Source organism: Geodermatophilus arenarius, assembly GCF_042654585.1.
In the GTDB taxonomy this organism is placed as follows: Bacteria; Actinomycetota; Actinomycetes; order Mycobacteriales; family Geodermatophilaceae; genus Geodermatophilus; species Geodermatophilus arenarius.
In genome coordinates, this window is the sequence record NZ_JBHSGR010000015.1 from 1 (window position 1) to 55,633 (window position 55,633).

At 76.1% G+C, this 55,633-nt stretch carries 60 protein-coding genes (1 of these 60 cut by a window edge); 41 read left to right on the top strand and 19 right to left on the bottom strand.

Annotation, left to right across the window (positions count from 1 at the left end):
- The 4 genes from ACFO3M_RS14075 to ACFO3M_RS14090 all read left to right on the top strand — a co-directional run.
- Positions 1–712 (top strand): C40 family peptidase (locus tag ACFO3M_RS14075; protein ID WP_387989715.1); only part of this gene is annotated, 712 nt, incomplete at its 5' end.
- Between the two features lie 387 nt (positions 713–1,099).
- A complete protein-coding gene (locus ACFO3M_RS14080) occupies positions 1,100–2,368 on the top strand; it encodes an AAA family ATPase (protein WP_458167154.1) in 1,269 nt (422 codons plus the stop codon).
- Complete coding sequence (locus tag ACFO3M_RS14085) at positions 2,365–3,384, top strand: DUF58 domain-containing protein (RefSeq protein WP_387989718.1); 1,020 nt, start codon at positions 2,365–2,367, stop codon at positions 3,382–3,384. Before ACFO3M_RS14080 ends, ACFO3M_RS14085 begins: the two co-directional genes overlap by 4 nt.
- A 31-nt stretch (positions 3,385–3,415) precedes the next feature.
- Positions 3,416–4,375: a VWA domain-containing protein gene (locus ACFO3M_RS14090; RefSeq protein WP_387989721.1), complete on the top strand. Its 960-nt coding sequence runs from the start codon at positions 3,416–3,418 to the stop codon at positions 4,373–4,375.
- A 40-nt stretch (positions 4,376–4,415) separates the two neighbouring features.
- Here the strand turns inward: ACFO3M_RS14090 and ACFO3M_RS14095 are convergent, their stop codons facing one another.
- Positions 4,416–5,387 (bottom strand): quinone oxidoreductase family protein, encoded by a 972-nt coding sequence (locus ACFO3M_RS14095; RefSeq protein ID WP_387989723.1) that lies wholly within the window; start codon positions 5,385–5,387, stop codon positions 4,416–4,418.
- 114 nt (positions 5,388–5,501) lie between these two features.
- Between ACFO3M_RS14095 and ACFO3M_RS14100 the strand changes: the two genes are divergently transcribed.
- Positions 5,502–6,020 carry a hemerythrin domain-containing protein gene (locus ACFO3M_RS14100; protein ID WP_387989726.1) on the top strand — a complete coding sequence of 173 codons (519 nt, stop codon included), beginning with the start codon at positions 5,502–5,504 and terminating at the stop codon, positions 6,018–6,020.
- A 416-nt stretch (positions 6,021–6,436) separates the two neighbouring features.
- Here the strand turns inward: ACFO3M_RS14100 and msrA are convergent, their stop codons facing one another.
- The 3 genes from msrA to ACFO3M_RS14115 form a co-directional block, all read right to left on the bottom strand.
- A complete protein-coding gene (gene msrA / locus ACFO3M_RS14105; protein ID WP_387989729.1) occupies positions 6,437–6,952 on the bottom strand; it encodes a peptide-methionine (S)-S-oxide reductase MsrA in 516 nt (171 codons plus the stop codon).
- A 114-nt stretch (positions 6,953–7,066) separates the two neighbouring features.
- The gene (locus ACFO3M_RS14110; protein WP_387989732.1) at positions 7,067–7,891 is read right to left on the bottom strand and encodes an alpha/beta fold hydrolase; all 825 of its coding nucleotides are present in this window, start codon (positions 7,889–7,891) and stop codon (positions 7,067–7,069) included.
- Positions 7,892–8,158: 267 nt separating this feature from the next.
- Positions 8,159–9,076, bottom strand: coding sequence for a hypothetical protein (locus ACFO3M_RS14115; RefSeq protein WP_387989735.1), 918 nt, complete (start codon positions 9,074–9,076; stop codon positions 8,159–8,161).
- 133 nt (positions 9,077–9,209) lie between these two features.
- On the opposite strand from ACFO3M_RS14115, the gene ACFO3M_RS14120 reads away from it, so the two are divergent.
- Positions 9,210–10,466, top strand: coding sequence for a 3-deoxy-7-phosphoheptulonate synthase (locus ACFO3M_RS14120; RefSeq protein ID WP_387989738.1), 1,257 nt, complete (start codon positions 9,210–9,212; stop codon positions 10,464–10,466).
- 100 nt (positions 10,467–10,566) lie between these two features.
- Positions 10,567–11,784 (top strand): L-2-hydroxyglutarate oxidase, encoded by a 1,218-nt coding sequence (gene lhgO / locus ACFO3M_RS14125; protein ID WP_387989741.1) that lies wholly within the window; start codon positions 10,567–10,569, stop codon positions 11,782–11,784.
- A gap of 4 nt (positions 11,785–11,788) precedes the next feature.
- Here the strand turns inward: lhgO and ACFO3M_RS14130 are convergent, their stop codons facing one another.
- The gene (locus ACFO3M_RS14130; RefSeq protein ID WP_387989744.1) at positions 11,789–11,968 is read right to left on the bottom strand and encodes a hypothetical protein; all 180 of its coding nucleotides are present in this window, start codon (positions 11,966–11,968) and stop codon (positions 11,789–11,791) included.
- A 117-nt stretch (positions 11,969–12,085) separates the two neighbouring features.
- Between ACFO3M_RS14130 and ACFO3M_RS14135 the strand changes: the two genes are divergently transcribed.
- Positions 12,086–13,132 (top strand): ferredoxin, encoded by a 1,047-nt coding sequence (locus tag ACFO3M_RS14135; protein WP_387990059.1) that lies wholly within the window; start codon positions 12,086–12,088, stop codon positions 13,130–13,132.
- Positions 13,133–13,149: 17 nt separating this feature from the next.
- Positions 13,150–13,440: a cytochrome P450 gene (locus tag ACFO3M_RS14140; RefSeq protein WP_387990062.1), complete on the top strand. Its 291-nt coding sequence runs from the start codon at positions 13,150–13,152 to the stop codon at positions 13,438–13,440.
- Positions 13,441–13,474: 34 nt separating this feature from the next.
- On the opposite strand, the gene ACFO3M_RS14145 is transcribed toward ACFO3M_RS14140, so the two are convergent.
- Positions 13,475–13,678 (bottom strand): zinc-ribbon domain-containing protein, encoded by a 204-nt coding sequence (locus ACFO3M_RS14145; protein WP_387989747.1) that lies wholly within the window; start codon positions 13,676–13,678, stop codon positions 13,475–13,477.
- A gap of 66 nt (positions 13,679–13,744) precedes the next feature.
- Between ACFO3M_RS14145 and ACFO3M_RS14150 the strand changes: the two genes are divergently transcribed.
- The 5 genes from ACFO3M_RS14150 to ACFO3M_RS14170 all read left to right on the top strand — a co-directional run bounded on the left by ACFO3M_RS14150 (position 13,745) and on the right by ACFO3M_RS14170 (position 18,431).
- Entirely contained in the window at positions 13,745–14,725 is a 981-nt protein-coding gene (locus ACFO3M_RS14150) for a patatin-like phospholipase family protein (RefSeq protein WP_387989750.1), read from the top strand.
- Positions 14,726–14,785: 60 nt separating this feature from the next.
- Positions 14,786–15,490 carry a 3-oxoacyl-ACP reductase FabG gene (gene fabG / locus ACFO3M_RS14155; RefSeq protein WP_387989753.1) on the top strand — a complete coding sequence of 235 codons (705 nt, stop codon included), beginning with the start codon at positions 14,786–14,788 and terminating at the stop codon, positions 15,488–15,490.
- Entirely contained in the window at positions 15,490–16,263 is a 774-nt protein-coding gene (gene fabI, locus ACFO3M_RS14160; protein WP_387989756.1) for an enoyl-ACP reductase FabI, read from the top strand. The genes fabG (ACFO3M_RS14155) and fabI overlap by 1 nt, the downstream gene beginning before the upstream one ends.
- Before the next feature lie 68 nt (positions 16,264–16,331).
- Positions 16,332–17,474 carry a ferrochelatase gene (locus tag ACFO3M_RS14165; RefSeq protein ID WP_387989758.1) on the top strand — a complete coding sequence of 381 codons (1,143 nt, stop codon included), beginning with the start codon at positions 16,332–16,334 and terminating at the stop codon, positions 17,472–17,474.
- Positions 17,475–17,594: 120 nt separating this feature from the next.
- On the top strand, positions 17,595–18,431 hold the full coding sequence (locus tag ACFO3M_RS14170) for a class I SAM-dependent methyltransferase (RefSeq protein WP_387989761.1): 837 nt from the start codon (positions 17,595–17,597) through the stop codon (positions 18,429–18,431).
- A 52-nt stretch (positions 18,432–18,483) separates the two neighbouring features.
- On the opposite strand, the gene ACFO3M_RS14175 is transcribed toward ACFO3M_RS14170, so the two are convergent.
- Entirely contained in the window at positions 18,484–19,224 is a 741-nt protein-coding gene (locus ACFO3M_RS14175) for a hypothetical protein (protein ID WP_387989764.1), read from the bottom strand.
- Positions 19,225–19,291: 67 nt separating this feature from the next.
- On the opposite strand from ACFO3M_RS14175, the gene ACFO3M_RS14180 reads away from it, so the two are divergent.
- Positions 19,292–19,732, top strand: coding sequence for an NfeD family protein (locus ACFO3M_RS14180; RefSeq protein WP_387989767.1), 441 nt, complete (start codon positions 19,292–19,294; stop codon positions 19,730–19,732).
- 78 nt (positions 19,733–19,810) lie between these two features.
- The gene (locus tag ACFO3M_RS14185) at positions 19,811–21,025 is read left to right on the top strand and encodes an SPFH domain-containing protein (protein ID WP_387989770.1); all 1,215 of its coding nucleotides are present in this window, start codon (positions 19,811–19,813) and stop codon (positions 21,023–21,025) included.
- A gap of 39 nt (positions 21,026–21,064) precedes the next feature.
- Here ACFO3M_RS14185 and ACFO3M_RS14190 read toward each other — a convergent pair whose 3' ends face one another.
- Positions 21,065–22,048 (bottom strand): RNA polymerase sigma factor SigF, encoded by a 984-nt coding sequence (locus tag ACFO3M_RS14190; protein ID WP_387989773.1) that lies wholly within the window; start codon positions 22,046–22,048, stop codon positions 21,065–21,067.
- 62 nt (positions 22,049–22,110) lie between these two features.
- Entirely contained in the window at positions 22,111–22,545 is a 435-nt protein-coding gene (locus tag ACFO3M_RS14195; RefSeq protein WP_387989776.1) for an ATP-binding protein, read from the bottom strand.
- A 312-nt stretch (positions 22,546–22,857) separates the two neighbouring features.
- Between ACFO3M_RS14195 and ACFO3M_RS14200 the strand changes: the two genes are divergently transcribed.
- Both ACFO3M_RS14200 and ACFO3M_RS14205 read left to right on the top strand, forming a co-directional pair.
- Positions 22,858–24,717, top strand: a complete 1,860-nt coding sequence (locus tag ACFO3M_RS14200; RefSeq protein ID WP_387989779.1) for a SpoIIE family protein phosphatase — start codon at positions 22,858–22,860, stop codon at positions 24,715–24,717.
- Between the two features lie 55 nt (positions 24,718–24,772).
- Entirely contained in the window at positions 24,773–25,783 is a 1,011-nt protein-coding gene (locus ACFO3M_RS14205; protein WP_387989782.1) for a DNA topoisomerase IB, read from the top strand.
- A 64-nt stretch (positions 25,784–25,847) separates the two neighbouring features.
- Here ACFO3M_RS14205 and ACFO3M_RS14210 read toward each other — a convergent pair whose 3' ends face one another.
- A complete protein-coding gene (locus tag ACFO3M_RS14210; protein ID WP_387989785.1) occupies positions 25,848–26,246 on the bottom strand; it encodes an STAS domain-containing protein in 399 nt (132 codons plus the stop codon).
- 261 nt (positions 26,247–26,507) lie between these two features.
- The gene (locus ACFO3M_RS14215) at positions 26,508–27,023 is read right to left on the bottom strand and encodes a hypothetical protein (RefSeq protein WP_387989788.1); all 516 of its coding nucleotides are present in this window, start codon (positions 27,021–27,023) and stop codon (positions 26,508–26,510) included.
- A 155-nt stretch (positions 27,024–27,178) separates the two neighbouring features.
- On the opposite strand from ACFO3M_RS14215, the gene ACFO3M_RS14220 reads away from it, so the two are divergent.
- The 8 genes from ACFO3M_RS14220 (at position 27,179) to ACFO3M_RS14255 (ending at position 35,505) form a co-directional block, all read left to right on the top strand.
- A complete protein-coding gene (locus tag ACFO3M_RS14220) occupies positions 27,179–27,793 on the top strand; it encodes a DUF1360 domain-containing protein (protein WP_387989791.1) in 615 nt (204 codons plus the stop codon).
- A gap of 131 nt (positions 27,794–27,924) precedes the next feature.
- Entirely contained in the window at positions 27,925–28,911 is a 987-nt protein-coding gene (ku, locus tag ACFO3M_RS14225; protein WP_387989794.1) for a non-homologous end joining protein Ku, read from the top strand.
- Between the two features lie 9 nt (positions 28,912–28,920).
- A complete protein-coding gene (ligD, locus tag ACFO3M_RS14230) occupies positions 28,921–29,904 on the top strand; it encodes a non-homologous end-joining DNA ligase (RefSeq protein WP_387989797.1) in 984 nt (327 codons plus the stop codon).
- A 10-nt stretch (positions 29,905–29,914) separates the two neighbouring features.
- Positions 29,915–30,835 carry a non-homologous end-joining DNA ligase gene (gene ligD, locus ACFO3M_RS14235; RefSeq protein ID WP_387989800.1) on the top strand — a complete coding sequence of 307 codons (921 nt, stop codon included), beginning with the start codon at positions 29,915–29,917 and terminating at the stop codon, positions 30,833–30,835.
- Positions 30,836–30,881: 46 nt separating this feature from the next.
- The gene (gene purU, locus ACFO3M_RS14240) at positions 30,882–31,766 is read left to right on the top strand and encodes a formyltetrahydrofolate deformylase (protein WP_387989803.1); all 885 of its coding nucleotides are present in this window, start codon (positions 30,882–30,884) and stop codon (positions 31,764–31,766) included.
- Positions 31,767–31,872: 106 nt separating this feature from the next.
- Positions 31,873–32,373, top strand: coding sequence for a Fur family transcriptional regulator (locus ACFO3M_RS14245; protein WP_387989806.1), 501 nt, complete (start codon positions 31,873–31,875; stop codon positions 32,371–32,373).
- Positions 32,370–34,034, top strand: a complete 1,665-nt coding sequence (locus ACFO3M_RS14250; RefSeq protein ID WP_387989809.1) for a catalase — start codon at positions 32,370–32,372, stop codon at positions 34,032–34,034. Before ACFO3M_RS14245 ends, ACFO3M_RS14250 begins: the two co-directional genes overlap by 4 nt.
- Before the next feature lie 163 nt (positions 34,035–34,197).
- Positions 34,198–35,505: an MFS transporter gene (locus tag ACFO3M_RS14255; protein WP_387989812.1), complete on the top strand. Its 1,308-nt coding sequence runs from the start codon at positions 34,198–34,200 to the stop codon at positions 35,503–35,505.
- On the opposite strand, the gene ACFO3M_RS14260 is transcribed toward ACFO3M_RS14255, so the two are convergent.
- The gene (locus ACFO3M_RS14260; RefSeq protein WP_387989814.1) at positions 35,502–36,455 is read right to left on the bottom strand and encodes a proteasome assembly chaperone family protein; all 954 of its coding nucleotides are present in this window, start codon (positions 36,453–36,455) and stop codon (positions 35,502–35,504) included. The genes ACFO3M_RS14255 and ACFO3M_RS14260 overlap by 4 nt on opposite strands.
- 85 nt (positions 36,456–36,540) lie before the next feature.
- Positions 36,541–37,926, bottom strand: a complete 1,386-nt coding sequence (locus ACFO3M_RS14265) for an AI-2E family transporter (RefSeq protein ID WP_387989817.1) — start codon at positions 37,924–37,926, stop codon at positions 36,541–36,543.
- Positions 37,927–38,004: 78 nt separating this feature from the next.
- Between ACFO3M_RS14265 and ACFO3M_RS14270 the strand changes: the two genes are divergently transcribed.
- The 10 genes from ACFO3M_RS14270 to fabG (ACFO3M_RS14315) all read left to right on the top strand — a co-directional run bounded on the left by ACFO3M_RS14270 (position 38,005) and on the right by fabG (ACFO3M_RS14315) (position 44,665).
- Positions 38,005–38,469 (top strand): PPOX class F420-dependent oxidoreductase, encoded by a 465-nt coding sequence (locus ACFO3M_RS14270; RefSeq protein ID WP_387989820.1) that lies wholly within the window; start codon positions 38,005–38,007, stop codon positions 38,467–38,469.
- A 61-nt stretch (positions 38,470–38,530) separates the two neighbouring features.
- A complete protein-coding gene (locus tag ACFO3M_RS14275; RefSeq protein ID WP_387989823.1) occupies positions 38,531–39,076 on the top strand; it encodes a hypothetical protein in 546 nt (181 codons plus the stop codon).
- 68 nt (positions 39,077–39,144) lie between these two features.
- Entirely contained in the window at positions 39,145–39,684 is a 540-nt protein-coding gene (locus tag ACFO3M_RS14280; protein WP_387989826.1) for a hypothetical protein, read from the top strand.
- 47 nt (positions 39,685–39,731) lie between these two features.
- Entirely contained in the window at positions 39,732–40,499 is a 768-nt protein-coding gene (locus ACFO3M_RS14285; RefSeq protein ID WP_387989829.1) for a dienelactone hydrolase family protein, read from the top strand.
- Positions 40,496–40,894, top strand: a complete 399-nt coding sequence (locus ACFO3M_RS14290) for an ankyrin repeat domain-containing protein (RefSeq protein WP_387989832.1) — start codon at positions 40,496–40,498, stop codon at positions 40,892–40,894. The genes ACFO3M_RS14285 and ACFO3M_RS14290 overlap by 4 nt, the downstream gene beginning before the upstream one ends.
- A gap of 71 nt (positions 40,895–40,965) precedes the next feature.
- Positions 40,966–42,291, top strand: coding sequence for an AI-2E family transporter (locus ACFO3M_RS14295; RefSeq protein WP_387989834.1), 1,326 nt, complete (start codon positions 40,966–40,968; stop codon positions 42,289–42,291).
- 85 nt (positions 42,292–42,376) lie between these two features.
- Entirely contained in the window at positions 42,377–42,643 is a 267-nt protein-coding gene (locus tag ACFO3M_RS14300; protein WP_387989837.1) for a hypothetical protein, read from the top strand.
- Positions 42,644–42,789: 146 nt separating this feature from the next.
- Entirely contained in the window at positions 42,790–43,236 is a 447-nt protein-coding gene (locus ACFO3M_RS14305; protein WP_387989840.1) for an AAA family ATPase, read from the top strand.
- Between the two features lie 90 nt (positions 43,237–43,326).
- Positions 43,327–43,746 carry a DUF350 domain-containing protein gene (locus ACFO3M_RS14310; RefSeq protein WP_387989843.1) on the top strand — a complete coding sequence of 140 codons (420 nt, stop codon included), beginning with the start codon at positions 43,327–43,329 and terminating at the stop codon, positions 43,744–43,746.
- A gap of 157 nt (positions 43,747–43,903) precedes the next feature.
- Entirely contained in the window at positions 43,904–44,665 is a 762-nt protein-coding gene (fabG, locus tag ACFO3M_RS14315) for a 3-oxoacyl-ACP reductase FabG (protein ID WP_387989846.1), read from the top strand.
- On the opposite strand, the gene ACFO3M_RS14320 is transcribed toward fabG (ACFO3M_RS14315), so the two are convergent.
- Together ACFO3M_RS14320 and ACFO3M_RS14325 are read right to left on the bottom strand one after the other, a co-directional pair.
- Positions 44,601–45,956 carry a cation:proton antiporter gene (locus ACFO3M_RS14320; protein ID WP_387989849.1) on the bottom strand — a complete coding sequence of 452 codons (1,356 nt, stop codon included), beginning with the start codon at positions 45,954–45,956 and terminating at the stop codon, positions 44,601–44,603. The genes fabG (ACFO3M_RS14315) and ACFO3M_RS14320 overlap by 65 nt on opposite strands.
- 9 nt (positions 45,957–45,965) lie before the next feature.
- Positions 45,966–46,454: a cation:proton antiporter regulatory subunit gene (locus tag ACFO3M_RS14325; protein WP_387989852.1), complete on the bottom strand. Its 489-nt coding sequence runs from the start codon at positions 46,452–46,454 to the stop codon at positions 45,966–45,968.
- Positions 46,455–46,580: 126 nt separating this feature from the next.
- Here ACFO3M_RS14325 and ACFO3M_RS14330 point away from each other — a divergent pair, with 126 nt between their 5' ends.
- The gene (locus ACFO3M_RS14330; protein WP_387989855.1) at positions 46,581–47,201 is read left to right on the top strand and encodes an SGNH/GDSL hydrolase family protein; all 621 of its coding nucleotides are present in this window, start codon (positions 46,581–46,583) and stop codon (positions 47,199–47,201) included.
- 2 nt (positions 47,202–47,203) lie between these two features.
- Here the strand turns inward: ACFO3M_RS14330 and ACFO3M_RS14335 are convergent, their stop codons facing one another.
- From ACFO3M_RS14335 to ACFO3M_RS14345, 3 genes are read right to left on the bottom strand one after another with little or no spacing between them, the layout of a single operon-like run.
- Complete coding sequence (locus ACFO3M_RS14335) at positions 47,204–47,863, bottom strand: NADPH-dependent F420 reductase (protein WP_387989858.1); 660 nt, start codon at positions 47,861–47,863, stop codon at positions 47,204–47,206.
- A 35-nt stretch (positions 47,864–47,898) separates the two neighbouring features.
- Positions 47,899–50,763 carry an FAD-binding and (Fe-S)-binding domain-containing protein gene (locus ACFO3M_RS14340; RefSeq protein ID WP_387989861.1) on the bottom strand — a complete coding sequence of 955 codons (2,865 nt, stop codon included), beginning with the start codon at positions 50,761–50,763 and terminating at the stop codon, positions 47,899–47,901.
- A gap of 54 nt (positions 50,764–50,817) precedes the next feature.
- A complete protein-coding gene (locus ACFO3M_RS14345) occupies positions 50,818–51,222 on the bottom strand; it encodes a cupin domain-containing protein (protein WP_387989863.1) in 405 nt (134 codons plus the stop codon).
- A gap of 177 nt (positions 51,223–51,399) precedes the next feature.
- On the opposite strand from ACFO3M_RS14345, the gene ACFO3M_RS14350 reads away from it, so the two are divergent.
- Complete coding sequence (locus ACFO3M_RS14350; RefSeq protein WP_387989866.1) at positions 51,400–52,812, top strand: MFS transporter; 1,413 nt, start codon at positions 51,400–51,402, stop codon at positions 52,810–52,812.
- A gap of 10 nt (positions 52,813–52,822) precedes the next feature.
- On the opposite strand, the gene ACFO3M_RS14355 is transcribed toward ACFO3M_RS14350, so the two are convergent.
- Positions 52,823–53,452, bottom strand: a complete 630-nt coding sequence (locus tag ACFO3M_RS14355) for a TetR/AcrR family transcriptional regulator (protein ID WP_387989869.1) — start codon at positions 53,450–53,452, stop codon at positions 52,823–52,825.
- Positions 53,453–53,564: 112 nt separating this feature from the next.
- Between ACFO3M_RS14355 and ACFO3M_RS14360 the strand changes: the two genes are divergently transcribed.
- The 3 genes in view from ACFO3M_RS14360 to ACFO3M_RS14370 are tightly spaced (at most 52 nt apart) and all read left to right on the top strand, a layout consistent with a single transcriptional unit that may run on beyond the window.
- Positions 53,565–54,896, top strand: a complete 1,332-nt coding sequence (locus ACFO3M_RS14360) for an MFS transporter (protein ID WP_387989872.1) — start codon at positions 53,565–53,567, stop codon at positions 54,894–54,896.
- A 52-nt stretch (positions 54,897–54,948) separates the two neighbouring features.
- Positions 54,949–55,473, top strand: coding sequence for a hypothetical protein (locus ACFO3M_RS14365; protein ID WP_387989875.1), 525 nt, complete (start codon positions 54,949–54,951; stop codon positions 55,471–55,473).
- Between the two features lie 39 nt (positions 55,474–55,512).
- Positions 55,513–55,633, top strand: partial view of a gluconokinase gene (locus ACFO3M_RS14370; protein ID WP_387989878.1) — the beginning only. Its footprint extends 1,412 nt past the window's final position; only the first 121 of its 1,533 coding nucleotides appear in the window; its start codon is at positions 55,513–55,515; its stop codon lies beyond the right edge, outside the window.

Sequence of the window (55,633 nt, forward strand, 5' to 3'; positions counted from 1 at the left end):
GAGCGCCGCGCTCGCCGAGCAGCGCGACGCCGTCGCCGCCGAGGCCGAGGCCGCCGGGCAGCAGGTGGCCGGCATGCCCGCCGAGCAGGAGGCCGCCGCGGCCGCCCGCCCCGCGGCGGCCGCCTCGGCGAGCCAGGCCGCGCCGTCGCGCGGCCCGGCCGCCTCCTCGTCCTCCTCGTCGTCGTCGTCCTCGTCGGGCTCGTCGTCGGGCTCGTCCTCGAGCCGCCCGTCGTCGGGCGGGTCGTCGAGCAGCAACCCGACGCCGCCGGCCACCACGACGGCCGGCGCGCCCTCCGGCTCGGCGGTGCAGACGGCCGTCGACGCGGCGCTGTCGCAGCGCGGCCTGCCCTACAGCTGGGGCGGTGGCGGCGCCAACGGCCCGTCCTACGGCATCCCGCCGGACACCCGGGTCTACGGCTTCGACTGCTCGGGGCTGACCGAGTACGCCTACGCCCAGGCCGGCATCCGGATCGGCGGCACCAGCCGCGACCAGTGGTGGCTCAACCGCGGCAAGACCGTCGCCCGGGCGGACCTGCGCGCCGGTGACCTGGTCTTCTGGGCCAACGGCAGCTCGTACCTGGACATCTACCACGTGGCGCTCTACATCGGCGACGGCAAGGTGGTGCAGGCGCCGCAGAGCGGCGACGTCGTCCGGGTGTCGTCGATGTGGTACGGCAGCGACTACTTCGGAGCCGTGCGGCCGACCGCCTGAGGGAGGACCTCGCTGCCCCGCCGCTCGCAGGCCCGCGGCGGGACCCTGCGGGGAGGCCACGGGGAGCGGACGGGGCGAGAGTTCGGGGCGTCGGGCAGCCACGGGGGGAGCTGCCCGACGCAGGGGCCACGCTAGCAGCAGGGGCCCCGGCGGGGCAGGGGGAAGACCCGGCGCGCCGCGGCCTTCGTCCTCCGATCGGCGCGTCGCCCGGCGCGTCGCGCGGAGCACCCCGGGACGGGCGCCCGGCGTGCCAGCGCGCACGGCGGTCGGACTCCCGGCCGCGTGTAGGACACTGGCTCGTGGGACGGGCGAGAGGCCCCGTCACCGGCCCCCGTGTCGCTCCCGTGACGCGTCCGGAGGCCGCGGACCGGCACGACAGGGAGCCCTGTGACCACCGCCGCCAGCACCCCGCTCGAGAAGCCCGCCGGCGCACCGGTCCCGCCCTCGGTGGACGCCGCGCTGCTGGAGCGCGCGCTGTTCGAGATCAAGCGGGTCATCGTCGGCCAGGACCGGCTGGTCGAGCGGATGCTGGTGGCCCTGCTCGCCCGCGGCCACGTGCTGCTCGAGGGCGTGCCCGGCGTCGCGAAGACCCTCGCCGTCGAGACGCTGGCCACCGTCGTCGGCGGGAAGTTCGCCCGCCTGCAGTTCACCCCCGACCTGGTGCCGGCCGACATCCTCGGCACCCGCATCTACAAGGCCGGGCAGGACGCCTTCGACACCGAGCTCGGCCCGGTGTTCGCCAACTTCGTCCTGACCGACGAGATCAACCGCGCGCCGGCGAAGGTGCAGTCGGCGCTGCTGGAGGTCATGGCCGAGCGGCAGGTCTCCATCGGCGGCGTCACCCACCCGCTGCCCGACCCGTTCCTCGTGCTGGCCACGCAGAACCCGATCGAGTCCGAGGGCGTCTACCCGCTGCCCGAGGCCCAGCGCGACCGCTTCCTCATGAAGGTGCTCGTCGACTACCCGACGCCGGAGGAGGAGCGCGAGATCATCTACCGGATGGGCGCGAACCCGCCGGTGCCCGAGACCGTCCTCGGCCCCGAGGACCTGCGCCGCATGCAGCGCACCGCCTCGCAGGTGTTCGTGCACCACGCGCTGGTCGACTACGTCGTCCGGCTCGTCGTCGCCACCCGGCAGCCGCGCGAGCACGGCATGGACGACGTCGCCTCGTGGGTCTCCTACGGCGCGAGCCCGCGCGCCTCGCTCGGCCTGATCGCCGCCAGCCGGGCGCTGGCGCTGGTCCGCGGCCGCGACTACGTGCTGCCGCAGGACGTCCTCGACGTCACCACCGACGTGCTGCGCCACCGGCTGGTGCTGTCCTACGACGCGCTGGCCGACGGCGTGCCCGCCGACCACGTGGTCAAGCGGATCCTGCAGACGGTGCCGCTGCCCCAGGTCACCCCGCGGCAGCGCGCCGGCGGCTTCGGCCCGGCCGCGCCGGGCGGGCCGCAGGTGCCGCCGCCGGGGGCGCCGCAGTACGGCCCGCCGCCGGGCGGTCCGCAGGGCCCCTACGGGCCCGGCTTCCCGCCCGCCCCGCAGCCCCAGCCCGGCGGCCCGGCCCCCAACGGCCAGCCCCCGCAGGCCCGGACCGGCAACGGCCAGGCGCCCCAGGCTCCCGGCGGCAACGGGCACGTCCCGGGGACCCCGCAGGCGTGAGACTGCGGCGCGGCCGGGCGCGGACCGGGGAGGACCCGGCCGCGCCCGCCGACGAGCCCGACGCCGGCGCCCCTGCCGTCGCGACGGCCGACCCCGACGGCGACCTGCCGCACTTCGGCGAGGGCCCGGCCGACGTGCTGCTGCAGCGGCTGGAGCTCACCGTCCGCCGGCGCCTGGACGGGCTGCTGCAGGGCGACCACCTCGGTCTGGTGCCCGGCTCCGGCAGCGAGGCCGGCGACTCCCGGACCTACCACCCCGGCGACGACGTCCGGCGCATGGACTGGCCGGTGACCGCCCGCACGCAGGTGCCGCACGTCCGCGAGACGATCGCCGACCGCGAGCTGGAGACCTGGGCGGTGGTCGACCTCTCGGCCAGCCTCGACTTCGGCACCGGCAACTGCGACAAGCGGGACCTCGCGATCGCCGGGCTCGCCGCGGTCAGCCACCTCACGGTGCGCGGCGGCAACCGGCTCGGCGCCGTCGTCACCACCGGCGAGCGGGTCGACCGGTACCCGGCGCAGGCGGGGCGGCTGGCCGCCGACCGGCTGCTGCGCGCCGTCGTCGCCACCCCGCGGGCCACGACCGGCCGCCGCGGCGACCTGGCCGCCGCGCTGGAGACGCTGCGCCGCCCGCCGCGCCGCCGCGGGCTGGTGGTCGTCGTCTCCGACTTCCTCGGCGACCTGGACTGGGAGCGCCCGCTGCGGGGTCTGGGCGCCCGGCACGAGCTGCTGGCCATCGAGGTGGTCGACCCGCGCGAGCTGGAGCTGCCCGACGTCGGCCCGCTGACCGTCGTCGACCCGGAGACCGGGCAGACGCTCGAGGTGCCCACCGGCGACCCGCGCTTCCGCGCCCGCTTCGCCGAGGCCGCGGCCGAGCAGCGGCGGGCGATCGCCGCCTCGCTGCGCCGCGCCGGGGCCGGGCACCTGCAGCTGCGCACCGACCGCGACTGGGTGATGGACGTCGTCCGGTTCGTCGCCGACCGGCGGCGCGCCGGCAGCGGCGGGGCGTCCCGGTGAGCTCCCCCCGCACCACGAGAGAGGCCCGCCCGTGAGTTTCCAGTCACCGCTGTGGCTGATCGCGCTCGTCCCCGTCGTCGCGCTGGCGGTCCTCTACGTCGTCCGCCAGCTGCGCCGCCGGGTGTACGCGGCGCGGTTCTCCCAGACCGGGCTGGCGCAGAGCCTGCTGCCCAAGCGGGCCGGCTGGGTGCGGCACGTCGCGTTCGGCCTGACGCTGGCCGCGCTGCTGGGGCTGGTGCTGTCGCTGGCGCAGCCGAGCACCGAGGTCCGGGTGCCGCGGGAGACCGCGACCGTCGTCCTCGCGCTGGACGTCTCGCTGTCGATGCAGGCCGAGGACATCGAGCCCAGCCGGTTCGAGGCGATGAAGGACGCCGCCAGCGACTTCGTCGACATCCTCCCGGAGCGGATCAACCTGGGGCTGGTGTCGTTCTCCGGCACCGCCTCGACGCTGGTGGCACCGACCACCGACCGCGAGCAGGTGCGCGGCGCGATCCAGAACCTGGAGCTGTCGGAGGCGACGGCGATCGGCGAGGCGATCTTCACCTCGCTGACCACGATCACCACGTTCCAGTCGACGCTCGACGTCGAGGACCCCGAGCAGCTGCCGCCGGCGCGGATCCTGCTGCTGTCCGACGGCTACAACACCGTGGGCCGGGAGAACACGCAGGCCATCGCGGCGGCGCAGGCGGCCGAGGTGCCGGTGTCGACGATCGCGTTCGGCACCGACTACGGCTCGATCGAGATCGGCGGCGAGGTGACGCCGGTGCCGATCGACCGCGACGCGCTGCGGCAGATCGCCGACGAGACCGGCGGGCAGTACAACGAGGCGCGCAGCCGCGCCGAGCTCGAGGCGGTCTACGACGACCTCGGCAGCCAGATCGGCTACACCACCGAGCCGCGGGACGTCTCGTACTGGTTCGTCCGCGTCGCCACGCTGCTGCTGGCGTGCGGGCTGGGCCTCGCGGCCTGGCGCCTGCAGCGCCTCTTCTGACGGACCGGGCCGGGGAGGGCACCCTCCCCGGCCCGGGGCCCTACTCGGTCGGGTCGAGGACGAGCTTGCCGGCGGTGCGGCGGGACAGGATGTCCTGGTGCGCCTCGCGGACGGCGGTCAGCGGGTAGCGGCCGCCGCCGACCGGCTTGAGCGCCCCGTCGGCGGTGAGCTGGAGCAGCTCGGTCATGGCGTCGTCGAGCATGGCCGGGCGGCTGAAGCAGTGCGCCAGCCAGAAGCCGACGACCGCGCGGCTGGTGCCCATGAGCGACGGCGCCTGCACCGGCTTCGGCGGGCGGCGGCCGGCCATGCCGTAGGCCACGAGCCGGCCGAACGGCGCCAGCGCGGACAACGAGCCGTCGAAGACGTTGCCGCCGGTCATCTCCAGGACGACGTCGACCCGCTTGCCGCCGTTGGCCTCGCGCAGCGCGGCGGTGAACGTCTTCGGGTCGTCGTCGGCCAGCGCCGGGTCGACGGTGGCGTCGGCGCCGAGCTCCTCGGCCAGCGCGCGCTTCTCCGGGCTGGAGGCGGTCGCGACGACCCGCCCGGCGCCCCACCGCTTGGCCAGCTGGACGGCCAGCGAGCCGACCCCGCCGGCGCCGGCGATGACGACGACCGACTCGCCCGCGGCCAGGTGCGCGCTGGTGCGCAGCAGGTGCCAGGCGGTGGTGCCCTGCAGCACGAGGGCGAGGGCCTGCTCGTCGGTGACGGCGTCGGGCACCGGCCAGGTCAACCGCGGGTTGGCGACGACCTTCTCCGCGTAGCCGCCGCCGTCGAGCAGGCCGACGACGCGCTCGCCGCCGCCCACCGGCCGGCCGACGAACTCCGCGCCCGGGATCAGCGGCAGCGTCTGCGGGGCGAGGTAGCTGTCCTCGGTCTGGTGGGTGTCGGCGTAGTTCACGCCGGCCGCGCTCACCTCGTAGAGCTGCTGGCCGTCGCCGGGGACGGGGTCGGGGAGGTCGACGACGTCGAGGACCTCGGGGCCGCCGAAGCGGGTGATCTGCACGGCACGCATGCAGCTGAGGCTATGGCGTGGGCCCGGCCGACCGTGAACGGCGGCGGCCGGCCCCGGGAGCGCCCGGGCCTGCTCCGCCGGCCTACCTCCCCTCGGTGCGGGTAGGTGTCCGGCATGTCCGACTTCGAGATCACCGCCCTCGTCCTGGCCGAGCACGAGGTCTTCCGGCGGGAGTTCTCGGCGCTCGAGGACCTGTCCGGCCAGGAGCTCGCCGCGGCGTGGGAGGCCCTGCACGCCAAGCTCGAGGTCCACGCCGTCGCCGAGGAGCAGCTGTTCTACCCGCTGCTCGCGCAGGAGGCGGACGGCGAGCAGGAGACGGCGGAGGGCGTGCACGACCACAACGAGATCCGGCACGCCGCGGCCGCCGTCGGGGAGCACGAGGTCGGCAGCGAGGCCTGGTGGGAGGCGGTGCGCACCGCGCGGCAGGTCAACGCCGACCACATGGCCGAGGAGGAGACGGACTTCTTCCCCTCGTTCAAGGAGGCCGTCGACGACGAGCAGCGGGAGGCCCTCGGGATGCGCTGGCTGGCGTTCCACGACGAGCACGAGCAGGCCGAGGGGCTGTCCGGCGAGGACGCGGAATTGGCCGAGGTGGTCGCGACCGAGGTGCCGGAGGGTGATCCGTCCCTCTGAGCGCGCCGCTCCTCGTCCGGGCGGCCGGCTGTCCGGCCGGACCCCGGGTCGCGGATCCGGCGGCTGCTGGTCGGTGCGGACTCCTCGTCCCAGTGGCCACCGACCCGGGCGACCGCACCCCGGCTGTCGGCTGACCGTCTCCGTCGGGTCGCGTGGGCCGGAGCCGTGAGGTCAGCCGCAGGACAGCCGTCGGCGGGTCGTCGGCGTGGTCCGCGCCGGCCGCGCCCACCTCGTGGAGCTGCTGGCCCTCGCCGGGGACGGGGTCGGGGAGGTCGACGACGTCGAGGACCTCGGGGCCGCCGAAGCGGGTGATCCGCACGGCTCGCGTGCCCGTGAGGCCCGGGGCGTCCGCGGCCGGTCGTGCTGCCGGTGGGCGGCCGGCCCGCCGGGTGAGGCGGGCCGGCCGGGACCTCACGTCATCGAGCGGTCTGCGCCTCCCGGCGCGGGAGCACCCAGTCGGGCCGCACGTAGTGGCAGGTGTAGCCCCACGGGTACTTCTGCAGGTAGTCCTGGTGCTCCTCCTCGGCCTCCCAGAACGGGCCGGCCGGCGACACCTCCGTCACGACCTTCCCGGGCCACAGGCCCGAGGCGTCGACGTCGGCGATCGTGTCGAGGGCGACGCGTCGCTGCTCCTCGCTCGTGTAGAAGATCGCCGAGCGGTAGCTCCGGCCCACGTCGTTGCCCTGCCGGTCCACCGTCGTCGGGTCGTGGATCTGGAAGAAGAACTCCAGGAGCTCCCGGAACGAGATCACGTCGGGGTCGAAGACGATCTCGACCGCCTCGGCGTGGTCGCCGTGGTCGCGGTACGTGGCGTTCGGGGTGTCGCCGCCGGAGTACCCGACGCGGCTCGAGAGCACCCCCGGGCGCTTGCGCAGCAGGTCCTGCGCGCCCCAGAAGCAGCCGCCGGCGAGGATCGCGGTCTCGGTGGTCACGTGTGCCTCCCTCTGAGTCAGGCGGGAGGCTGAACACCGCGACCGGGGCTGGTCTTCCCACCGGCTCCCGTGGCCGGGAGCCGGTGGGGAGACCAGCCCGGAACGGCGACGGGGTCAGGAGCGGATGAACTCGAGCAGGTCGGCGTTGATCGTCTCGGCCTGCGTCGTCGGCATGCCGTGCGGGAAGCCGGCGTAGGTCTTCAGCGTCCCGTTCTGGAGGAGCTCCGCGGACCGCGGCCCCGAGTTCTCGTACGGGACGACCTGGTCGTCGTCGCCGTGCATCACGAGGACCGGCACCGTGATCTTGCGCAGGTCGTCGGTGAAGTCGGTCTGGGAGAAGGCGACGACGCCGTCGTGGTGGGCCTTCGCGCCGCCCATCATCCCCTGGCGCCACCAGTTGGCGATGATCGCCTCCGACGGTTCGGCGCCCGGCCGGTTGAACCCGTAGAACGGCCCCGACGGCAGGTCGCGGTAGAACCGGGACCGGTTGGTGGCGACCTGGGTCTGGATGTCGTCGAACACGCTCTTCGGCAGGCCGCCGGGGTTGGCGTCGGTCCGCACCATGAGCGGCGGCACCGCGCTGATCAGCACGGCCTTGGCGACGCGCTCCTCGCCGTGCCGGCCGAGGTAGCGCGCGACCTCGCCGCCGCCGGTCGAGTGGCCGACGTGCACCGCGTCGTGCAGGTCGAGGTGCGCCGTCAGCGCGGCCAGGTCGTCGGCGTAGTGGTCCATGTCGTGGCCGTCGCCGGTCTGGGTCGAGCGGCCGTGCCCGCGCCGGTCGTGCGCGATCACCCGGTAGCCCTGGGCCAGGAAGAACATCATCTGCGCGTCCCAGTCGTCGGCCGACAGCGGCCAGCCGTGGCTGAAGACGATCGGCTGACCGGAGCCCCAGTCCTTGTAGAAGATCTCGGTGCCGTCGTCGGTCGTGATCGTGCCCATGTCGTGCCTCCGTCGGTCTCGCGGGGGTGGCGGGTCCGCAGGTGGATCGCCCGGGTGCGACCTCATCCCAGCCGGAGTCGGTGGTCGGCGAGCGGCCGCGGTGGGGCGGTTCGGTGAACTCGGTGGTCGACGGGGCCGCGGCGTCGCCCGCTGCCACGGGCCCCGGGGTCAGGTCCTCCGGCCGCCACAGGGTCGTGGGCCCGCCCGCACGAGCGCAACCCCCGCGGCGCCGGAGCCGGCGCCCGGCGGGTCGACCGGTGCGCCGGTTCAGGTGACGGGCAGCGCGACCAGACGGGCGGCCAGCTCGGCGTTGCGGCGGAGGAACGGCGTCCACCCGGCCGGCGCGCGGGTCCCCGACGAGGCGTGGGCGCAGGGCTCCTGGTCCCAGCCGCGCACCCGACCACCCCGGATGCGCAGCCGCACGAGCACCTCGCCCGTCCAGCCGGTGACGTCGCCGTCGGCCTGCTCCCCGGGCGCGGTGACCCGCTGCGGCGCGACCACCCACTGCACGGCCTCGATCTCCTCCTGCAGCCGGGCCGCGGCCTCGTAGGCCTGCGCCGCGGCCGCGGCGTCCCGCCGGGCGCCCAGCGCCGCCAGCGCGGCGGCGACCGCTCCCGGCTCGCGGTCGAGCACGGCCGTCAGCGCGGCGGCGAGCTCCGGGAGGGAGGCGTCCTGCGCGCCCCGCAGCCGCGCCAGCTCCCGCTCGCCGGCGCTCCGGCCGGGGCCGGCGTGGGCGAGCGGGTACACGCGGGACAGCCCGGAGACGGCCGACCGCACCCTGCGGCGGCCGAGGTAGGGGCCGAAGTGGCGCACTCCCGGCCCGGGCCGGGCGTCGGAGACGACGTCGAGGCGCGGCGCGTCCGCCGAGGGGTCCAGCCGGATCCGCACGGGGACCTCCAGGCCCCCGGGGATCCGGTTCCACGGGGGCAGCGAGCGCTCGAGCAGGTTGCGCTCGGCCCACGCGGCCTCGTGCACGGAGTCGCAGACGAGCGCCTCGATCCGCGCGACCCGGCCCACCATCCGCCGCAGGTGGCGGCGGTCGCGCAGGTCGCCCCAGTAGGAGCCGACGCGGGAGCGCAGGTGCGTGGCCCGGCCGACGTAGAGGACGCGCCCGGCGCCGTCCCGGAAGCGGTACACGCCCGGAGCGGCCGGCAGCACGGCGACGGCGTCCGGTCGGGCGGGCACGCGCCCATGGTGCGCGCGCCGTCTCCGCGGGCGGCGGCGCCGCGCCCCACCCGCCCCGGCCGCCACACCCGTCACGCCGGAGTCCGCGTGCGGGGCGTGCGCCACCGGGCGCCGGGCGGTTGCGCCGCTGTGGTTGGCTCGACGGTCGGGAACGACCGAGGAGGCCCCCATCCCCGCTGACCGGATCCTGGAGGCGGCGACGCGGATCGCCGACCTGCTGCTCGACGTCCAGACGACGGTGAACGCGCAGATCGACGCCACGCTCGCCGACCTGCTGCCCGGCGTCCAGCGGCAGGTGGGCGTCTCGGCGGCGGACGGCGCGGACCTGTCCGGCCTGGTGAACGCGCGAATCACCGGCCTGAGCGTCGTCGTCACCCCCGCGGCGGTGGCCACCGTCGTCCCGCTGTCGCCGGAGTCGGCCGCGACGACCCGCGCCGCGCGGGCCGCGGTCACCGACGTCCTCACCGGCGCCGACGACCGCCTCGTCGTCATCGCCGGCCCCTGCTCGGTGCACGACCCCGCCGCCGCGCTGGAGTACGCCGCCTTCCTCGGCCGCATGCGGGCGCGGCACGGCGACGACCTCGAGATCCTCATGCGGACCTACACGGAGAAGCCGCGGACCGAGGTCGACTGGAAGGGCTTCGCCTACGACCCGTTCCTCGACGGGTCCAACCGGATCAGCGTCGGCCTGGTCGCCACCCGGATGCTCATGTGCCGCATCACCGGCATGGGCGTCCCCGTCGCCGCCGAGCCGCTCAACGCGCTCACGCCGCAGTACGTCAACGGGCTGGTCACCTACAACGGCGTCGGCGCGCGCAACGTCACCGACCAGACCGCCCGCGAGCGGGTGTCGGGCTTCTCGTCCGTGGTGGGCTTCAAGAACTCGCCCGAGGGGAGCGTCGACTCCGCCATCCAGGCCGTCGTCACCGCGCGCGCCCCGCACGAGTTCCTCGGCGTCGACCACCACGGGGTCTCGGCGCAGCTGTCGACCACCGGCAACGACACCGGCCACGTCATCCTGCGCGGCACCAAGGACGGCCCCAACTACTCGGCGGCGCACGTCGCCGAGGTGAAGCGGAAGCTCGCCGCGCGCGGGCTGCCGGAGGTGGTCGTCGTCGACGCCTCCCACGGCAACAGCCAGAAGGACCACCGCCGCCAGCCCGCGGTCGTGGGCGACCTGGCCGGGCAGGTCGCCGGCGGGGAGCGGGCGATCCGCGGCGTGATGATCGAGTCCAACCTCGCCGAGGGCCGGCAGGACCTCGACCGCGAGCACCCCGAGCGGCTCGAGTACGGCGTGAGCGTCACCGACGCCTGCGTCGACCCGGCGACGACGGAGGCCCTGCTGGCCGAGCTGGCCGCCGCCGTCCGGTCCCGCCGCGGCACCGCCTGACCGGGCGCGCGCCGAGGGGCCTGGCCGTCCCCGCCCCGGGCGGGCACCATCCCTGCCCACGGCGGGGCTCGCGGTCCTGCCCGGAGGACGGAGGTGGCCGGTGACCGCAGGGACCGTCGACCGGATCGGCGTCGTCGGCGCCGGGATCGTGGGCCTGGCGGTCGCCCGCCGGCTGGCCGAGCTCCGGCCCGACCTGCACGTCACGGTCGTGGACAAGGAGGACGACGTCGCCGTCCACCAGACCGGCCACAACAGCGGCGTGGTGCACGCCGGGCTGTACTACGCGCCCGGCTCGCTCAAGGCGCGGCTGTGCACCCGCGGCCGCGGCCTGCTGCGCGACTTCTGCGCCGAGCACGGCCTGGCCTACGACGAGTGCGGCAAGCTCGTCGTCGCCCGCCGCGACGACGAGCTGCCCGCCCTGGACGAGATCGAGCGGCGGGCCACCGCGAACGGGGTGCCCGGCCTGCGCCGGCTGTCCGCCGAGGGGCTGCGCGAGGTCGAGCCGGAGGCGGCCGGCGTCGCGGCGCTGCACTCGCCGCACACCGCGATCGTCGACTTCCGCGCCGTCGCCCGGGCCATGGCCGGCGACCTGCGGGACAAGGGCCACGACGTCCGGCTCGGCTTCGAGGTCACCGCGGTGCTGCCGCAGGTCGGCGGGGGAGTGGTGGTGTCCTCCGGCCGCGAGGCCTTCGCGGTCGACCGGCTGGTGGTCTGCGCCGGGCTGCAGAGCGACACGGTGTCCCGGCTGGCCGGGGACGACGCGGGGCCGGCGATCGTGCCGTTCCGCGGCGAGTACTTCCGGCTGGTGCCCGAGCGCGAGCACCTGGTCCGCGGGCTGATCTACCCGGTGCCCGACCCCCGGTACCCCTTCCTCGGCGTGCACTTCACCCGCCGGGTCGGCGGCGGGGTCGACGTCGGGCCCAACGCCGTCCTCGCGTTCGCCCGCGAGGGCTACCGGCGCCGCGACGTCCGGCCGGCCGAGCTGCTGCGGACGCTCACCTGGCCCGGCATGCGCCCGCTGGCCCGGCAGCACTGGCGCACGGGCGTGGCCGAGTTCCGCGGGTCGCTGTCCCGCCGGGTGTTCCTCGCCGCGGCCCGGGAGTTCGTGCCCGCGCTGACCGACGACGACGTGGTGCGCGCCCCCGCCGGCGTCCGCGCCCAGGCCGTCGACCGGGACGGCAGCCTGGTCGACGACTTCCGCGTCCACCGGCTCGGCCCGGTCGTCACCGTCCGCAACGCGCCCTCGCCGGCGGCCACCTCCTCGCTGGCGATCGGCGAGCACGTGGCCGAGCGGGTCCTCGCCGACGACGGGGACTGACCGGTCAGCCGCGGTCGCGCGGCACGGGAGGAGCGGCCGGCAGCAGGAAGCCCGCCGCGGCGACGGCCAGGCAGGTCGGGCAGAGCAGGGAGAGCCCGTCGTGCGGGCACGCGGACCGCCGGTTCGCCACCTCCAGCCGGTGCACCAGCCAGCGCGCCCACGCCCGCTCCCACCAGGACGGCACGACGCCGACCCTCAGCGCCCGGGACCGGTCACGGGCGCGGTCCCGGGCGGGCGGACCGGGCCGGCCGGGGACGGCGTCGCGGGGCTCCGCCCGGTGGGGGACGTGTCGGGCCGGCGAATGGGGGAGCGGGGCACGGCGCCTCCTCCGGCGCGACGTCGCCGGCGCGCCTCAGGCCGGTCGGTGCCCGCCGCGGGCCGCGGCGGGACGCCCCGGGAGTGCTCCGTGCCGGAACGCGAGGAGGACCCTCGGGCAGGCCCGGGGTGTTGTCAAGGTCACACCGCGCGCCGGTCGGCGGGGCCGGGCGGGCGACGCGCCCCCTCTCGCGCGACCCGCGGACCTCGACGGCGCGGGACGGACCGCTGTCCGATCCGGAACGTGGACCGCAGTCCGGGCGCCACCGCGGCGGCCGCGCGAGGCGCTGCCGCGCGCGGCCGCCGACGTCCCCGCCCGCCTCGCCGCCGGACGCGCACCGCAGGAACCGCCCGCCCGAGCAACGGAGAGCCGCCCGTGAGGATCTCGATCGACCCGTCGCTGTGCCAGGGGCACGGCCGCTGCTACGACCTCGCGCCGGACCTGTTCAGCGCCGACGACGAGGGCTACTCACCGAGAGCGCGGTCGGCCGGCAGGAGGAGAGCACGCGGGCGTTCTGCCACTCGCTGGTCGACGCCCTGGAGGGCCGGGACGTCGTCGACGCCGCCGCCGACCACGCGCAGCACATCCCGGTGCGGGTCATCGCCGACCTGCTCGGCTTCCCGCCGGAGGACGGCCCGCGGTTCCGGCAGTTCGTCGAGAACGCGCTCGAGGGCATCGACCTGCCGCCCGAGGAGCGCCTCGAGCGCAGCAGCTCCCTGTTCGAGTACCTGCTCGCGCAGATCCAGGACCACCTCGAGCACCCGCGCGAGGACCTCACCGCTCACCTGCTCGAGGTCGAGCTGTACGGCCGCCGGCTCGAGCCCGCGCACGTCGCCGGGACGATGGCGCTGCTGCTCATCGCCGGCATCGACACCACCTGGAGCGCGATCGGCGCCTCGCTGTGGCACCTCGCCGGCCACCCCGACGACCGGCGCCGGCTGGTCGCCGAGCCGGGCTGCGGCCCACCGCCGTCGAGGAGTTCCTCCGCGCCTACGCCCCGGTCACCATGGCGCCTGGTCGAGGAGGACGTGACCTGGCGCGGCGTGGAGATGCGGGCCGAGGACCGGTTGCTGCCGTCCTTCCCGGCGGCCAACCGCGACCCCGCGCGGTTCGAGCGGGCCGACGAGGTGGTCGTCGACCGGCAGGCCAACCGGCACGCCGCCTTCGGCCTGGGCATCCACCGCTGCGTCGGCTCGCACCTGGCGCGGACGGAGATGCGGGTGGCGCTCGACGTCTGGCTCGACCGGGTGCCCGAGTCCTCGCTGGCCGACCCGGCGGCGGTGCGCTGGTCCACCGGCCAGATCCGCGGCCGCCGCTCGCTGTCGCTGCGCGTCGGCTGAGGACCCGCCCGGCCCGCGGCGCCGCCGTCGCGGCTCAGACCTCGACGGCGGTGCCGCAGACGCCGCAGACCTCGAGCCGCCGGCGCCGCCAGCGGGCGACCGGCACGAAGAACACGCTCAGCTGGCGGAACTGCCGCACCCGCGCCCACCGGGTGGTGTTGCCGCACCGCGGGCAGGTGCGCACCTCCCCCGGGCCGAGGTCCTGCTGCCGCGTGCCGAACCCGAAGAGGAGGAACACCCGTCCAGCGTAGGTGGGGCCCGGGGCCGGGGAGCCGCGCCGACCCGGCCGTGGGACCGTGGAGGGATGGTCCGGGTCGGTCTGGTGCTGGGTGGCGGCGGCGTGGTGGGGCAGGCCTACCACGCGGGCGTGCTGGCGGTGCTGCAGCACGACGTCGGCTTCGACGCCCGCACCGCCGACGTCGTCGTCGGCACCTCCGCCGGGTCGATCACCGGCACCCTGCTGCGGGCCGGCGTCTCGCCGGAGGACCTCGCCGCGTGGACGGTCAGGGCGCCGCTGTCCGGCGACGACGACGTGCTGCGCACCATGGCCGAGACCGCCGTCCCCGAGCTCGCGCCGTTCCGCCCGCTCGACGTGCTCCGCCGGCCGATGCGCGTGCCCGGCCCGCACCTGGTCGCGCGGGCGCTGGCCCGCCCGTGGCGGTTCCGCCCGCTGACCGCCGGCATGACGCTGCTCGCCCCGGGCCGGCACGACATCGTGTCCCAGCTGGGGGCGCTGCGCGAGGTCGAGGGCCCGACGTGGCCCGATCGCGACCTGTGGATCACCGCCGTGCGCCGGCGGGACGGGCGCCGCGTCGTCTTCGGCCGGCCCGGGGCGCCGCCGGCGCCGGTGCACCTGGCGGTCGCCGCGTCCTGCGCGGTGCCCGGCTACTTCGCCCCCGTGCAGATCGGCCGGCACGCCTACGTCGACGGCGGGGTGCACTCCGCGACCAACGCCGCCGTGCTGCGCCGCGCCGGGGTGGACGTCGTCGTCGTGCTGGCGCCGATGAGCGGCTCGCCGGGCTGGCGCCAGGACTTCACCGCCGCCATGCGCCGGTACTCCCAGCGGCAGCTGGACCGGGAGGTGCGGGCCCTGCGCGCGGCCGGGATCCGGACCGTCGTGTTCACCCCCGGCGCGGCCGAGCAGGAGGTCATGGGCGCGGACCTCATGTCCGGCGAGCGCGTCCACGAGGTGCTCCAGCAGTCGTTCTTCCAGGCCGGCGTGCACGCCGCGACGCCCGGGGTGGCCGCGGTGCTGCGGGAGGCGTCCGACCGCGACCCGGTGTGACCTGCGCCCAGCGACTAGGTTCGGCACCTGACAACGTCGCCGGTGGCCAGGGGGTCGAGCGTGGGCAGGTCGGTGCTGGTGACCGGCGGCAACCGGGGGATCGGGCTGGCGATCGCCCGCTCCTTCGCCGAGCAGGGCGACTCGGTGGCGGTCACCCACCGCGGCAGCGGCGCCCCCGACGGGCTGTTCGGCGTGCAGTGCGACGTCACCGACGCCGCGGCCGTCGACCGGGCGTTCACCGAGGTCGAGGAGCAGCAGGGGCCGGTCGAGGTGCTGGTGAGCAACGCCGGCATCACCCGCGACGGGCTGCTCATGCGGATGAAGGAGGACGACTTCGCCGACGTCCTCGACGCCAACCTCACCGCCGCCTACCGGGTGGCCAAGCGCGCCTCGGCGAAGATGGTGCGCGCCCGGTTCGGCCGCATGGTGTTCGTCAGCTCCGTCGTCGGGCTGCTCGGCTCGGCCGGCCAGACCAACTACGCGGCGAGCAAGGCGGGCCTGGTGGGCCTGGCCCGCTCGATCGCCCGCGAGCTCGGCAGCCGCAACGTGACCGCGAACGTCGTCGCGCCCGGGTTCGTGCGCACCGACATGACCGCGGAGCTGCCGGAGAAGCGGCAGCAGGAGATCCTCGCGCAGGTGCCGCTGGGCCGGTACGCCGAGGCAGACGAGATTGCCGCCGTCGTCCGCTTCCTGGCGAGCGACGCGGCCGGATACGTCACCGGGGCGGTCGTCCCGGTCGACGGCGGACTGGGGATGGGGCACTGATGAGCGGCATTCTCGAGGGCAAGAAGGTCCTCGTCACCGGCGTGCTGACCGAGGCGTCGATCGCCTTCGCCACCGCGCGGATCGCGCAGGAGCAGGGCGCCACGGTCGTGCTGTCCAACTTCGGGCGCGCGCTGTCGCTGTGCCAGCGGATCGCCAAGCGGCTGCCGCAGGAGGCTCCGGTCGTCGAGCTCGACGTGACGGACACCGAGCACCTGGCCTCGCTCGCCGACCGGCTGCGCGAGGCCGGCTTCGACACCCTCGACGGCGTGGTGCACTCCATCGGCTTCGCGCCGCAGGAGGCCATGGGGGAGGGCTTCCCCGAGGTCGCCTGGGAGCACGCCGCGACGGCGTTCCAGGTGTCGTCGTGGTCCTACGCCTCGCTGACCCAGGCCTGCCGGCCGCTGCTGGCCGACCCGTCCTCGGTCGTCGGGCTCACCTTCGACGCCTCCGTCGCCTGGCCGGTCTACGGCTGGATGGGCGCGGCCAAGGCGGCGCTGGAGTCGGTCAGCCGCTACCTCGCCCGCGAGCTCGGGCCCGAGGGCGTGCGGTCCAACATCGTCGCCGCCGGCCCGCTGCGCAGCATGGCCATGAAGTCCATCCCCGGCAGCGCCCAGTTCGAGGAGGCCTGGGAGGGCCGCGCCCCGCTGGGCTGGTCGGTCACCGACACCGAGCCCGCCGGCAAGGCCGTCGTCGCCCTGCTGTCGGACTGGTTCCCCGCCACCACCGGCGAGATCGTGCACGTCGACGGCGGGTTCCACGCCGTGGGCGTGTGAACGGTCACAGAGCCACGCCGTGGGCGTCTGACCGCATCCGATCCGCCCCGTAGCACCGAAGGACGTCCGTGCCCCGCGCCACCGTCGACATCAACCCCGGCCAGCGTCCCGACGAGGACCCCTCGCTGGCCGTCCGCAACAACGGGGGGACGCCGCCCGCGGCGGCGCCCGCCCCGGCCGGCCGCCGCGAGGCGCTGCTGGTCCTGTCCTTCGGGGGCCCCCGCGGCCACGACGACGTCATGCCGTTCCTGGAGAACGTCACCCGCGGCCGCGGCGTCCCGCGCGAGCGGCTGCTCGACGTCGCCGAGCACTACCACCACTTCGGCGGCGTGAGCCCGATCAACGAGCAGAACGAGGCGCTGGTCGCCGCGATCCGCGAGGACCTCGCCGCCAACGGCGTCGACATGCCCGTGTACTGGGGCAACCGCAACTGGGACCCCTACGTCGAGGACGTCTGGCAGCAGATGACCGACGACGGGATCGAGCACGTCTACGTGCTGGCGACGTCGGCCTACGCCTCCTACTCCGGGTGCCGGCAGTACCACGAGGACGTCGCCCGGGCCCGGATCGCCACCGGCGGCGGCCCGACGGCGGAGAAGCTGCCGCACTACTTCGACACCCCCGGCTTCGTGCGCGCCAACGCCGACGCCCTCGCCGCCGCGCTCGCGCAGCTGCCCGAGGAGCACCGCGCCACCGCCCGCCTGGTGGCGACGGCGCACTCCATCCCCGACGCGATGGCCGACGTCGCCGGCCCCGACGGGCACGCCTACGAGGCCGAGCTGCTGGCCGCCGCGCGCGCCGTCGTCGACGCCGTCGAGCCGGGCCGCGACCTCGACCTGGTCTGGCAGTCCCGCAGCGGCCCGCCGTCGGTGCCGTGGCTGGAGCCCGACGTCAACGACCACCTGCGCGCGCTGCACGAGAACGGCGAGACGGCGGTCGTGCTGTTCCCGATCGGGTTCGTCAGCGACCACCTCGAGGTGATCTGGGACCTCGACAACGAGGCCGAGGAGACCGCCGGGGAGCTCGGGCTGGCGTTCGTCCGGGCCGCGACGGCGGGCACCCACCCGGCGTTCGTCGCGATGGTCCGCGAGCTGCTGCAGGAGCGGCGCGCGGGCGGCGAGCCGCGGCTGGGCACGAACTGCCCCGCGGCGTGCTGCTTCGTCCGTCGCCCTGCCGGGCGACCCCGCGACCAGGAGCCGTCCCCGGCGTGAGTCGAGCCCCGGTCGGGGAGCCTCCGGCCCCCGCGACCGGTGCACCGCCCGGCCGTTGACGGGGCGCCCGTCCGCGAGTAGACCGTCGGTCCACCGGGGACCGGACGAGGACGGTGTGCCGTGGTCGAGGTCGCTCCCGCCAACGCCGCGCAGCTGCACGCGTGGGACGGCGCGCAGGGCGCGTACTGGGCCGCGCAGGCCGACCGCTTCGACCGGTCGGTCGCCCGCTACGACGCCGCGTTCCTCGCCGCGGCCGACCTGCGGCCGGGGGACCGGGTCCTCGACGTCGGCTGCGGCACCGGCCGGACGACGCGGGAGGCCGCACGCCGCACCGGGTCCGCGCTCGGCGTCGACCTGTCCTCGGCGATGCTCGAGGTCGCCCGGCGCCGCGCCGCCGACGAGGGGCTGACCGGCGCCCGGTTCGAGCAGGCCGACGCCCAGGTGGCCGCCTTCCCGCCGGCCGCCTTCGACGTGGCGATCAGCCGCACCGGCGCGATGTTCTTCGCCGACCCGGTGGCCGCGCTGGCCAACGTCGGCCGGGCGCTCGTCCCCGGCGGCCGGCTGGTCCTGCTCGTGTGGCAGGCGGCCGAGGCCAACGAGTGGATCACCGAGATCACCGGGGCCCTGGCCGCCGGCCGCCCGCTGCCGGCACCGCCCCCGGGTGCGCCGGGCCCGTTCTCCCTCGCCGACCCCGCGCGGATCCACGAGGTGCTCACCGCCGCGGGTCACCGTCAGGTGGAGGTCGAGGGTCTGGCCGAGCCGGAGTGGTGGGGTGCCGACGCCGACGAGGCGCTGACCTTCGTGCTCGGCCTCGCCGGCTGGATGCTCGACGGGCTCGACCCGGCCACCCGGGACCGCGCGGTGGCCGACCTGCGGCGCCGGCTCGAGGCCCACGCCGGTCCCGGCGGCGTCGAGCTCGGCTCTGCCGCCTGGTTGGTGACGGCCCGCCGGCCCTAGCGCCGGACGGGGCCCGCCCCCCGGCCGTGGCGGCGGCCCGCCGGGAGCACGGCTACGGGCGCGGGACCGCGTTGTACGCGGCGACGGTCGCCTCGCGGACGGCGGTGGCCAGCGGGCGCAGCGCCTCGTCGCGGGCGGCGGCCTGGCCGTGGGTGACCGCGCCGCCGGGGGCGTCGGTGAGCGCGAGGTCCAGCACCCGCGCCAGCCGCTGCGCCCGGGCGAGCACCGAGGAGGCCAGCGGGTCGGTGTCCGGCGGCAGCTCCGGGGCGCGGGCGCTGCCCAGGCCGGCCAGGAGCGCCGGCACCTCGGGGTTCCAGCGGGCGAGGTCGAGTGCGGCGAGGGTGCGGGCGGCGTCGCCCACGGCGAGGTCCAGCGCCCCCGAGACCGCGCGCAGCGAGCCCTCGACCGGCGGCGGCGCGGGCGGGACGCCGGTCAGGTCGACCGCCGTCCACGCGGTGACCTCCGGGCCGAGGTCCTCCGGCACCAGCGCGACGGCGTCGCCGACCGCCACCTGCCCCGCCTCCAGCGCCAGCGCGGCCAGGCCCGGTGCGGACGGCACGCCGCGGACGTCGCCGGGCACCGGCAGCACCAGCCGCAGCCGCCGCTCGCCCAGGCCGCGCAGCGCGGTCAGCGCCCAGCCGAGGGGGACGGCGCCGGCGGTGCCGGGCAGGCCGGTGACGCGGTGCGCGCGGTCGTCGGTCAGCGCGTCCAGCGCGTCGTCGTAGGAGGCGCGGCCGGACAGCCACGCGGTCGCCCAGACGGCGAACCGCCCGGCGGGGAGGTCGTGGAGCACCCAGCGAGGCTACGTCGGCCGCGTCCCGGGGGCCCGGGGACGCCGGGTGGTCTGGGAGACTGGGGACGTGGCTGCGTGGGTGCTCTGGCTGGTCGCCTCGGGCCTGTTCGTCGCGGGCGAGGTGGCCAGCCTCGACCTGGTCCTGCTGATGTTCGCCGGCGGCGCGCTGGGCGGGGCCGTGGTGGCGCTGGCGGGCGGGTCGCTCGCCTTCCAGATCGTGGCGTTCATCGCCGTCTCGGTGTTCCTGCTGGCGAGCGTGCGGCCCGCGGCGAAGGCGCACCTGGAGAACCGGACGCCGAGGCACGTCGACGGCGTGCAGGCCCTCGTCGGCCGCACCGCCACGGTGACCCGGGAGGTCGGTCGTTCCAGTGGCCGCATCCGGGTGGGCGCCGACGAGTGGACCGCCCGCACCGACTACGGCGAGGAGAGCTTCCCCGTCGGCGCCACCGTGCGGATCCTCCAGGTCGACGGCGCGACCGCCGTGGTCGGCGAGGCGCTCGAGCTCTGAGCCCGCGCGCCGGGGCAGTGACCCCGGGTGCCACCCGGGAGGATGATCACAGCGGGACCCGACCCGAGGAGCGCCGCCGTGACCCCTGCCCTGATCGCACTGCTCGTCGTCGCCCTGCTGGTGGTGTTCGTCGTCGCGAGGAGCGTGACGATCGTCCCGCAGGCCCAGGCCAAGGTGGTCGAGCGGCTCGGTCGTTACAGCCGCACGCTCTCCCCGGGCCTGTCGCTGCTCGTGCCCTTCGTCGACCGGGTGCGCGCGACGGTCGACCTGCGCGAGCAGGTCGTCTCGTTCCCGCCGCAGCCGGTGATCACCGCCGACAACCTGCAGGTCGGCATCGACACCGTCGTCTACTTCCAGGTCACCGACCCGCGGCTGGCGGTGTACGGCATCGCCAACTACATCACCGGCATGGAGCAGCTCACCACGACGACGCTGCGCAACGTCGTCGGCGGGCTGAACCTCGAGCAGTCCCTGACCGGCCGCGACGGCATCAACAGCCAGCTGCGCGAGGTGCTCGACGGCACCACCGGCCCGTGGGGGCTGCGGGTGGCGCGGGTGGAGATCAAGGCGATCGACCCGCCGCCGTCGATCCGCGACTCCATGGAGAAGCAGCTGCGCGCCGACCGCGACAAGCGGGCGATCATCCTGCAGGCCGAGGGCGCCCGGCAGTCGGCGATCACCACCGCCGAGGGGCAGAAGGCCGCCGCGATCCTGTCGGCCGAGGGGAAGAAGCAGGCCGCGATCCTCGAGGCGGAGGCGGAGCGGCAGAGCCGCATCCTGCGGGCCGAGGGCGACCGGGCGGCGCTGTACCTGCAGGCGCAGGGGCAGGCCAAGTCGATCGAGACGGTGTTCCGGGCGATCCACGAGGGCCGGCCCGACCAGGGGGTGCTGGCCTACCAGTACCTGCAGACGCTGCCGCGGATCGCGCAGGGCGACGCGAACAAGATGTGGATCGTCCCCAGCGAGTTCAGCCGCGCGCTGGAGGGCCTGGCGAAGCTCGGCGGCGCCGACGGCGACGGCCGGTCGTTCCTGGACGTCCCGCCGCCCGCCGACGGAGCTCCCGCCGGCGGCGGCACCGGCGACGGGGGTGGCATCGACACCACCGGCTGGTTCGAGTCGAAGCTGCCGCCGGCCGCCGAGCAGCCCGAGGCGAGGATCGAGCTCCACAGCATCGCCGACGCCGGACCGGCCCTGCCGGCCCCGGAGCTGCCGCCCACGACGTCGCTCGCGCGGGCGGCCGAGGAGGACGTCGCCCACGGCGGGACCCCCGACGGCGGGCGGCCGCAGGGCTGACCCGGCGACGGGGACGGCCTCCCTGCGGGGAGGCCGTCCCTAGTCCTTGAGCAGGCCCTCGCGGAGCTTGGCCAGGGTCTGGCTCAGCAGCCGGGACACGTGCATCTGGGAGATGCCGATGTCGGCGGCGATCTGCGACTGGGTCATGTTCCCGAAGAACCGCAGGATGAGGATGCGGCGCTCGCGGGCCGGGATGGTGGCCAGCAGCGGCTGCAGCGACTCGCGGTACTCCACGCCCTCCAGCGCCGCGTCCTCCTCGCCGAGGGTGGCCGCGAGCGTGGGGGAGTCGTCCTCGCCGGAGAGCCGCTCGTCGAGCGAGCTGCTGCGGTAGGCGTTGGCCACCGCCAGGCCCTCGAGGACCTCCTCGCGCGGGATGCCCAGGTGCTCGGCCAGCTCCGACGGCGTCGGCGCGCGGCCGTTCTTCTGCGCCAGCTCGCCGACGGCGGAGTTCAGCGACAGGTGGAGCTCCTGCAGCCGCCGCGGCACCCGCACCGACCAGCCCTGGTCGCGGAAGTGCCGCTTGATCTCCCCGGTGATGGTGGGGACGGCGAAGGACAGGAACTCCACCCCGCGGGTCGGGTCGAACCGGTCGATCGCCGCGATCAGGCCCAGCGTGCCGACCTGCAGCAGGTCGTCGAACGGCTCGCCGCGGTTGCTGAACCGGCGGGCGAAGTGCCGGACGAGGGGCAGGTGCTCCTCGACCAGGACCTCGCGCAGCCGTTCCCGCCGCGGGTCGTCCTTCTCCAGGGTGGCCAGCTCGGCGAACAGCGGCGCGGTGCGCTCGGCGCGGCGCCGGTTGTCCGAGACGGGCGCGCTGTCGCCCTCGCGGGCGCCGGCGGTCCGGCCGGTGACGGGCCCGGCGTCGTCCTCGGTGTCCTCGCCGTCGGTCTCCTCGCCGTCGGCGTCCTCGCCGTCGTTCTCCGTGTCGGTGTCGGTGTCGGTGTCGGTGTCGGTGTCGGTGCCGGTGTCCTCGGCCTCGGCCTCGGCGTCCTCGGCCCCGTCGGCCGGGTCCGGGGCGGTCACCGACGGATCGTCGTGCAGGGCGTCCTCCTCGACGGGGGCCCGGGGACCGGCGGTCGCCGGCGTCACGGGGCCACCGAGTCGTCGCTGCCCGCGGAGCCGACCAGCTGCGCCGGCCGCTGCCCGGGGAGGTACTTGTCCATGGAGATGACCGCCACCGGGCCCTCACCGCCGTCGCCGGCCGGCACCTCCCGCTGGGAGGCGGGCCGGCCCTCGACGTTGTCGGCCAGCGTCTGCAGCACCGCCCAGCCGAAGCCGTCGCGGGGGACGTCGGTCCCCTCGGCGGTGGGCACCCACGCGTCGATGTGCAGCCCGGCCCGGGTGGTCTCGAAGACGACCGTCAGGGGCGCGTCGCCGAGCGCGATCGCCGCGAGCGTCGCGCACGCCTCGTCCACCGCCAGCCGCAGGTCCTCGACCGAGTCCAGGTCGTAGTCCATGCGGATGGCCAGGTCACCGGCCATCGCCCGCACCGCGGGCAGCTGGCTCGGCGTGGTCGGCACGCGCAGCTCCAGCCGTTCCGCGCGCCGCCTGTCCTGGGCGAGGGCACCCCTCGAGTCCACCATCCGTCGTCCGCTCCTCATCCAGTACGTCCGGCCGCGGCCGGTCTGCTCCGCAGGTGTCCGGGGCCGCGGCGCCCGGTCCCATCCTCCCTCGCCGCGGGTCCGCGGTGCGCGCGGGGCGGGGGCGGGAGGCGACCGGGCCGTGTCCCAGCAGGACCGTGTACCCGTCCCCGGCGCGTCGGCAAACACCGTGTGCCCACGGCGTCGCGCGCGGTTGCCGGTGCACCGGCCCTGTGGTCTGTTGGTCCCCGGATGAGCACCAGCCAGGGCAGTTTCCCGCCGGGGCCCCGTCCCGCCGAGGACGTGGGCCCGGCCGCGCTGGTGGCCGCGCTGGAGGACGCGCCCTCGGCGCTGTGGTTCGTCGCCGGCCCCGGCCCGCGGACCCTCTGGGCCAACGCCCGCGCCCGCACGCTCGGGCCCACCCCGCACGACCTGCCCGTGGTGGGGGACCGCCCGGTGGCGGACGTCGTCGCCGACGTCCTGCGCACCGGCCGGCCGGTCACCCTCTCCGGTGTCCTGGCCGGTGACGGACCGGAGGTCACCGTGGCCGTGCGCCCGCTGGCCGCCGGCGCCGACCCGGCCGCGGTCCTGGTCCTCGAGAGCACCGCCGAGGACCAGGAGCCCGGCAGTCCCCGGGGCGGGGCGTCCGGGGACGTCGTGGAGGAGGTGCAGCACTCGCTGCTGCCGCCGTCCCTGCCGCTGCTGCCCGACGTGCGGCTGTCGGGCAGCTACCACCCGGCCAGCTCCGGGCGCGTCGCCGGCGGTGACTGGTACGACGCCGTGTCGCTGGGCCACGGCCGGCTGGCGCTGGTCATCGGCGACGCCGTCGGCTCGGGGGTGCCGGCCGCGTCCGCGATGAGCCGGCTGCGCGGGGCGATGCGCTCCAGCGCGCTGCGCGACCCCGCCCCTGCGGCGGTGCTCGCCGCCCTCGACGACTTCGCCGCCCAGATGGACGACGTCCAGGGCGCCTCGGTGTTCTACGCCGTCCTCGACGCGGCCACCGGCGCGCTGGCCTACGCCGCCGCCGGGCACCCGCCGCCGCTGCTGGTGGAGGCCGACGGGCGCGCGACCCGGCTGCTGGTCGAGGCGCGGCTGCCGCTGGGCACGGTGCGCGGCGCGGCGACGCCGGTCGCCGCGGCCCGGCTCGAGCGGGGCGCCACCCTGGTCCTCTACTCCGACGGCGCGGTGGCCGCCGCCTGCCTGCCGCCCGCCGCGGGGCTGGACCGGCTCACCGCGGTCGCCCGGGCGGCGCTGGCCGATCCCGAGACCCTCGGCGGCGAGGCGGCGGCCGGGCTGGCCGCCACCATCGCCGCCGGGATGCTCACCGGAGGCGGCCGCCCCGACGACGTGGCCGTGCTCGTGGCGCACCGCCGCGCGCGGTCGGTCGAGGCGCTGCGGCTGGACCTGCTGGCGGTGCCCGCGGCGCTGCCCGCCGTGCGGCGGCGGCTGAGCGCGTGGCTGACCGCGCTCGGCATGGGTGAGCAGGACCGGGTGGGTGTCGTGGTCGCGGTGGGGGAGGCCTGCGCCAACGCGGCCGAGCACGCCTACCGCGACGCCGAGCCCGGGCCGATGCAGGTCACCGCCGCGGTCGACGTCGACGGCGTGCTCACCGTGACCGTGCACGACGAGGGCACCTGGCGCCCGCCGGACCGCGACCCCGGCGACCGCGGCCGCGGGCTGCTGATCATGCGCCAGCTGGTCGACGGGATGGTCGTGCGCGGCGAGCACGGCACGACGGTCACGCTGCGCACGCGGCTGCGACAGACGCCCGACCAGGAGCCCGAGCACCCGGTGGGCGGCAGCGGCGCGACCGTCGTCGTCGACCGGGAGGGCGCCGACCCGGTCGTGCGCGCCGCCGGCGACGTCGACCTGGTCAGCTCCGAGCAGCTGCGCATCCGGCTGCTCGAGGCCAGCCACGGCGGCACCGTCCGGGTGGAGCTGGACCTCACCGCGGTCACGCTGTTCAGCAGCGCGGCGGTGCGGGTGGTGCTCGCCGTCGCGGCGATCGCCGAGGCCGAGGGGTGGCGGCTGGTGGTGCACGCGCCCGACGGCGGCGTCACCCGGCACATCCTCGAGGTGAGCGGACTGCAGCGGCTGGTCGAGCTGCGCTGACCCCGGCCGGGGCACGGTCCGTTTACGGGACCGGCCTGGTGCGCATCCACTGCGCGTGAGACTCCGGCGCAGCGACGTGCACGGGCGCGGCTGGACCCGCCGCCGGGCCGGTCGCGGCTTCTCCTACCGCGACGAGAACGGGCAGCTGATCAAGGACGCGGAGCGGCTGGACCGGATCCGGTCGATCGCGATCCCGCCGGCCTGGAAGGACGTGTGGATCTGCCCGTGGCCCAACGGGCACATCCAGGCCACCGGGCTCGACGCGGCCGGCCGCCGCCAGTACCGCTACCACGACGCCTGGCGGGCGCGGCGGGACGCGGAGAAGCACGAGCGGGTGCTGGCCATCGCCTCGGAGCTGCCCGAGGTCCGTGACCGGGTGGCCGACGCGCTGCGCACCCGCGGGCCCAACCGGGAGCGGGTGCTCGCCTGCGCGCTGCGGCTGCTGGACCTCGGGACCTTCCGCATCGGCAGCGAGGAGTACGCCGAGGAGAACGGCACCTACGGCCTGGCCACGCTGCGCCGCGAGCACGTGACCGTGCGCGGGGAGCGGACGTTCTTCCGGTACACCGCGAAGGGAGGCATCGAGCGGGAGGTGGAGATCACCGACCGGCCGACGGCGACCGTCGTCCGGTCGCTGCTCGAGCGGCCCGACGACGCCGGCGAGGAGCTGCTGGCCTACCGGCTCGACGACGGCACCTGGCACGACGTGACCAGCGCCGACATCAACGCCTACCTCAAGGAGGTCAGCGGCGCGGAGATCACCGCCAAGGACTTCCGGACGTGGAACGCCACGGTGATGATGGCCGCCGCGCTGGCCGAGCAGCCGCCGCCGAAGAACAGGACGGCGCGGAACCGGACGATCCGCGAGGCCTACGTGCGGGTCTCCGAGCACCTCGGCAACACCCCGGCGGTGTGCAAGGCCAGCTACGTGGACCCGCGGGTGGTGGACCGGTACGAGAACGGGGAGACGGTGGCCGACGCGCTGGCCGACCTGGCCGGCGCCGACGACGACCGCGAGGCGCAGAAGGTGCTCGAGCAGGCGGTGTGCCGCCTGCTGTCGGCGTAGTCGGCCCGGGAAAGCCGACGAGGCCCCGCCGGAGCGGGGCCTCGTCGCAGGTCGTGCGGAGGGGTCAGCGGGCGCTGCTGTCCACGATGGTGAACAGGTCGATCAGGCCGGTGACCTCCAGCGGGCGGGTGACCGCCCGGGTGGTGGCGACCAGGCGCAGCTCGACGTCCCGGGACTTCGCCGACTTCTGGGTCTCGACGAGCACGGCCAGGCCGGCGGAGCCCAGGAACTGGACCCCCGACAGGTCGATGACCAGTTCGCGGGGCTGCTGCTCGAGCTGGGTGTCCAGCGAGGAGCGCAGCACCGGGGCGGTGAAGGTGTCGACCTCGCCGACGACCGTCACCGTGACCGCGCCGTCCTCGCTGGTGGAGGTCGAGAGCGTGATCACGTCGTCGAAGGGTGCCTCCGTGCCCTCGGTCGACACGTCGTGCTGCCCCCCGGCGGGCAGGTCGGATGCGGTCACGGACGCAGCTCCTCTCAGTGGCCACGCCGAGCGGTGCGGCCACCGGTCAATCTACCGCCGGGCGCCTCAGGGGTGTCGTCACCCCCGGGCAGGCCGGCGTTGCAGTGGACACGCCGGAGGCGGTCCGCCGCCGGCGCGCGCGGCTGCCTGCTCAACCGCATTTACAACGTAGACAACCCGGTGGCCGTCCGCCAACCAGCCCGGGCGAGCGCGTGGTGGCGCTCACCCGGGCCGGTGACGCAACGGTGCTGGAGAGTGGCGTCAGGTGTTCTCGACGACGTGGACCGCCGCCTCCTCGGGCCCCTCGCCGCCGACCACCGGATCGAGCGCGGCCTCGACGTCGTCGGCGGTGCGGTTGGTCCCGGAGTCGCTGTCCGGGGTGGTGTCGTAGTCCTGCTCGAGCTGCCCGATGCCACGGCCCGGGTCCTCGGCGGGGCGCACGCCGGGGTCGTCGTCGGGGATCTCCTCCTCCAGGCGGGCGGTCAGCGACTCGCCCTCCTGCTGCTCGCGCGCCGTCGTCCCGAAACCGACCGGCTCGTCCTCCCGGTCGCCCGGCTCGGGGGCGAACTGCGGGTCCTCGGAGAGCTGCACGGTGGGGAAGTCGTCCTGCGAGACGTCCGGCACGCCGTTGTCCTCGGGGAAGACGTCGCGGGCGGTCTGCCCCTGGGAGCCCGGCGCGCCGCCCTCGCGCACACCGGTCAGACCCCGCTCGTCGTCGGGGAACTCGGCGTCGTTCTGCGCGGAGTGGACCGCCCCGCGGTCGTCCGGCTCGGTCATGGAGGGTTCCTCTCTCTCGGGCCGCCGGACGGTGCTCCCGGCGGCGGACTGCCCTGCCGCCTACCCGCCTCCCCGGAAGCCATGCGGGCGGGCGCGGACCGTGACGGGAGGCGCACCGTGGCATGGCGCACCGGCCGCACGGGTAGCGGGGCGGCATGGCGATCGCAGACGAGGTGCAGCGGATCGGAGCGCCGATCCGCCGCTGGGCGCGGACCCAGGGGCGCGAGTACACGCAGGGCGAGCCCCGCCCGCTCGCCGGCGACCTCGGGGCGATGGGGGTGTACCTGGGGCTGGTCTCGGCCGGCGCGGCGGCGGTGCGGGCGTCCGGGAGGGAACTGCCCGACCGGATCCCGCCGGGGGACGCCGTGCTCCTCGCGGTGGCGACCTTCCGGCTGGCCCGCCGGATCGCCAAGGACCCCGTCACCGCCCCGCTGCGCGCACCCTTCACGGCGTTCCAGGGACCGTCCGGGCACGCGGAGGTGGCGGAGGAGGTCCGTGAGCACGGTGGGGTCAAGCACGCCGTCGGCGAGCTGCTGACCTGCCCGTTCTGCCTGGCCCAGTGGGTGGCCACGGGGCTGGTGTTCGGCTACGCGGCAGCGCCGCGGGCGACCCGGCTGGCCGCGTTCACCATGACGCTGGTGGCGGGCAGCGACGTCCTGCAGTTCGTCTACGACGCCATCCAGAACGGCGCGCTCGAGCCGTCGCCACGGGAGGCGGCGGGCGTGGATGCTGACACCGACGCCGACCCCACGGGCCGGCACGCCGAGTAGAGCCGAGGAGGACGCCCGCTTCCCCCGGGCGGAGGAGATCACCAGCGATCGCGCTGCTGGGGGCGCCGGCCCGCACCTATCCTGCGGGCCGCGCCGCCCCGCGGTCGCGGAGCCCGGGGAAGGGGAGTGACATGCGCTCGATCTGGCGCGGCGCGGTCTCGTTCGGCCTGGTCAGCATCGGGGTGAAGCTCTACACCGCGACCGAGGACAGGGACGTCCGCTTCCACCAGGTGCACGCCGTCGACGGCGGGCGGGTCAAGTACAAGCGGATCTGCTCGATCGACGGCGAGGAGGTCGAGTACGGCGACATCGCCAAGGGCTACGAGCTGCCCGACGGCCAGCTGGTGGTCCTGACCGACGACGACCTCGCCGAGCTGCCGCTGGCCACCCGGCGGGAGATCGAGGTCCTGCAGTTCGTCGAGCAGGCGGAGATCGACCCGATCCAGTTCGAGAAGACCTACTACCTCGAGCCCGACGGCCCGGCCACCCGCCCCTACGTGCTGCTGCGCGACGCGCTGGAGAACACCGGCCGGGTCGCGATCACCAAGATCGCGCTGCGGCAGCGGGAGTCGCTGGCCGCCATGCGGGTCCGCGACGGCGTCCTGGTGCTGCACACCATGCGCTGGCCCGACGAGATCCGCCGTCCCGACTTCGGCTTCCTCGACGAGGACGTCCCGGTGCGGCCGCAGGAGCTGCAGATGGCCGAGGCGCTGATCACCTCGATGACCGGCGACTTCGACCCCGCCGAGTTCACCGACGACTACCGCGAGGCGATGACCGCCCTGCTCGAGGCCAAGCAGACCGGCGGCGACGTGCAGCCGGTGCCCGAGACCGCCGACCCCGGCGCGGCCGTCGTCGACCTGATGAGCGCGCTGCGGCGCAGCGTCGAACGCGCCCGCGGCGGCGCCGCCGACGACGCGGCGCCCGCGGAGGCGGCACCGGCGCGCGAGCCCGCCAGGAAGGCCGCGGCGAAGAAGGTGGCGGCGAAGAAGGTGTCGGCGAGGAAGGCGCCGGCGGAGGAGGCGGCCGAGGAGGCGCCGGCCCGCACGACCCGCGCGCGCAAGGTCACGGCCGCCAAGAAGGAGCCGGCCAAGCGCACGTCCCGCCGCAGCGCCTGAGCCGCGCGGATGGTCCGTCCCGCCCTGCCCGAGCCGCCGGTGCCGGCGCCGATGCTCGCCGTCGCCGGCGAGCTGCCGGCCGACGACGCCGCGTGGGGCTACGAGTTCAAGTGGGACGGCGTCCGGGCGCTCGCGGCGGTCCGCGACGGCCGGGTGGACCTGTGGGCGCGCAGCGGCACCCAGCTGGCCGACCGTTATCCCGAACTCGGCCGACTGCCGGACACCCTCGCCGGTGTCGACGCCGTCCTGGACGGCGAGGTGGTGGCCCTCGACCGGCTGGGCCGCCCGGACTTCGGGCTGCTGCAGAACCGCATGCACCGCACCGGCGGCCCGGAGGTCGCCCGGCTCGCGGCCGCGGCACCGGTCACCTACCTGGTCTTCGACCTGCTGGCCGAGCGCGGCCGCAGCCTGCTCGGGCTGCCCTACGCGCGGCGGCGGGAGCGCCTGGACGCGCTCGCCCCGCAGGGGCACCGCTGGGCGGCGACCCCGTGGTTCCGCGGCGGCGGCGCCGACGTGCACGCGGCCAGCCGGGACAACGGGCTGGAGGGCGTGGTCGCCAAGCGGCTGGACTCGCCGTACCGGCCGGGCGCGCGCTCGCCGGAGTGGCGCAAGGTCAAGCACGTCCGCACGCAGAGCGTCGTCGTCGGCGGGTGGCGGCCGGGCAGGGGGCGGCGGGCCGGGGGAGTGGGGTCGCTGCTGGTCGGCGTCCACGACGACGACGGCCGGCTGGTCTACGCCGGGCACGTCGGCACCGGGTTCACCGACGCGGTGCTGCGCGAGCTCGGCGGGCTGCTCACCCCGCGCCGCACCCCGCCCTTCGCCGGCGCCGTCCCGCGCGACGTGGCCCGCGACGCGCGGTGGGCGGAGCCCGAGCTGGTCGGCGAGGTGGCCTTCGCCGCGTGGACCGCGGACGGCCGGATGCGCCACCCTGCGTGGCGGGGGCTGCGCGAGGACCTCGACGTCGACGACGTCGTCGTGGAGTGGTCCCCCTGAGGGGAGCCTGATGGACCGCCAGCGGGTGCGGGTGGAGGGCCGGCAGCTGTCGGTGTCCAACCTCGACAAGGTGCTCTTCCCCGAGGTCTCGTTCACCAAGGCCGCGGTGATCGACTACTACGTGCGGATCGCGCCGGTGCTGCTGCCGCACCTGTCCGGCCGGCCGGTCACGTTCACCCGCTGGCCCGACGGCGTCGAGGGGCAGGCGTTCTACGAGAAGAACAGCGCCCGGCACGCGCCGGACTGGGTGCGGAAGGTGACCGTGCCGAGCCCCGGCAGCTCGCGGGACCGCGAGGTGCTGGAGATGGTGGTCCTGGAGACCGTCGCCGACCTCGCCTGGGCGGCGAACCTGGCCGCGCTGGAGCTGCACGTGCCGCAGTGGCAGGTGGGCAGCAAGCTGCAGCCGACGCTGCCGGACCTGCTCGTCCTGGACCTCGACCCCGGCCCGGACGCCGGGATCCGCGAGTGCTGCGACGTCGCCGAGCGGCTGCGGGTGCGGCTGGTCGACGACGGGCTGGACCCGGTGGTCAAGACGTCGGGGTCGAAGGGGGTGCAGGTCTACGCGCCGATCCGGGTGACCGACCGCGAGCACCCGTCCCGCTACGCCAAGGCGCTGGCCCAGGAGCTGTCGGCCGAGACGCCCGACCGCGTCGTCTGGCGGATGGAGAAGGTGCTGCGGCCGGGCAAGGTGCTCGTCGACTGGAGCCAGAACAACCCCGCCAAGACGACGGTCGCCCCGTACTCGATGCGCGCCCGCCCCGACGCCCCGGTGTCCACGCCGATCGGGTGGGACGAGGTGGACGCCGTCCGCGACGGCGCCGACCCCGCCGAGCTGCGCTTCCGCACCGAGGAGGTGCTCGCCCGGGTGGAGGAGTACGGCGACCTGTTCGACGTCGCCGCCCGCACCCGCGCCCGCCTGCCCGCCGTCTGACCCCCGCCGGGCGGCGGAGGCGGGCGTCCCTGCCACCATGCCGACCGTGTCCGCTGCCCCGATCGCGCACGACCCCGCCACCGCCGACGTCGGGCGGCTGGTCGTCCGCTGCCCGGACCGGCCGGGGATCGTCGCGGTGCTGTCCCGGCTGCTGGCCGACGTCGGCGCGAACATCACCGAGTCGCAGCAGCACTCCTCGGACCCGACCGGCGGGGTGTTCACCCTGCGGCTGGAGTTCGTGCTGCCCGGGCTGGCCACCCGCCGCCGGCAGCTGGAGGGCGCGCTGGAGCTGCTCGCCGCGCAGTGGCAGCTGACCTGGCGGCTGTCCGAGGCCGCGCGCCGGCCGCGGCTGGCGGTGTTCGTGTCGAGGACCGACCACGTGCTGCAGGAGCTGCTCTACCGGGTCCGCGCCGGGGACCTGCGCGCCGACATCACCGCCGTCGTCTCCAACCACCCCGACCTCGAGCCGGTGGCCGCGGCGGCCGGGGTGCCCTTCCACCACGTGCCGGTCACGCCGGCGACCAAGGCCGAGGCCGAGGCGCGGGCGCTGGAGCTGGTCGGCGACGTCGACCTGGTGGTGCTCGCCCGCTACATGCAGATCGTCTCGGCGGACTTCTGCAGCCGCTTCCCCGAGCGGCTGATCAACATCCACCACAGCTTCCTGCCGGCCTTCGTCGGGGCGAACCCGTACCAGGCGGCGCACGACCGCGGCGTGAAGCTGATCGGCGCGACGGCGCACTACGTCACCCCGGAGCTCGACGCCGGCCCGATCATCGAGCAGGAGGTGGCCCGGGTCGACCACCGCGCCACCGTCGAGGACATGCGCCGCATCGGCCGGTACGTGGAGCGCCAGGTGCTCGCCCAGGCGGTGACCTGGCACGTGGAGGAGCGCGTCGTCGTCCTGGGCGACCGCACCATCGTCTTCGCCTGAGGCGTGTGTTCCTCCCCACCCGGGTACCGGTGGACCGGCGGGGAGCCCCACCCGACACGTGCCCTTGATTTGACTGACTAAAGAAAAGCGGGTTGGGTGGGACCCGATGGAGACGACGTGGGCGCCGCGGCTGCGCGACGCCGGGCTGCGGGTCACCCGGCCCCGGCTCGCGGTCCTCGACGCCCTCGCCGCCCATCCGCACGCCGATGCGGACACGCTGGTCACGGTGGCCCGCCGGGCGCACCCCACGCTCTCGCCGCAGGCGGTGTACGGCGTCCTCAAGGCGCTGGTCGCCGTCGGGCTGGCCCGCCGGGTCGAGCCCGCGGGCGCGCCGGCGCTGTACGAGGTCCGCGTGGGGGACAACCACCACCACCTGGTCTGCCGCTCGTGCGGTGCGGTCGCCGACGTCGACTGCACCGTGGGCGCGGCACCGTGCCTGGTCCCGTCGGACACGGCCGGCTTCGTCGTCGACGAGGCCGAGGTCGTGTTCTGGGGCCTGTGCCCCGACTGCCGGGGCGCCGGCCACCCGGCCGGCGTCCCCGGCCCGTCCGTCCGCGTCCGTTCCACGGCCGGACAGCACCACACCCGAGGAGAGGCAGGAGCATGACCGACGTCGCATCGCAGGGCCCGGCCCCGAGCGAGGCGGACCGCCCGGTCCTGACCAACCGTCAGGGCCACCCGGTCTACGACAACCAGAACCAGCGGACGGTGGGCGCGCGCGGCCCGGCGACGCTGGAGAACTACCAGTTCCTCGAGAAGATCAGCCACTTCGACCGGGAGCGGATCCCCGAGCGCGTCGTGCACGCGCGCGGCATCACCGCGTTCGGCTACTTCGAGGCCGACGGCACCGTCGGCGACGAGCCGATCAGCCGGTACACGCGCGCCAAGCTGTTCCAGGAGAAGGGCAAGCGCACCGACGTCGCGCTGCGGTTCTCCACCGTGGCCGGTGGCCGCGACTCCTCAGAGTCCGCGCGTGACCCGCGCGGGTTCGCCGTGAAGTTCTACACCGAGGAGGGCAACTGGGACCTCGTCGGCAACAACCTCGGCGTCTTCTTCATCCGCGACGCCATCAAGTTCCCCGACTTCATCCACTCCCAGAAGCCGGACCCGGTCACCTTCGAGGCGAGCGTCGCCGAGCGGGCGTTCGACTTCTTCAGCCAGACCCCCGAGGCCATGCACATGATCTCGCTGGTCTTCAGCCCCCGGGGCACGCCGGCCAGCTACCGGCACATGCAGGGCTTCGGCGTGAACACCTACAAGTGGGTCAACGCCCAGGGTGAGACCGTCCTGGTCAAGTACCACTGGTACCCGAAGCAGGGCGTGAAGTCCTGGACCGCCGCGGACGCCTCGGCCGCGCAGGCCAAGAGCCTGGGCACGCACACCAAGGACCTGCACGACGCCATCGCCGCCGGCGACCACCCGTCGTGGGACCTCTACGTCCAGATCATGAGCGACGACGAGCACCCGGAGCTGGACTTCGACCCGCTCGACGACACCAAGGTCTGGCCCGAGGAGCTGTTCCCGGTCCGCAAGGTCGGGACGATGACGCTCAACCGGATGCCGGTGGACAACTTCACCGAGAACGAGCAGATCGCGTTCGGCACCGGTGTGCTGGTCGACGGCCTGGACTTCTCCGACGACAAGATGCTCGTCGGCCGGACGTTCTCCTACTCCGACACCCAGCGCTACCGGGTCGGCCCGAACTACCTGCAGCTGCCGGTGAACGCGCCGAAGGCCCGGGTGGCCACCAACCAGCGCGACGGCCAGATGGCCTACGGCGTGGACCGGGCCGAGGGCACCAACCCGCACGTGAACTACGAGCCGTCGATCCTCGGCGGCCTGCGGGAGGCGCAGTACCCGACGCACGACGAGCAGGGCCCGGTCATCACCGGCCGGCTCACCCGCAAGCGGATCCCGCGCACGAACGACTACGCGCAGGCCGGCGAGCGCTACCAGCTCTCGGAGCAGTGGGAGAAGGACGACCTGGTGAAGAACCTGGTCGACGCCCTCTCGCAGTGCCGCCGCGAGATCCAGGAGCGGATGGTCTGGCACTTCTTCATGTGCGACGACGAGTGGGGCCAGCGGGTCGGCGACGGCCTGGGCATCACCGCCGACGACGTCCGCGGCCTGGAGCCGCTGCAGACGCAGACCCTCACCGAGGAGGAGCTGCAGCGCGCCGCCAACCTCGGCAAGAACGGTCCGCGCGACGTCACCGGCCACCAGATGACGCACTGCGTGCCCAACGAGCACGTCACCGTCGAGGCCTGATCACCGCAGGGCACACCGCAGCGGGCCGCGTCCGGGATCCCCGGGCGCGGCCCGCTGTCGTTCCAGGCGGGCCGGCTTCCGCTGGGCGGGAGCCGATTGGGCCGCGGCGCGGGGCACTCCTACCGTCGGTCGACCCCCGACGCCGTCGCCGTGGAGGACACCGATGAGCTCGACCCCCGTCCGCTCGACGACGCCCGGCGCCGCCGCCCGCGCCGCCGGGTGGGTGGCGCCGCTGTGCTGGATCGCGGTGCTGCTCGACGGCTTCGACCTGGTCGTCGTCGGGACCGTCGTCCCCACGCTGCAGGAGCCGGAGGAGTTCGGCCTCACCGGTACCGGCGCCACCGCGGTGATCACCGTCGGCCTGGTCGGCATGATGATCGGCGCGCTGACCATCGGCACGCTCACCGACCTGGTCGGCCGCCGCAAGGCGCTCATCGGCGCCGTGGCGTCCTTCTCGCTGTTCACCCTGCTGTGCGCGTTCGCGCCCAACGAGGTCGTGTTCGGGCTGCTGCGCTTCCTCGCGGGCCTGGGCCTGGGCGGCTGCCTGCCGACGGCCATCGCCATGGTCAACGAGTTCACCCGCGCCGGGCGCAGCGGCCGGGCCACCACGACGATCATGACCGGCTACCACGTCGGCGCCGTGGCCACCGCGGCCCTGGCCATCCCGGTCATCCCGTCGCTGGGCTGGCGGTGGATGTTCGTCATCGGCGCGGCCCCGGCCCTGGTGCTCGTCCCGCTCATGCTCGCCCGGCTGCCGGAGTCGGCGTCCTTCCTGCAGGCCGCCGGCCGGCGGGCGGAGGCCGAGGAGGTGGCCCGCCGCCACGGGCTGGAGCTGGAGAGCACGCCCGGCCCGGCACCGGCCGGCGCCACCGCAGGCGCCGCCTCGACCGTCCGCTCGCTGTTCACCGGCGGGTTCGCCCGCAACACCGTGGCGCTCGGCGTGACCTCGTTCATGGGGCTGCTGCTGGTCTACGGCCTGAACAACTGGCTGCCGACGATCATGCGCGAGGCCGGCTACGACCTCGGCGACTCGCTGGCGTTCCTGCTGGTGCTCAACATCGGCGCCATCGTCGGCCTGCTGGTGGCCGGCACGGTCGCCGACCGCATCGGCGCCCGCACCGCCGGGATGATCTGGTTCGCCTCCGGCGCGCTGTTCCTGGCGCTGCTGTCGGTCGAGCTGCCCACCGCGGGCCTCTACCTGATGTGCTTCCTCACCGGCTGCTTCGTCTTCTCGGCGCAGGTGCTCGTCTACGCGTTCACCAGCGCCAACCACCCGCCGGCCGTGCGCGCCACCGCGCTGGGCTGGTCGGCCGGCGCCGGCCGGATCGGCGCGATCGTCGGGCCGGTGGTCACCGGCGCGCTGGTGACGGCGGGCATCGCCTTCCCGTGGGGCTTCTACGTGTTCGCCGTCGTCGGCGCGCTGGGCGCGCTGGCCCTGAGCGTCACCCGGACACGGCGCCCCGCGCGCTAGTCGCTTCGACCGCGGCGGTCCTGCTCGGCGAGGAAGCGCTCGAACTCCGCGCCGATCTCGTCGCCGCTGGGCACCTCACCGGCCCCGCCGAGCAGGTCCTCGCCCTCGCGGGCGGCGGCGAACTGGTCGTACTGCTGCTCCAGCGCCGCCACGACGGCGGTGTTGTCGGCCGAGCGGGCGATCTGCTCGTCGACCTCGGTGCGGTGCTGCTGCGCCGCCTCGCGCAGGGTCTCGGTGGGGAGCAGCAGCCCGGTGAGCCGGCCCAGCTCCTCGAGCAGGGTGAGCGTGGCGGCCGGGTAGCTGGCCTGCGCCAGGTAGTGCGGCACGTGCGCGGCCACCCCGAGGGCGTCCACGCCGGCCTCGCCCAGGCGCAGCTCCAGCAGCGCCGAGGCGCTGCCCGGGACGCGTAGCTCGCCCCAGTAGACGGGGTAGGTCTCGATGAGCTGCCGGCGCGTGGCGTGCGCGGTGACCGTCACCGGCCGGGTGTGCGGCACCGGCATCGGGATGGCCTGCAGCGCCACCACCGAGGTCACCCCGAGCCGCTCGACCGTCCCGACGACGGCGGCGGCGAAGCCCTCCCACCGGTAGTCCGGCTCGGGGCCGTGCAGCAGCAGGAACGGCTCGCCGGCGTCGTCCTCCAGCGCCGAGAGCACGATCTCCGGCGCGGCGAAGTCCTCGTAGTGGTCGCCGTTGAACGTCATCCGCGGCCGGCGGGCGCGGTAGTCGACCAGCAGGTCCGCGTCGAAGCGCGCGACGGTGCGGTGCGGCAGCGAGGCCAGCAGGTGCGAGGCGGCGAGCTGGGCGGACGAGGCGGCGTCGAAGTCGCCCGCGAGGGCGTGCACGAGCACCAGGCCCCGCCGCTGCGCGGCCCCGGTGACCGCCTCCTCGGCGGCGACGAACGGATCGGCCTCGGGAGTGAGCTCGACGAGCTCCTCCGGTCGCTGCGCCACGGGGGCACCTCCTGCTGGTCGGACGCCTGCTGATCGGACGTCGTCAGGCGACAGCGACGGCGGCCCGGCCGGCATTCCCGTCCGGTCAGGCCGGCGGCGCGGGGGAGCGGGTCAGGACGGCGCCGTCGTCGTCGCCGGACACCTCGTGGCGGGTGCCGTCGTCGGCGACCTCGGGATGGCGGCCGTCGAGCGCGTCGCGGGTGTACCGGTAGACGACGGCGATCAGCGCGGCCACCGGCACCCCGAGGAAGGCGCCGACGATCCCGGCCAGGCTGCCGCCGGCGGTGACGGCGAGGATGACCACCGCGGCGTGCAGGTTGAACCCGCGGCCCTGGATGATCGGCTGCAGCACGTTGCCCTCGATCTGCTGCACCAGCAGCACGATCCCGAAGACGATCAGCGCCACCGTGAAGCCCTCGTCGACCAGGGCGATCAGCACCGCGAAGGCGCCGGCGACGAACGCGCCGATGATCGGGACGAACGCGCCGAAGAAGGTCAGCACGGCCAGCGGCACGACCAGCGGCACGTCGAGGATCCACAACCCGAGGCCGATGAAGAAGGCGTCGACGAAGCCGACGAGGGCCTGCTGCTTGATGAACTCCGACAGGGTCGACCAGGTCTTCTGCGACAGCGCGGCCACGTGCGGGGCGGCCTTCGGCCCGGTCTGCGCGGCCAGCCACGGCACCCAGCGCGGCCCGTCCTTGATGAAGAAGAACGCCAGCACCAGCGCCAGCAGCAGGTTGAGCAGGCCGTTGCCGACGGCGGAGGCGCCGGTGGCGGCGTAGCCCGCGATGTTGGAGGCGTTCGACTGCACCGAGTCGATGGCCTGGTCGACGTACTGGCCGATCTGCTCCTCGTCGATGTTCAGCGGCGGCCCCTGCAGCCACTGCTGGACCTGCTCCAGGCCGCTGGCGGCCTGGTCGGCGAGCTCGGTGACCTGGTCGGCGACCTGTGGCGCGATGACCGCGATGAGCCCTCCGATGAGGCCCAGGAACAGCAGCAGCACGACCGCCGCGGCCAGGGCGGGGGGCCAGCCGTGCCGGCGCAGGAACCGGGTGGGCGGCCACAGCACGGTGGCGAACAGCAGGCCGAGGATGACCGGCAGCAGGATGACCCACAGCTTGCCGAGGACCCAGCCGATCACCACCAGTGCCGCGCTGATGAGCAGCAGTTGCGCGGAGGCGACGGCGAGCGTGCGGGTGGCCGACACCGCCCGCTCGCCGCGCTGCCAGGCCGGGGCGGGGGCCGCCGTGGCGTCGTGGTCGTCGGCGCGCGGGTCGCCCGGGCCGCCCTCGCCGGTGAGCGTGGGGGTGGCGCGCTCTTCGCCGACCGGCCGGCCGCCGGGCACGGCGCCGGGCGCAGCGCCTGCCGCGCGGTCCCGGGCCGGGGGAGCACCGGCGGCGGACGCGCCGCCACCGGCCGGGGCGTCGTCCCGGCCGGTGGCGGCGCGTCCGGACAGGCGGAACCTCATGGTCACATCGCACCACGGATCACCGCGGCCCACCGCCCGACGGCGGGAGGGGCGCAGGCCGCGGCTAGCGTCGGGGACGTGCCCAGGACCGCCAGAGCCGACCGGGTCGAGCGCGCCGAGCTGCTCGACTTCCTCCGCCCGCGGCACCGCGCGGTGCTGCTCACCCGGCGCCGCGAGGGCGGGGTGCAGCTGTCCCCGGTGACCTACGGCGTCGACGCCGAGGGGCGGGTCGTCGTCAGCACCTACCCGCAGCGCGCCAAGGTGCGCAACGCCCGCCGCGACCCCGCCGTCTCCCTCTGCGTGCTGTCCGACGACTGGGACGGCGCGTGGGTGCAGGTGGACGGCCGGGCCGAGGTGCTGGACCTGCCGGAGGCGCTGGAGCCGCTGGTCGAGTACTTCCGGTCGATCAGCGGCGAGCACCCCGACTGGGACGAGTACCGCGCCGCGATGGCCCGGCAGGGGAAGTCGCTGCTGCGCGTCACGATCGAGCGCTGGGGCCCGGTGGCCACCGGCGGCTTCCCGCCCGAGCTCGCGCAGGACTGACCGGCGCGCCGGGCAAGCCCAGGAGCTTGCACCCGGCCCGGCCGGCGGCGACGCTGCGCGCGTGCCCCTGGCTGTCGCCTGCGCCCCGCTGACCGCGGGCCCCGCCGCCGGCGCGCCCCCGGCGGTCCTCGGGGCCGGCGCGCGGGCGGTGGGGGAGGGCTGGGCGGCCGTCCTCGACGACGCCCCGGTCGCGGTCGACACCGTCGTCGCGCTGGTGCGGGAGGGCGGCCGGCGGATCGTCGTCGGCGCCGGGCCGGCCGGTCCCGGTGACGGCCCGGTGCTGCTCGCCGCGCGCCGCGCACTGGAGGCCGCCGGGCGCCGCCCGGCGCGGCTGGCCGTGCGCGGGTCCGACGCCGAGGCCGCCGCCGACGCCCAGGCGGTGCTCACCGCGCTCGCCGTCCTCCTCGCCCGCCGCAGCGCCGCGGCCTGGGCCGCCGTCGACCTGGTCGCGGCCGGCGCCACGCGGGCCGCCGCGGCCGCCGAGCTGGGCGTCTCCCGGCAGGCGGTCGCGCAGCGCCTGGCCGCCGGGTCCTGGGAGCTGGAGCTGGAGCTGCGGCCGGCCGCCGCGCGGCTGCTCGCCCGCGCCGCCGGCCGGCCGCCCGGTTGAGGGACGCCGCCGCGCGCGGTGATCACCGGTCGCGGAGGATGGGGTCGTCCCACCCCGCAGGAGGTCCCGTGTCCGAACCCGTGCAGCCGCTGCGCAACGCCGAGCTCCTCGGCGTCTACGTCAACGACCACCTCGCCTCGGCCACCGGCGGCATCGAGCTGGTCTGCCGGATGCTGGGCGTGCACCGCGGCTCGCGCTGGGAGGCGCCGCTGACCCAGCTGCTCGGCGAGCTGCGCGAGGAGAAGTCCTCGCTGCTGGCCACGGCCCGGGCGCTCGGCATCCCGGTGCGGCAGTACAAGCAGCTCGGCGTCTGGCTGGCGGAGAAGATCACCCGCGCCAAGCTCAACGGCCGGCTGCTGTCCCGCTCGCCGCTGTCGGACCTCGTCGAGTTCGAGTTCCTCGCCTCCGGGGTGCGCGCCAAGCGCAGCGGCTTCGAGACGCTGCGGATCGTCGCCGAGGCCGACGACCGCCTGGACCGGGCCGAGCTCGACCGGCTCATCGACCAGGCGCACCGGCAGTACTCGTGGCTCACCGACGCCCGCCGCGAGGTGGCCGCCGCCGTCTTCGGCGGCCGCGCGGGGGCCGCCGAGCGCACCGGCGGCGTCTGACCCGGGTCCCTCGCGCGGTGCTCCGCGCCGCCTGGTAGCACAGGGTCATGTGCCACGACCCCGCCAGCCGCCCGCCCGCCCCGCCGCGCACGGGGGAGGTCGGCGACCGCGGCCTCACCGTGCTCACCGCGGCCGACGGCACGGAGGTCTCCGCCGCCTGGGCGCTGCCCGCCGACGTCGCGGCCGCGCCCGCCGGCGTGGTGGTCCTCCCGGACATCCGCGGGCTGCACCCGTACTACGTCGCGCTGACCGAGCGCTTCGCCGAGGCCGGCGTGCCCGCCGTCGCCCTCGACTACTTCGGCCGCACCGCCGGCACGGCCGGGAGCGGCACGCGCGACGCGGGCTTCGACTGGCAGACGCACGTCCCGCAGACCACGCCCGAGGGCGTCGACGCCGACCTCACCGCGGCCGTCGCCGAGCTGCGCCGGCGCACCCGGCCCGACCTGCCGGTGGTCACCGTCGGCTTCTGCTTCGGCGGCAGCCACTCCTGGCGGCAGTCCGGCGGCGACCTCGACGTCGCCGCCTGCGTGGGCTTCTACGGCCGGCCGGCCATGGTCGGCGACGCCGCCGCGCGGGCCTCGCGCCCGACGCTGATGGTGATCGCCGGTGCCGACGCCGCCACCCCCGTCGAGGACCAGCTCGCCCTCGCGGAGACGATGCGCGCCGCGGGCGCCGACGTCGAGACCGCGGTCTACGACGGCGCCCCGCACTCCTTCTTCGACCGCGCCGCGCCCGAGTGGGAGGAGGCCTGCCAGGACGCCTGGCGGCGGATCCTGGCCCTCGTCGACGGCCTCGGGGCGGGGGCGCGGTCGTGAGCGAGCCGATCGACCCCGGGGTCATCGAGCTGGCCGCGCGGGTCTTCGACCTCGCCCGCTTCGGCCACACCGAGGAGCTGGTCGCCTACGTCGACGCCGGCGTCCCGGTGGACCTCACCAACGACAAGGGCGACACGCTGCTGATCCTCGCCGCCTACCACGACCACCCGGGGACGGTGGCCGCGCTGCTCGAGCGCGGCGCCGACCCGGGCCGGGCCAACGACCGGGGCCAGACGGCGCTGGCCGCGGCGGTGTTCCGCCGCTCGGAGGCCGGCGTACGGGCGCTGCTGGCCGCCGGCGCCGACCCCGACGCCGGCGGGCCGAGCGCGCGCGAGACCGCGGCGTTCTTCGACCTGCCGGAGATGGCCGCGCTGCTCGAGGGCCGCACCGGCTGAGGCTCCCCGCGGGAGCCGCACCGCCGTGACACCCTGGGGCGTCACGGCGCCGTCACGGGGGGAGGACGTCCATGGTCGCGCAGTCGCACCTGCCCGAGCCGGGTGCGGAGCGGGCGCGCTCCGGCGCCTCCCGGGTGGTCCCCCCGGAGCCCACCGAGCTGCCGGGGGACCTCGCCGACGGGCTGCCCCTGGCCGCCGACGTCCCGCTCGCACCCCTCGACGGCGGCCCGGCGCCGGGACCGGCCGCTCCGCTCACCGGCCCGGGCGGGCTGCCCCGCTGGCTGGTGCTGCTGGTCGGCGCCGCGGCCGCGACGATCGCCGTCGCCGGGGTGCGCGAGATCGCCTGGCTGGTCGCGCCGGTGCTCCTGGCGCTGGTCGTCGTCGTGGCGCTCATGCCGGTGCAGCGCTGGCTGCTGCGCCACCACGTGCCGCGCTGGGCGGCGGCCGGCGTCCTGCTGCTGCTCGTGTGGGGCGTGCTGCTCGGCCTCGGGTCGCTGCTGGTCGTCGCGATCGCCCAGTTCGCCGTCCTGCTGCCCGACTACGCCCCGCAGTTTGCGGTGCTGCTGGACGACACGGTGCAGCGGCTCGACGAGGCCGGGCTGTCCTCGACGCAGATCCAGGACCTGGTCGACCGGTTCGACTACGGCCAGCTCGTGGGCCTGGCCACCGATCTGCTCGCTCGGGTCACCGACACCGCCAGCACGCTGGTGCTGCTGCTGTCGGCGATGGTCTTCCTCGCCATCGAGTCCGGCGGGTTCGGCCGCCGGCTGGCGCTGGTCGCCGAGGACCGGCCGCACCTGCCCATCGCGCTCGGCCTGTTCGCCCGCGGCACCCGCAGCTACCTGCTGGTGAGCACGGTGTTCGGCGCGATCGTGGCGGTGGGCGACACCGTCGCGCTGGCGATCCTCGAGGTCCCGCTGCCGGTGCTGTGGGGCCTGCTGTCGTTCATCACCAACTACGTGCCCAACATCGGGTTCGTGCTCGGCGTCATCCCGCCGGCGCTGCTCGGGCTGCTCGCCGGCGGCTGGACCGAGTTCTGGGTGGTCATCGTCGTCTACTCGCTGCTCAACTTCGTCGTGCAGACGCTCATCCAGCCGCGCTTCGTCGGCGACTCGGTGGGCCTGTCGATGACGGTCACCTTCCTCGCGCTGCTGTTCTGGGGCTGGGTGCTGGGCGCGCTGGGCGCGCTGCTGGCCATCCCGCTCACGCTGCTGGTGAAGGCGCTGCTGGTCGACGTCGACCCGCGCGGGCACTGGCTCGACGCGCTGCTGCGGGAGGAGCCGAGAGCCCCGCGGACCAGCCGCGCACGGCAGCGCGCGCAGGCCCGGCGGGCGGCGCTGGCCTCGGTCCGGGCGCTGCACCCGCACTGGCCCTCGCGGCGTGGATCCGGGGACTGACCAGCGCGTTCGGGGAATGTCAGGGGTCGGGAGGACGTTGTCCACAAGCCGGGGAACGGTCCCGGCGAGACCCCGAGGAGGACCCGTGAAGGGCGATCGTGTCGAGGTCGTCATCGACGCCGGTGGCGACACCCGAACCTACGAGATCGAGGCCACCCGCGCCGGGCGCCGGGTGGACGTGTCCCACGGCCGCGGCATCGTGGAGGTCACCGAGACCACCCGCGGCGGCACGCCCGTGCGCACCGCACGCTTCATGTCCGGGAGGGTGCTCGCGCTGGTCGAGCACCCGGCGGCCCGCCCGGTGTTCGAGGACGACGACGAGCCGGTGACCCCGCTGCGCCGCAGCGCGTGAGGGAGGACCTCCCTGCCCCCCTCGAAGGACCCTCCTGCCCCCCGCCACTCGCAGGCTCGCGGCGGGACCCTGCAGGGAGGCCGGTCGAGGCTCCCAGCGGGCCCCTGCAGGGAGGCCGTTCCGGCAGCTCACCCGAGCTGGTGGTGATGGTCGGCCTGCAGGGCGCGGGCAAGTCGACCTGGGTGCAGCGGACCCTCGCCGCGACGCACGAGGTGGTGAGCAAGGACCACTGGCCCCGCGCCCGGCGGCGGGAGACCCGGCAGCAGCGGCTCGTCGCCGGGCTGCTGGCGGCCGGGCGCAGCGTCGTCGTGGACAACACCAGCCCCTCGCCGGAGGAGCGCGCGCCGCTGGTCGCCGCGGCCCGCGCGGCCGGCGTGCCGGTGCGCGCGGTCTGGGTGGACACCCCGCTCGAGGAGTGCCTGGCCCGCAACGCGGCCCGCGAGTCGCCGGTGCCGCTGGTCGGCGTGCACGCCGCCCGCGCGCGGTTCGCCCCGCCCACCGCGGCCGAGGGCTTCGACCGGGTCGACGTCGTGCGGGGTGACGCCGCGCGGGGTGACGTCGTGCGGGGTGACGTCGCGCACCCGGGGGACTGACCGGCCGGACCGTCGCGTGCGGCCGGGGGAGCCGGTGCGGTAGGAACTGGCAGGCCCGTCCGCTCCCGTCCCCCCGGAGGTACCCGTCCCGTGCTGGCCAGCATCGGTTACGCCGTCGCCTACACCGCCGTCGGCCTCGTGCTGCTGGCCCTCGGCTTCCTCGTCCTCGACCTGCTGACGCCCGGCCACCTGGGCCGGCGCATCTACGAGGACCGGTCGGTGAGTGCCGCGGTCGTCCTGTCCGCCGGGTTCCTCGCCCAGGGCGCGGTCATCTTCGCCGCGATCTGGACCAACGCGACGTCCGGGTTCGGGGAGGCGCTGCTCTGGACCGTGGTCTTCGGCCTGCTCGGCGTGGTGCTGCAGGCTGTCGCGTTCCTCGTCCTCGACCTGCTCACGCCGGGGAAGATGGGCCAGCTCGTCACCGAGACCGGCTTCCACCCCGCGAGCATGGTGATGGCCGCGACCCAGCTCTCGGTCGCCGCGATCATCGTCGCCTCGATCTGGCCCTGACGGCCGCCGCGCACCGGTACGGGGGCGTCTCCGGGCGCTCCGGGAGCCCGCCGTAACCTGTCCGGCGCAGCCCGGGGGCCGGCGCGGGGTCGACCCGGCCCGAGCCCCCCACCCGGACCGGCCGGCGACGACGCCGCCACCAACGAGAGGAACTGCCATGAGCGAGGCCACCCCCCGCGTCGCCATCGTGACCGGCGCCGCGCGCGGCATCGGCGCCGCGACGGCGAAGCGCCTGGCCGCCGACGGCTTCGCCGTCGCCGTGCTCGACCTCGACGAGGCGAACACCAAGGACACCGTGCAGGCGATCGAGTCCGCCGGCGGGCGCGCGCTCGGCGTGGGCGCCGACGTCAGCGACGCCGAGCAGGTGCAGGCCGCCGTCGACCGGATCGCCGCCGAGCTCGGCCCGCCCGTCGTCCTGGTCAACAACGCGGGCGTCATCCGCGACAACATGCTGTTCAAGATGACCGAGGTCGACTGGGACCTGGTCATGAACGTGCACCTGCGCGGCGCCTTCCTCATGAGCCGGGCCTGCCAGAAGCACATGGTCGAGGCCAAGTGGGGCCGGATCGTGAACCTGTCGAGCACCTCGGCGCTGGGCAACCGCGGCCAGGCGAACTACTCGACGGCGAAGGCGGGCCTGCAGGGCTTCACCAAGACCCTCGCCATCGAGCTGGGCAAGTTCGGCGTCACCGCCAACGCGATCGCCCCGGGCTTCATCCAGACCGAGATGACGATGGCCACCGCCGAGCGCATGGGCATCCCCTTCGACGACTTCATCAAGGGCGCCGCCTCGCAGATCCCGGTGGCCCGCGTCGGCCAGCCCGAGGACATCGCGCACCTGGTGTCGTTCTTCGTCAGCGAGGGTGCCGGCTTCGTCTCGGGTCAGGTCGTGTACGCCGCGGGTGGCCCGAAGGCCTGACGGCCACCACGCACGGACCCACGGGGCCCGGCCGGGAGCGATCCCGGCCGGGCCCCGTCGCGTCGTCGAGCGTCCGCGGTCTCCCTCCCCGGGCCCGCGGCGCCGGCGCTCCCGCGGCCGGCGCCGCGGGCCCGGGGAGGGCCGTGCCGGGGAGCGCGGTCCGGGGCTCGGCCAGCCGGGTCACCACGGGACCGGCGACGGCGAGCACCAGCACGTACGCGGTGGTCAGGGGACCCAGCTCGGTAAGTCCGGCCGCCACGGCCAGGCCGGCGATGACCACGGAGAACTCGCCGCGGGCGATCAACGCCGTCCCCGCTCGCCAGCGGCCCGGAGCGGCAACACCGTCCCGGCGGGCGGCGTACCAGCCCGTTCCCACCTTGGTCGCCGCGGTCACGACGGCGAGGAGCAGCGCCGCCGGCAGGACCGGGAGGACGTCGGCGGGGTCGGTGCCCAGCCCGAAGGCGACGAAGAAGGTGGCCGCGAACAGGTCGCGCAGCGGGGTGAGGATCCGCCGCACCCGTTCGGCGAAGGGTGCGGGCAGGGCCAGCCCGACCAGGAAGGCGCCGACCGCGGCCGAGACGCCCAGCGCCTGCGCCGCGCCGGCGACCAGCAGGGTCAACCCGACCAGCCGCAGGAGCACCTGCTCGTCGTCCGGGGAGGTGAGCAACCGCCCCAGGTGCCGGCCGTGGCGCCGGGCGGCGGCCAGGACGAGGACCACGGTCCCGGCGGCCAGGGCGAGTCCGCCGGCGGCCGCGGCCGGGCCGCCCCCGGCCAGCGCCACGGCCAGCAGGGGCAGCACCAGCGCCATGGCGAGGTCCTCGAGCACCAGGACCGAGAGCACGGCCGGTGTCTCCCGGTTGGCCAGCCGGCCGAGGTCGGCGAGCAGCCGGGCCACGATGCCGGACGACGAGATGTAGGTGATGCCCCCGAGGGCGAGCGCGCCCTGCCAGGGCAGGCCGAGCGCCAGGCCGGCCACGATGCCCGGCGGCGCGTTGAGCAGCAGGTCCACCAGACCGGAGCGGCCGTGGTGGCGCAGCGAGGTGAACAGCTCGTCGGGTGAGAACTCGAGACCGAGGGCGAGCAGCAGCAGCACGACGCCGATCTCGGCCGCGGCCTCGATGAACGGCGTGGCCGTGGTCAGGGGCGCGAGCCCGCCGTCGCCCACCGCCAGCGCGGCCACGAGGACGAACGGGATGGGGGAGAGGTCCAGGCGCCGGGCGAGCAGGCCGAGCAGCGCGAGCCCCAGGAAGAGCAGCCCCAGCTCGACCAGCAGCGCCTCGGTGCCGTGCACGTCGGGGGCCTAGGCCGCGCCGTCCAGCCGCGCGCCGAGCTGGGTGAGCCCGGCGTCGGAGCCGATGGCGACCAGCACGTCCCCGGCGTGCAGCACCTCCGCCGGGCCGGGGGAGGGGACGACGTCGTGCTCGCGCACCACGGCCACGATCGAGCACCCGGTCAGGGTCCGGGCGCGGGTCTCGCCGAGCGGGCGCCCGTCGAAGGGTGACCCGGCGTGCACGAGGAAGCGGGCGGACCGGAGCCCCGGCACCTCCCGCGAGAGGTCCACGAACCGCTGGGTCAGCCGCGGTGCTCCCAGGAGCTCGGCCAGGACGCCGGTCTCCTCGGCGTCGAGGCGGAACACGGCGCGGGCGCGGTCCGGGTCGCGCCGGTCGAACACGGCCACCTCCGCGCCGCCCTCGCGCTGGACGACGACGGCCAGGCGGTCGCCGGCGCGGGTCGTGAGCCCGTAACGCACGCCGACGCCGGGCAGCATGGTCTCGTCCAGATCCACCACGCGGGCATCGTGGCAGAGCGTCGCGGGTCCGGCCGCACGGTGACCCCGGCCGCACGGTGGCCGGGGTCACCGGCGGCCGGCCCGGGCGGCGGGCAGAGCGACCCGCCGGCCGGCGTTGTACCGGGCGTGACCGACCGTCTCCGCCTCGCCGTCCTCGGTGACTCGATCGCGTACGGCACCGGTGCCGCGCGGGTCGAGGACGGCCTCGGCCCGCGGCTGGCGCAGGTGCTGCGCAGCGCGGGCATCGAGACCGACCTGTCCGTGCTCGCCGTGCCCGGCGCCGCCTCCCGCGACCTCGCCGCGCAGGTGCGCCGGGCCGCGCCGCTGGACGCCGACCTCGCCGTCGTGGTGATCGGCGCCAACGACCTGGCCCGGTTCCTCCCCGTCGAGCAGGCGGTCGCCGCGCTCGGCTCCGCCGTCGACGGGCTGCGCGCCGCGGGCACCGACGTCGTCGTCGTGCCGGCGCCGGACATGTCCAGCGTGCCGTTCGTGCCGCCGGCGTTCCGGCCGGTCGTGCAGGCCGCCTGCGCGGTGCTGCAGCAGCGGCAGGCGGAGGCGGCGCAGGCGCGCGGCGCCGTCGTCGCGGCGGTGTCCGCCGAGGTGGGCCGGGCGTTCAGCACCGACCCGGCGCTGTTCTCCGCCGACCGGTTCCACCCCTCCTCGGCCGGCTACGCGCGGATCGCGGCGGCGCTGGCCCCGACGGTGCTGGCCGCCGCCCGCGCCCGCCGGGACCGCCGCGCCGCCTGAGCTCACGCGGCCCGGGTCGCCTCCGCGGTCGCCCGGCGCAGGCCCTCGAGGTCGAGGTCCGGGCCGTAGCCGGGGGTGCCGGGCTCGATCCGCCAGCTCTCGGACAGCGGGCCCAGGTCGAGCACGTCGAAACCGACCTCGTCGATGAGCGAGGCGACGACCTCCTTCGCCGAGGCGTCGTCCCCGGCGACGGCGAGCGCCCGCCGGTGCGGCGTGCCGCTCGGCGTCCGCCGCGCGGTGATCTGCGCGGCCTGGATGTGGTTGAACGCCTTGACCACCCGGGAGGTGGGGAGGTGGTCCTGCAGCAGCTGCGAGCTGGTGGTGGTCCCCTGGTCGAGGGCGGCGACGTGCCCGTCGCGCTCCGGGTAGTAGTTGTTGGTGTCGATGACCACCTTCCCGGCCAGCGGCTCCACCGGGATGTCGGGCAGGGCCTTGAGCGGCACGGTGACGACGACCAGGTCGCCGGCGGCGCCGGCCTCGGCGGCGGTCGCGGCACGCACGGAGCCGCGGCGGGAGGGCCGGTCCCCGAGGGCGTCGACGAGGCCGGCGAGGGTCTCCGGGCCGCGCGAGTTGGAGAGGACGACGTCGTGGCCGAGGTCGGTGGCCGCCTGCGCGAGCGCCGTGCCGATGTGGCCGGCGCCGATGATGCCGAGAGTGGTCATGCCTGCCGCCAACGCGCCGGCCGGCGGCCCATTCCCTACGCCTCCCGTGCCCGGTCCAGCGCGTCGGCGAGCAGCTCGGCCAGGTGCCGGCCGGGGCGGTCGGCGAGCTGGTCCAGCTGCGTGCGGCAGGAGAACCCGTCGGCCAGCACGACGGCGTCCGGCCCGGCCGCGCGGACGGCGGGCAGCAGCTGCTGCTCCGCGATCGCCACCGACACCTCGTGGTGGCCGCGCTCGACGCCCCAGTTGCCGGCCAGCCCGCAGCAGCCGCCGAGCCGGGTGACCGTCGCACCGGCCCGGCGCAGCAGCCGCTCGTCGGCCGCCCAGCCCATCACCGCGTGGTGGTGGCAGTGCGGCTGCGCGACCACCTCGACGCCGGCCAGCGACGGCGGCGCCCACCCCTCGGTGGCGGTGAGCAGCTCGGCCAGCGTCCGGGTGGCCGCGGCGACCCGCCCCGCGGCCGGGTCGTCCAGCAGCTCCACGGCGTCGCTGCGCAGCGCCGCGGTGCACGAGGGCTCCACGCCGACGATCGGGATGCCGGCGTCGGCCAGCGGCGCGAGCCGGCGCACCGTGTCGCCGAGGATGCGCTTGGCGGTGTCCAGCTGCCCCGTGGTGATCCAGGTCAGCCCGCAGCAGGTGTCGTCGCCGGGCACCTGCACCGAGTAGCCGGCGGCCTCGAGCACCCGGACGGCGGCGTGCGCGGCCTCCGGCGCGAAGTGGTCGGTGAACGAGTCCACCCACAGCGCCACCGGCGCGCCGCCGCCGGGCCGCGGGGTGAACGACTGCCGGAAGGTGCGCGGCGCGAACGACGGCAGCGACCGCCGCTGGTCCACGCCGGCGCCCCACCTGGCCAGCCGCCCGCCGAGCCGGTTGCGCAGCACGGCGTTGACCAGCCGCGGCGCCCGCGCGGCCAGGTCGGACCACATGGGCAGCCTGCCCAGCGTGTAGTGCGCCAGCGGCCGGAGGCGGCGCCGGTAGGACTGGTGCAGCACCTCGGACTTGTAGCTGGCCATGTCCACGCCGGTCGGGCAGTCCCGCGAGCAGCCCTTGCACGACAGGCACAGGTCGAGCGCGGCGTGCACCTCCGGTGAGCGCCAGTCCCGCACCGGCCCGCCGGGCGCGAGCATCTCCTGCAGCACCCGGGCGCGGCCGCGGGTGGAGTCCTTCTCCTCGCGGGTGGCCGGGAACGACGGGCACATGACGGCGACGCCGGACGGGTCGGCCCGGCACTTGCCGACGCCGGTGCAGCGGTGCACCGCGTTGGACAGGTCGCCGCCGTCGTGCCGGTAGGCCAGCGCCAGGGTGGGCGGGCCGGTGCGGAGCAGCCGGGGCGCGGCGGCCACCCGGACGTCGTCGTCCAGTCGGGCCGGGCGCACCAGCACGCCGGGGTTGAGCACGTCGTCGGGGTCGAACAGCGCCTTGACCTGCGCGAAGAGGTCCAGCGCGGCGGGGGAGTACATGGTCGGCAGCAGCTCGCTGCGGGCCCGGCCGTCGCCGTGCTCGCCCGACACCGACCCGCCGTAGCGGGCGACCAGCCGGGCGGCGTCCTCGACGAAGGAGCGGTAGGCGGCGCGGCCGCGGTCGGGCTCGCGCCCGAACGGGAAGTCGATGCGCACGTGCACGCAGCCGTCGCCGAAGTGTCCGTACGGCACGCCCTGCAGCCCGTGCTGCTCCAGCAGCGCGTCGAACTCGCGCAGGTAGGCGCCGAGGGACTCCACCGGCACGGCGGCGTCCTCCCAGCCGGCGTGCGCGGGGCGGCCGTCGGAGGTGCGCGCGGCCAGGCCGGCGCCGTCCTCGCGGATCCGCCAGATCGCCGCGGCGTGCGCGACGTCGGTGACCACCAGGGAGTCCAGCGCGCCGGCGTCGGCGACGACGCCCGCGCCCTTCGCCTCCACCTCCGCGACGGTGTCACCGGTGACCTCGACGATCAGCCAGCCCGCGCCGCGCGGCAGGTCGGGGACGACGGCGGCCGGCACGTCGCGCAGCCGCTGCACGATCCGCTCGTCCAGGCCCTCGACGGCGGTCGGCCCGTGCCGGAGCAGGCCCGGTGTGGCGTCGGCGGCCTCGGCCATCGACGGGTAGCCGAGCACCACCAGCCCGCGGTACGGGGCGTCGGCGACCAGCCGCACGGTCGCGCCGAGGACGACGGCCAGCGTCCCCTCGCTGCCCACCAGCGCCCGGGTGACGTCGAAGCCGTGCTCGGGCAGCAGGTGCTCCAGCGAGTAGCCCGACACCTGCCGGCCGAAGCGGCCGAGCTCGGTGCGGATGGTGGCCAGCTCGCGGCCGACCAGGGCGCGCAGGTCCTCGACCACCCCGCTGCCCGTGCCGTCCACGGCCGCCCCGGAGGTCAGCCGCAGCCGCTGCCCGGTCCCGGTGACGACGTCGAGGCCGACGACGTTGTCCGACGTCCGGCCGTAGCCCAGCGCGCGGGAGCCGCAGGCGTTGTTGCCGATCATCCCGCCGACGGTGCAGCGGTTGGCCGTGCTCGGGTCCGGCCCGAAGCGCAGCCCGTGCGGGCGGGCGGCCAGCTGCAGCCGGGCCTGGACGACGCCGGGGTCGATCACCGCGGTGCGCGCCTCGGCGTCCACCACGTGCACCCGGTCCAGGTACCGGCTGGTGTCGACGACGACCCCGGTGCCCACCGCGTTGCCGGCGATCGAGGTGCCCGCGCCGCGCATGGTCAGCGGCACGCCGAGCGTCCGGCAGACCTCGAGGGCGGCCACGACCTCGTCGGCGTCGCGCGGGCGGACGACGGCGCGCGGCAGCACGCGGTACAGCGAGCCGTCGGAGGAGTACAGCGCCCGGGCCAGGCCCGAGTCGTCGACGTCGCCGATCCCGGCCCGGCGGAGCGCGGCGGTGACCTCGGCGGTGTCGGAGGGGGTGTCGGCGAGTGCGCTGCTCACCCCACCAGTGTCCCCGGTGCCGCCGCGGGGGCGGACGGCACCGGGGGAGGAGGGTCAGTTCCCGGTCGGCGGCTCGTCCTCGCCGGACTCCTCGGCGGCGTCGGCCTCCTCCTTGGTGTGGTGCACCGCGCCGTCGGCGTGCTCCGGCGGGCCGTAGACCGTGTACAGGACCAGCGGGTTCGGCCCCGTGTTGAGGAAGTTGTGCTTCGTCCCGGCCGGGACGACGACCAGGTCGCCCTGCGCCACCTTCTTCGTGGCCCCGCCGACCTTCGCCTCACCGACGCCGCTGACGAAGGTGAGGATCTGGTCGATGTCCTCGTGGACCTCCTCGCCGATCTCCCCGCCCGGCGGGATGGTCATGACGACCAGCTGCGTGTTCTCCCCGGTCCACAGGACCCGGCGGAAGTCGGGGCTCTCCTCGGCGACGGTCGCGATGGTGAAGTGGATGACGGACGCCATGGACGGCGCTCCTCCCTGTCTCGCGGCACCCGGACGGTGCTCCTCGGACCAGCCTTGCCCCCCAGCCGCGCGCGCCATGCCTCGCCGCCCGACGGGGTGGCGTCGCTCCACCGACCCCTGCTAGCGTCGCCACATCCCGGTTGGAATGTCCAACCGACGAGCCTGCTGGGGGCGCGCGTGTCCCGATCGGTCGAGTCCCGTCCCGTCCCCGCGGCCGCCGACGGCGCCCCGGTCGCCGCGCTGCAGCGGCGGACGCTCGCCGTCGTCGCGGCCAGCACCCTCGTCGTCCTCGCCGCCTTCGTCACCCCGCTGGCCACCGCCGTGGCCACCGCGGCCGACCTGGGCACCGGCGCGGGCGGGCAGGCGTGGCTGCTGGCCGCGATGAGCGTCGGGCTGGCCGCGGCGCTGCTGGTCACCGGCGCCGCCGCCGACGACCTCGGCCGCCGCCGGGTGTTCACCGCGGGCCTGGTGCTGCTGGCCGCCGGCGCCGCGCTGTCGGCCGCCGCGGGGTCCACCGGGGTCTTCGTCGCCGGCCGGCTGGTCGAGGGCGTCGGCGGCGCGGCCGTCCTGGCCTGCTCGCTCGGGCTGATCGCCCAGGTGTTCCCGCTCGGCCCGGCGCGGGCGCGCGCGGCGGCGGTGTGGGGCGCCAGCCTGGGCGCGGGCACCGGCGTGGGCGGGCTGGCCGCGGTGGTCCTCGACGGCGACACCGGCTGGCGGGCCACGCACGTCGCCACCGCCGTCGTCACGCTGCTGCTGGCGGTCGCCGCCCGGCTGCTGCTGCCGGAGGCCGCACCCGGCCGCCGGCCGCGCGTCGACGTCGCCGGGCCGGTGCTGCTCGTCGCCGCGGTGTGCTGCCTGCTCGTCGGGCTGGTCGCCACCCGCACCGGCACCGGGACCGGGACCGTGGTCGCGCTGCTCGCCGGCGGCGCGGTGCTCGCCGTCGCGTTCGTGCTGGCCGAGTCCCGGGTGCGCGCGCCGATGGTCGACCTGGGCCTGTTCCGCGTCCGCGGCTTCCTGGCCGCGAGCGTCGGCGCGCTGGTCACCGGCGCGGCCACGGTCGGGCTGATGTCCTTCCTCGCCACCGTGCTGCAGCGGGCGCTGGGCGAGAGCCTGCTCGCGACGACGGTGCTCGTGCTCGTGTGGTCCGCGGTCGCGACGGCGACGTCGGTGGGGCTGCGCTGGCTGCCCGGCGTCGACGGGCGGGTGCTGCTGGCCGGCGGCCTGGCGGTGTCGGCCGCGGGACTGGCGGCGCTGGCCGTCCTCGACCCGGGCGACCGGGCCGCCGCGCTGCTGCCGGGCCTGCTGGTCCTCGGCGTCGGCTACGGCGCGGCCAACGCCGCGCTCGGCCGCGAGGCGGTGGCGCACGTGCCGCCGGAGCGGGCCGGCATGGGCAGCGGCGCCAACAACACCGCCCGCTACCTGGGCGCCGCCGTCGGCGTCACGCTGGTCGTCCTGCTGGTGACCGCGGGCGCGCCCACCGGCACCGCGGCCGGGCTGCTCGCCGGGTGGGACGCGGCCGCGCTCGCCGGCGCCGGGGTCAGCGCGGCCGGGGCGCTGGCGGTCCTGGCGCTGCGACCGGCGCGCCGCTGACCCGGCGGGCTCAGCGGCGGGCGACGAGCCCGACCAGCACCTCGGTGGCGACGTCGGTGTCCTCGGCCAGGGAGCCGGCCTCGCCGCGCTCGACCCGGGCGAGCATCAGCTCGTTGAGCCCGCCGACCGCGGCGACGACGAGCGCGCGGTCCACCGCCCGCACCTCGTCGGGAAACCGCTCGGCCATCTCGGCGGCGACCCCGCGGATCAGCTCCACGTAACGGTCGATGACCTGCCGCCGCAGGGTGAGCGCGTGCCGGCCGGCGGCCTGCACCTCGACCAGCGCCGCCCAGGCCACCTCCGGGTTGGCGGCGAGCACCTCCAGGTAGGCCCGCACGGCCGACCGCAGCCGGTCGCGCCAGGCCAGCCCCTCGTCGGCCGCCCGGTCCTGCGCGGCGCGCACGGTGGCGAGCACCTTGTCGGTGGCGCGGGTGTAGAGCTCGAGGAGGCAGTGCTCCTTGTCGCGGAAGTGCGCGTAGACGACCGTCTTGGACACCCGGCCCTCGCGGGCGATGTCGGAGACCGTCGTCGCGCGGTAGCCCTTCTCGGCCATGCAGGTGGCCAGCGCGAGGAGGATGCGCACCCGGCGGTTGGCGTCGTCCTCGGTCAGGTCCTCGGGGGAGACCAGCGCGGCGGCCACCCCGCCGATCGTAGGGCCGGGCAGCCCCCGTCCGGGGTGCGCTCGGGCGCGCCGTGAGGCGACTCACCGGAGATCCGGGAACAGACGGTCCGCCGCAGCTGTCGTCCTCCCCGTGACGCCCGCGACCGCCGCCCGCACCCCGCTGCGCGCCTACGCCGTCTGGCTCACCGCGCTCGCCGCCTACGTCGTCGCCGTCTTCCACCGCGCCTCGCTCGGCGTGGCCGGGGTGGAGGCGCAGGAGCGGTTCTCCGCCGGGGCGTCCGCGGTCTCGCTGTTCCTGGTGCTGCAGCTGGCGGTCTACGCCGGGCTGCAGGTGCCGGTCGGGGTGGCGCTGGACCGCTTCGGCTCGCGCCGGCTGATCGTCGCGGGCGGGGTCACCATGGCCCTCGGCCAGCTGGTGCTGGCGCTGGCCACCGACGTCCCCACCGCCGTCGCGGCCCGCGTGCTGGTCGGCGCCGGCGACGCGATGACGTTCATCAGCGTGCTGCGGGTGATCGGCTTCTGGTTCCCCGGCCGCACGGTCCCGCTGGTCACCCAGCTCACCGGCATCCTCGGCCAGCTCGGGCAGGTCGTCGCCGCCTATCCGCTGGTCGCGCTGCTGCACACGGCCGGCTGGCGCAGCACCTTCCTCGGCGCGGCGGCGGTCGGCGTGCTGGTCGTCGTCCTGGTGCTCGCCACGCTGCGCGACGCCCCGCCCGGCGTCGAGCCCGCCACCCCGGCGGGGCTGGCCGAGGTGCGCCGCAACCTGGCGCTCACCTGGCAGGAGTCCGGCACCCGGATCGGCCTCTACACCCACCTGGTCACCCAGTTCTCCGGCACGGTCTTTGCGCTGCTGTGGGGCTATCCCTTCCTCGTCGTCGGGCAGGGGCTGTCCCCGGCGACGGCGGCCGGGCTGCTCACGCTGCTGGTCGTCGTCGGCATGGGGGTCGGGCCGCTGCTCGGCCGGCTGTGCGGGCGCTGGCCGCTGCGCCGCTCGGTGCTGGTCCTCGGCATCCTCGCCGTCACCGCCGCCACCTGGACCGTCGTCCTGCTGTGGCCCGGCCGCGCGCCGCTGTGGCTGCTCGTGCTGCTGGTCGTCGTGCTCGGCACCAACGGCCCCGGCTCGATGATCGGCTTCGACTTCGCCCGCACCTGGAACCCGGCCGAGCGGCAGGGCAGCGCCAGCGGCGTGGTCAACGTCGGCGGCTTCGTCGCCTCGCTGCTGACCGTCCTGGCGATCGGCGCGGTGCTCGACGTCCTCACGCCCGGCGCCTCGACCGCCTACGACCTCGACGCCTTCCGCGCCGCGTTCGCCGTCCAGTACCTGTTCTGGGCGATCGGCCTGGTCGGCGTGCTGCGCCACCGCCGGGCGCTGCGGGCGCGGCTGGCCCGCGACGGCGTCGTCCTCGCGCCGCTGGTGACGGCGGTCGGCGCCCGGCTGCGCGGCGGGTCCGCCTACCGCTGACCCCGGCCGCGGGGGCGCCGCCCCGGCCGCCCGTGCGCCAGGATCGGGCGGCGTGGAGGCCACCCGCCCCGACGCCGCCGGCGCCGAGGCCTACGACCCGGCGGCCTGGCACGACCTCGCGGTGGCGGCCGTCGGCGCCACCGCGGCGCTGACCGGGCTGCTGTTCGTCGCGGTCTCCATCAACCTCGGCCGGATCCTCGCCTTCCCGACGCTGCCCCGCCGGGCCGCGGCCACGCTGGTGCTGCTGGTGGCGCTGCTCGCCGCGGGCGTGTTCGTCCTCGTCCCCGGCCAGCCGGTGCCCGCCCTCGCGGCCGAGCTCGCCGGCACCGGTGTCCTGCTCGCCGTCGGCGGCGCGGCGGAGCTGGTGCGGGTCCCGGCGGAGGCGGACGCCCCGCGGGCCCGCCGCGTCCTCGCGGCGGGCCTGGTGCTGCTGCCCGCCGGCGCGCTGCTGGCGGCGGCGCTGTCGCTGGTCCTCGGGGCCGGCGGCGGGCTCTACTGGCTGGTGGGGGCGCTGGTCGGCGGGATCGCGGCGTCCTGCCTGAACGCCTGGGTGCTGCTGGTGGAGATCCAGCGCTGACCTCGCGGCCGCCCTGCGGCTGCGGGCAGGATCGCCCGCATGGACGTCGTGGTCGGGCTGGACAGCGGGACCACGGCGACCAAGGCGGTCACCGCCGGCACCGACGGGCGGGTGCGCGACCTGGTGAGCGTCGGCTACCCGCTGTCGGTGCCCGCCCCCG

Excerpts from the sequence above, each read along its gene's own strand:
- ACFO3M_RS14095 (WP_387989723.1), bottom strand. The coding sequence starts at position 5,387 with ATGCGTGCCGTGCAGATCACCCGCTTCGGCGGCCCCGAGGTCCTCGAC.
- ACFO3M_RS14100 (WP_387989726.1), top strand. The coding sequence starts at position 5,502 with ATGTCCGACTTCGAGATCACCGCCCTCGTCCTGGCCGAGCACGAGGTC.
- ACFO3M_RS14110 (WP_387989732.1), bottom strand. The coding sequence starts at position 7,891 with ATGGGCACGATCACGACCGACGACGGCACCGAGATCTTCTACAAGGAC.
- ACFO3M_RS14135 (WP_387990059.1), top strand. The coding sequence starts at position 12,086 with ATGGGGGAGCGGGGCACGGCGCCTCCTCCGGCGCGACGTCGCCGGCGC.
- ACFO3M_RS14140 (WP_387990062.1), top strand. The coding sequence starts at position 13,150 with ATGCGGGCCGAGGACCGGTTGCTGCCGTCCTTCCCGGCGGCCAACCGC.
- ACFO3M_RS14150 (WP_387989750.1), top strand. The coding sequence starts at position 13,745 with ATGGTCCGGGTCGGTCTGGTGCTGGGTGGCGGCGGCGTGGTGGGGCAG.
- fabI (WP_387989756.1), top strand. The coding sequence starts at position 15,490 with ATGAGCGGCATTCTCGAGGGCAAGAAGGTCCTCGTCACCGGCGTGCTG.
- ACFO3M_RS14200 (WP_387989779.1), top strand. The coding sequence starts at position 22,858 with ATGAGCACCAGCCAGGGCAGTTTCCCGCCGGGGCCCCGTCCCGCCGAG.
- ACFO3M_RS14215 (WP_387989788.1), bottom strand. The coding sequence starts at position 27,023 with ATGACCGAGCCGGACGACCGCGGGGCGGTCCACTCCGCGCAGAACGAC.
- ACFO3M_RS14220 (WP_387989791.1), top strand. The coding sequence starts at position 27,179 with ATGGCGATCGCAGACGAGGTGCAGCGGATCGGAGCGCCGATCCGCCGC.
- ku (WP_387989794.1), top strand. The coding sequence starts at position 27,925 with ATGCGCTCGATCTGGCGCGGCGCGGTCTCGTTCGGCCTGGTCAGCATC.
- ligD (WP_387989797.1), top strand. The coding sequence starts at position 28,921 with ATGGTCCGTCCCGCCCTGCCCGAGCCGCCGGTGCCGGCGCCGATGCTC.
- ligD (WP_387989800.1), top strand. The coding sequence starts at position 29,915 with ATGGACCGCCAGCGGGTGCGGGTGGAGGGCCGGCAGCTGTCGGTGTCC.
- ACFO3M_RS14245 (WP_387989806.1), top strand. The coding sequence starts at position 31,873 with ATGGAGACGACGTGGGCGCCGCGGCTGCGCGACGCCGGGCTGCGGGTC.
- ACFO3M_RS14250 (WP_387989809.1), top strand. The coding sequence starts at position 32,370 with ATGACCGACGTCGCATCGCAGGGCCCGGCCCCGAGCGAGGCGGACCGC.
- ACFO3M_RS14255 (WP_387989812.1), top strand. The coding sequence starts at position 34,198 with ATGAGCTCGACCCCCGTCCGCTCGACGACGCCCGGCGCCGCCGCCCGC.
- ACFO3M_RS14265 (WP_387989817.1), bottom strand. The coding sequence starts at position 37,926 with ATGAGGTTCCGCCTGTCCGGACGCGCCGCCACCGGCCGGGACGACGCC.
- ACFO3M_RS14285 (WP_387989829.1), top strand. The coding sequence starts at position 39,732 with ATGTGCCACGACCCCGCCAGCCGCCCGCCCGCCCCGCCGCGCACGGGG.
- ACFO3M_RS14295 (WP_387989834.1), top strand. The coding sequence starts at position 40,966 with ATGGTCGCGCAGTCGCACCTGCCCGAGCCGGGTGCGGAGCGGGCGCGC.
- ACFO3M_RS14305 (WP_387989840.1), top strand. The coding sequence starts at position 42,790 with ATGGTCGGCCTGCAGGGCGCGGGCAAGTCGACCTGGGTGCAGCGGACC.
- fabG (WP_387989846.1), top strand. The coding sequence starts at position 43,904 with ATGAGCGAGGCCACCCCCCGCGTCGCCATCGTGACCGGCGCCGCGCGC.
- ACFO3M_RS14335 (WP_387989858.1), bottom strand. The coding sequence starts at position 47,863 with ATGACCACTCTCGGCATCATCGGCGCCGGCCACATCGGCACGGCGCTC.
- ACFO3M_RS14345 (WP_387989863.1), bottom strand. The coding sequence starts at position 51,222 with ATGGCGTCCGTCATCCACTTCACCATCGCGACCGTCGCCGAGGAGAGC.